Genomic DNA, 56,280 nt, shown 5'->3' with positions numbered 1-56,280 from the left:
GGCCTGATGCAGGCGGTCAAGAAATTCGAGCCGGATCGCGGCTTTCGTCTCGCCACATACGCTATGTGGTGGATCAAGGCAGCAATTCAAGAGTATATCCTGCGCTCGTGGTCGCTCGTGAAAATGGGCACGACCGCGAACCAGAAGCGGCTGTTCTTCAATCTGCGCCGGCTGAAGGGCAAGATCCAGGCGATCGACGAGGGCGATCTGAAGCCCGAGCAGGTTGCTGAGATCGCCACCAAGCTCAATGTCAGCGAAGAGGAAGTCATCTCGATGAACCGCCGCCTCGGCGGCGACGCTTCGCTCAACGCGCCGATCAAGGCTGCGGAAGGCGATTCCGGCCAGTGGCAGGATTGGCTCGTCGACGAACATGACAACCAGGAAGAAACGCTGATCGAGCAGGACGAACTCGACACCCGCCGTTCGCTGCTCTCCAACGCGCTGAAAGTGCTCAACGACCGCGAACGACGCATCTTCGAAGCCCGCCGCCTGCGCGACGAGCCGGTGACGCTGGAAGAACTGTCGAGCGAATTCGACATCAGCCGTGAGCGTGTGCGCCAGATCGAGGTGCGTGCCTTCGAAAAGGTCCAGGACGCGGTCCGCCAGGCCGCGCTGGACCAGGCCAAGGCGTTGCGCGTGGTCGAAGCGGTGAATTGATCGCATTCCCTAGAAGAATGAAACGCCGTCCGGTCGAGAGACCGGACGGCGTTTTTGTTGGTGAGTGTGAGGTGCAACGCCTACGGAAGGGGAGGTAGCCAACCCCGCCGTTGCCGCGCCACCATCCATTGCGCCGCCGACATTATCAGCGCTGACCCGGCATAGCACCAGAGCCCCGGTTCGGTGAACGCATTTGCCAGCCCCGACGTCTTGGCGGCCGCTATGACGATCGCCACCAGCATCACGTCCATCATCGACCATTTCGACAGAAACGGCACCAGCCGCGCGAAGAGCCCTTGTGGGGCGCTGGACGGGGCAAGCGCCTCGGCCGCCACCGCCACCATTTTTACGACGGGAAAGACGAGCGAAAACATCATCACCAGTGTCGCGAGCGCATAGTCGCCATTGTCGTAGAGCTTGCCGATAATGCCGGTCAGTGACGGATTGTCTTCGAAGAAATAGAGTTTTTCGAGTGTCATCAGCGGCAGCAGGATGCCGAGGGTGAACAGGATTGGTGCTGCGACGAAGAGCAGTGGCAGCAAGAATGTCATCGGCGTCCCCATTCGGCGATTGCAATGCCGGCGATCACCATCGCCATGGCGATGAGGTGGAAGGTTTGCAGCGGCTCGCCGAGGAATAGCACGGAGAGCAGGATGCCGAAAATCGGGATCGCGTTGATGAACAGGCCAGCGCGATTGGAGCCGATCAGCTCGACGCCGCGGACATAAAGAACCTGCGAGACCAGCGACGGCACGGTGCCGGTATAGAGGATTGCCGCCCAGCCGATGGCGTCGGGTGTGATGAAATGGCCTGCTGTAATCTCGGTTACGAGGAGCGGCACGCAGGCGAGGGCGGCGCCGATGGCTGAAAAAGCCATCAATGTCTTCCAATGCACCATCGGTCTCCAGCGCAGCGCCACGCTATAGCCGGCATAGAGCAGTACGGCGATCAACATCAGTCCGTCGCCGAGATTGAGCGAGATGCCGGCGATCGAGGCCAGCGAGCCATTGGTGGCGGTTAGCCCGACACCGAGCAGGGTCAGCGTGAAGCCAAGGATTTGCGCCGGCTTGGCGCTCACGCGAAACAGCAAAAAATTGCCGATGAAGATGAAGCCGGGAATGCCGGCCTGCTCGATGACGCAGTTGATTGCCGAGGTATATTTCAGTGCCGTGTAGAGCAGCGCGTTGAAGCCGGCGAAGCCGGCCGCGCCGTAGCAGAGCATCAACAGCCAATGTTTGCGGATTTCCGGCCAGTCGCGGCGGATCTGGGTGAGCGAGATTGCCAGAATCAACGCCACCGCCATCGTCCAGCGGGCGGCGGAGAGCGTGAAAGGCGCGATATGGCCGACCGAGAATTTGCCGACCACGGCATTGCCGCCCCAGCCGAGCGTGGTGATCAGAAGGAAAATATAGGCTTTCAGGGAATTTGACATATATTCAGGAAGGCGGGGCTCATCGTGCCTCGGCAAATAGCCTTTATCCACCGGGATTGTCACGCAAAAACCCCGGCTGATGCGCAATGAGGGGTCGCTTTCGCGGAACGGAAACAGTATATCTGCGCGGGTTTGAGAGGGGCATGCGTCCCTCGGTGTTCAGTAACAGGAAGTATCTGATGGCGAATGTGGTCGTGGTCGGCACGCAATGGGGCGACGAGGGCAAGGGCAAGATCGTTGACTGGCTTTCCGAACGGGCCGATATCGTCGTACGTTTCCAGGGCGGCCACAATGCCGGCCATACGCTGGTGATCGACGGCGTCAGCTACAAGCTGTCGCTTCTGCCCTCCGGCGTCGTGCGCCCAGGCAAGCTTGCGGTGATCGGCAATGGGGTGGTGGTCGATCCACATGCACTGATCGCCGAGATCGAAAGGCTCGGCACACAAGGTGTCGTGATCACGCCGGAAAACCTGCGCATCGCCGACAATGCAACGCTGATTCTCTCGCTGCACCGCGAACTCGACGGCATCCGCGAGGATGCGGCCTCCAATTCCGGTACGCGGATCGGCACGACGCGCCGCGGCATCGGCCCGGCCTATGAAGACAAGGTCGGCCGCCGCGCCATCCGCGTCACCGATCTTGCCGATCCCGATTCGCTTGGCTTGAAGGTCGATCGGCTGCTCACCCACCACAATGCATTGCGCCGTGGCCTGGGCGAGAAGGAAGTCAGCCATGCGGCCATCATGCAGGAACTGACCAGCGTCGCCGAGCGCATCCTGCCGTTCTCCGAGACCGTCTGGGCGCTGCTCGACCGCGAGCGCCGCAAGGGTGCGCGTATTCTGTTCGAAGGCGCGCAGGGCACGCTGCTCGACGTCGACCACGGCACCTATCCGTTCGTGACTTCCTCCAATACGGTGGCCGGACAGGCCGCTGCTGGCTCCGGCATGGGTCCGTCAGCGCTCAATTACGTGCTCGGAATCACCAAGGCTTACACGACACGCGTCGGCGAAGGACCGTTCCCGACGGAGTTGAAAGATGAGGTTGGCCAGTTTTTAGGTGAGCGTGGTCATGAATTTGGCACAGTTACGGGTAGAAAGAGACGATGCGGCTGGTTTGACGCGGCGCTTGTGCGCCAGTCGATCGCCACAAACGGAGTCACCGGCATCGCTTTGACCAAGCTGGACGTGCTTGACGGGCTCGATGAGCTGAAGATTTGCACCGGCTATATGCTCGACGGCAAGGAAATCGATCATCTTCCGGCAGGCCAGGCGGCGCAAGCCCGGATTAAGCCCCTCTATATAACACTGGAGGGCTGGAAGGAATCGACCGTCGGCGCCCGAAAGTGGGCTGACCTGCCCGCGCAAGCCATCAAATATGTGCGCCAGGTTGAAGAACTGATCGCGGCGCCGGTTTCGCTGCTGTCGACGAGCCCGGAGCGCGACGACACGATATTGGTGACGGACCCGTTTGAAGATTAATCGACGCGCGCCGGAAGGGTGAAAGCCCGCCGGCGGGCAGCATTGAGAAAGACATATGGCGGATTTTATTGCAGTCATCCGACGCGCCGTTGACGGCCTTAGCGAAAACACGCCCGAAATGCGCGCTAAGGTCTATGAACGTGCCAAGGCTGCGGTCGTGCGGCAATTGGAGAACATGAAGCCGCGTCCGCCCGAGGCCATGTTCCAGCGCCAGATCGACAAGCTCGACGCGGCAATCGCCGAGGTCGAGGCCGACCATGCCGTGGCATTGCCGGCGGATGACATCGCCGCCGTTGTTGCCGAGGAATTTGCTACGGATGTGCAGGAGCCGGTGACGGTTCAGCCTGCCGAGATGCCGATCGCGTCGCAGTCTGTCGACGTGGCGCCCGTCGAACTGGCCGTTGCGGCCAAACCCGTCGACGTGCCGGTCGAAACGGCTCCCGTTGAGACTGCCGCGGTCGATGTTGTTGTTTCAGAACCGAAGCCGGTCGTTGAAACCACCCTAGACCGGCGTCATGGATCCGAGCCCGATTTTGTCGCGCCGACGCCGGTGCAGGTGGTCGAGGCTCAAGAGCCGCCGTCGCAGCCGGTTGTCGCATCCGCGCCTATCGCCGAGGAGAAGCTGGAACCTATACTGGCTGCGAGGCAGGAATTCCTGCCGGAATCGGCCGTTCCGCCGGTCGTGCATCGCGAGCTGATCCCGGAATCGGCGCTGCAGACCTTTGGTCAGATTCGTCGCATCGAGCCTGCCAAGTCGGCGGTGGTGATCGAATTGCCGAAGAAGCAAGTGGTCGAACCGGCGCCGGAACCGATCCACGTTCCCGAGGCGCTGGCTGCGGTTGAGCCGGAAGCCGACATTCCCGCCTATGCTACCAGCGACGCCGTTGTCGAGGAGCCCGTTGCCCGGCTGCAGCCGGAAGTGCGGCCCGCACAGCTCGACGTCAGCGTCGCGGCAGAAGCGATGACTGCGGAAGACCATATCGCCGAGCTTCTCGGCGGTGCCAAGGCTTTTGCTTCGCCGGGCGGTGCTGCGCGCCAGCCGTTTGTGCCGACCGCTGAGCCGCGCATGGCGCCGGCCGTCGAAGCACGGCGCGAACCGGCTTCTATCCCTGTCGCCCGACCCGTCGTGGTGGACAAGCCGGTACCGGTCGCGCTCGACGATGTCCGTCCGAATCGCACCGAAGACGCCGAGGCGCGCGTGATGCCCGTCGATGAGGCGCCGAAGCCGATGCCGCGGGTGTCCTATGACGAGAGCGATGTCGTCGAGGGTTTCAACGATTTCCTCAAGCAGGAGCTCAACCGCCAGGTCGTGCAGCCGCCGCCGAGCAAGGCGAAAAGCAAGGGCGATTTTTCCTGGGACGAGCCGTTCGACGACCTGCCCGATATTCCGAAGCCGGAAGCCTTTGAGAAGGCGCTCGAAGCCAAGCAGCAGGAGATCGAGGCAGCACCGGAAAAGCGCAAGGGCAAAGCGGGGCGCGCCGAGCCGGCGAGCGCGCGGGCCGAACTCGAGGACCTGCTCGGACTGGAGCCGACGCAGCGCAAGTCCAACGCCGATGCCGGTCTGCCGCCCAATTTCGGCCGCGGCGTTTCGCGGCTGGAAGGCAAGGCGTTCAAGACGCAGGCGCGGAAGAAGTCCAGGCAGCGCGGCCGCATGCTGGCGATCGCGCTCGGCGTGGTTGGCCTGATGGTCGTCGCCGGTGGCGCCTATGGCGTCTGGCTTTATCGCGACAAGGTGGAGAGCTTCGTCTCCGGGCTGATGCCAGCGAGCAAACCGGTCGATACCGCCGAGCGCAACCTGCCGGCGGACACCAAGACTGACGACACCAAGTCGGCAACGGTAGCCGACGCCAAGCAGCCGATAAAGAGCACTGAGCTCGCCTCTCTCAACACCGATGCAGGGCCGCAGAAATTTACCGAGCGGTTGATGCCGGACGGCACGGAAACCAAGACCGAGACGGCCAAGGTGCCAGTCGATCAGGCGCTGCCGGAAGGCAAGACCGTGGCGACGCAGACTGCCAAGGACAAGGAAGTGGCCGCGGCGACGCCGACGGATACCAAGACCGACACCAGCACCACGACGCAACCGGCGCAGACGAACAATCAGCTGCAGAACGACGCCCAGCCGCTCGGCGCGACGCAGAAGATGTTCCTCTATGAGGAACGCCTCGGCCAGACCTCTCCGGTTGCCGTGCCCGGCACCGTCGTCTGGCGCGAGAAGGCTGACACCGACGATGGCAAGCCGGATCCGGCGATCGAAGCCTCGTTGGACGTCCCCGGACGCAAGATCACGGCGCTGATCACCTTCAAGCGCAACACCGATCCGTCGCTACCGGCGAGCCACATCATTGAAATCGTCTTCGACCTGCCGAAGGATTTCGAGGAAGGCAATGTCGACAGCATCCAGCGCGTCGCCTTCAAGCAGACCGAACAGGACCGCGGCAATCCGCTGATCGCCGTGCCGGCCAAGATCACCGACGATTTCCACATGGTAGCGCTGAACGACGACGCCGATGCGCGCAAGGTCAACCTGGAACTGATGAAGACCCGCTCGTGGATCGACATCCCGATCACCTACCGCAACGGCCGGCGTGCGCTGATCACGCTCGAAAAGGGCGCGACGGGCACGGCGGTGTTCGACAAGGTGATGGGCGAGTGGGATGCGCTGGGCTCGCAGACGAGCACGAACCAGTGACATAGGTGCTTGGGGCTTACCCCCTCAGCCCTGCCGGGTAAGGGGGAGCTTAGGAGAATGAGCCTATTCTACCGCTCGTTCCTCTTCCCCAGATGCGCCTCCCAATCGAGCGCCGTCTTCACGATAAACTCCAGGTCATCATATTGCGGCACCCAGCCGAACTCGCGCTTGGCGAGCGCCGGGTTGGCGACGATCATCACGGCGTCGCCGGCGCGGCGGCCGGCATAGCGGATGTCGAAGGGCCTGCCGTGCACCTTGGTGACGGTCTCAAGCACGTCGAGCACCGAGAACCCCCGGCCATAGCCGCAATTGGCGATCAGCGAGCCGCCGCCCGCGCGCATGCGCTCCAGGGCCTTCAGATGGGCGTTGGCGAGATCGCTGACATGGATATAGTCGCGGATGCAGGTGCCGTCCGGCGTCGGATAGTCGGTGCCGAAAACGTCGATATGGTCGCGCTTGCCCAGCGCTGCTTCGCCCGCCACCTTGATCAGATGCGTGGCGCCGACGGTCGACTGGCCGGTACGGCCCCGGGGATCGGCGCCGGCGACGTTGAAATAGCGTAGCGCAGTATAGGTGAAGTCATGCGCATAGGCCGTGTCGCGCAGCATGGTCTCGGTCATCAGCTTGGATGAGCCGTAGGGCGACTCCGGGTTCAGCGGCTCGGTCTCGACCACCGGCTCCGCGCCCTGCGGCGTGCCGTAGACGGCGGCCGTCGAGGAAAAGACGAAATGCGGCACCTTGTATTTCACTGCCGCGGCGATCAACGCGCGCGATTTCACGGTGTTGTTTTCATAGTAGGCCAGCGGATTGGCGACCGATTCCGGCACGATGATCGAGCCGGCGAAGTGGATGATGGCGTCGATGGCATTCTCACTGAAAACGCGTTCATGCAACGCCTCGTCGGCAATGTCGCCCTCGTAAAGCCTGGCTTCCGGCGGAATGGCCCAGCGAAAGCCGGTCGACAGCCGGTCGATGACGGCGACTTGCTCGCCAGCATCGAGCAGCGCCCAGACCGTATGGCTGCCGATATAGCCGCATCCGCCCGTCACCAGTACCGTCATGTCGCCATGTCTCCCGAGATCGAATTTGCCGCATCTATAGGCAATTGCCGGGGATTAGACAATTGCGGCCTCCCGCGCCTGCCGGTGGGGCTGGGGCAATCAACAGAAAACCGTTTTCAAAATGTCCGCCAGCCTCTATCCTGTCGCCATGAACTCGCCATCGGCCCAATCGCTTACGCTCAACGAGCTTTTCCAGCTTATGCATTTCTATGTAGAGGCGGGGGTCGACACGCTCATTGAAGACGAGCCGCAGGATCGCTTCGCCGAATTCGCTGCCTTGTCTGCGCAGCGCGCAAACGCGCAGCGTATGCCAGCTGCTGCTGAAGCGCCCGCCGCTTCGAACCGCGCGGCACCTTCAAGGCCTGCACCGCAGCCTGCTGCGCGGCCCAATGTCGCAATCCCCGATGCCGAGGCAGTGGCCGAGGCGCGCAGGATCGCACTTTCGGCGGAAAGCGTTGGCGGACTTGCAGCTGCGGTCGCCAGTTTCACCGGCTGCAATCTGCGCAACAGCGCCCGCAACACCTCTTTCCTGCGCGGTGATCCGGCTGCCGACATTATCATTGCCGCCGGCATGCCAAGCGCCGATGACGACCGCGACGGCCAGCCATTTTCCGGCCAGGCGGGCGCGATGCTTGAACGTATGCTCGGCGGCATCGGGCTTTCAACGAATCAGGTGATGCTTCTTAACCTCATTCCCTGGCGACCACCGGGCAACCGCGCGCCGACCCCGCACGAAGTCGATATCTGCCGGCCGTTCGGACTGCGGCTGATCGAGCTCCTGCAGCCGAAAGCCGTGCTGGCGCTTGGCAATTTCCCGGCGCGCTTCTTCTCCGGCTCGATGGAGACCATCCACGCATTGCGCGGGCGATGGCTGGACGTCGATATCAACGGCCGCCAGACGCGTGTCATGGCGACATTTCATCCGCAGGATCTTATCGCTACGCCACCCTGCAAACGGCTCGCATGGCAGGACCTTCTGGCCTTTCGCCGCGAATTAACGAATTGATAATGTTCGTTAATTTGAAAAGAAATAGTCCGGTGTGGCGCATAAGACACGGGCTTTGACACAAAGCCGACACCTTGTCCCCGTACCACGTTTCAGGTCTGGAATTTTTTGCGATGCAACATATATATGTTGCGATGCAAAAGAGATTCGCTGTCGGGAGGGAAGGAAAGGAATATGCCATGCGCGACATTCGCCGCCCCATCCATTGCGGTTACGAGACGCTGAGACTGCGTCGCGACCCGATGCAGCGTGAAGTGCAGTTCAATCGGAAGCCCTTTCCCGCCAACGAACAGATCACGGCGCTCGGCTTTGCCGCGGCCCGTCGTCCGCAGGGATTTTGGGGTGCAGGGACTTCAAGATAAGCGACAGGATGTAAGGAATCGTAAGGGTTTGTCCTGCGTTCTTTTTGTCGCACCCACTTGAAAAGGCTCGGGTTGTCAGGCTTCTAACCGGGAATGTCGTCGAAGCAGCTTTTCATCGCTTAACGAATGTGCAAGAGAAATGTTGCAAATTCGGACGCAGGTGCAAAACGTACCGGGACGACGAATAAAGGCCTGACGATTTTCCGGGCGAGGAAATCGGGCAGGCGTTGTTGCCTGCCGGAAACGGGGTAGCAGCATAGATATGCGCTGCCGGAGGGAATTTGAGTGACATGCGTCAAGCGGTAATAAACACCACGACACTGGCCCGGATGACGAAATTTGCGGCCAGCACGGCGATTGCTTTGTCTTTCGCTTTGGTTACGGGGTGTACTTCGGCAGTGCCGAACAACGGCCCCATAGCATCGGTCGTCGAGGATTCGGCGGTCCCGAAGTCCTCCTACCAGATCCCCACGAGCAAGACGGCCTATGATGTCGTCGATGTTGATGAGCGGGTCGCAAATTCGGTGACGGCGCTCGGCCAGCCGTCGCTGGCCAGGACCTTTGGCTTGGGCGGCGCGCCCGGAACGCCGGTTGTCGGCGTTGGCGACGAATTGCAGGTGACGATCTTCGAAGCCGGCCCGGACGGCCTGTTCTCGACCACCCAGCATAAGTCGACCACCATTCCCGTCATCGTCCAGCCTGATGGCTATGGGCAGATTCCCTATACCGGCCAGGTGAAATTCGCCGGCAAGACGCTCGAAGGCGCGCGCGAGGAAATCGTCGCCGCGCTGAAAGCCAAGGCCGTCGAGCCCGATGTCATCGTGAATATGTCGAAGAACACGTCGCGCACGGCGTCGGTCCAGGGCGATGTGCGTCAGCCGCAGCTCGTGCAGCTTGGCCTTTCGCCGGCGCCGCTGACCAGCGTGATTGCCGAAGCCGGCGGCGCCGCCAAGGCGTCCTACGATACCTATGTGACGCTGACCCGCGGCCACAGGTCCAGCACCGTGCTGCTGCAGAGCGTGATCGACAATCCCAAGGAAGACATCTATATCATTCCACGTGACAAAATCTTCCTCACCTACGATCCGCAGACTTTCTCGGCGCTCGGCGCCAGTGAAAAGGCTGGCCGCATTCCGTTCGAGACCAGCTCGCTCAGCTTGGTCGAGGCGACCGCGCTTGCCGCCGGCGCCAATCCGGTCCTCGCAGATCCCAAGGGCTACTTCATCTTCCGTTACGAATATGAGGCGGTCTATCGGCAGGTGGTCGGCGAAAGCCGGTTCAACGAGCTGCTTCGCAAGGGCATGATGGCCAACAAGGATGGTCGCTATCCGATCGTCTACCGCATCGACATGGCCAATCCGCAGAGCTATATTATCGCCCAGTCGTTCCCGGTGCGGAGCAAGGACGTGCTCTATCTCGCGCATCACCTGGCGACCGATTTTATCAAGTTCACCAACGTGATCGCGACACCGGTCAGCATTGCGCGCAACGTCCAGTCGATCAGCAATCTGGCAAATCGCAACTGATGGTGGCGATGGTGGCGGCGGAGACAACAGGGGCCTGAGCCCGATGACGGACAGCCAAGGCCGGCCGCTCTATGCTGTGACCTCCCTCGGGCTCTGGAAGCAGCGCGCCGACCTTGCGATGATCCTCGAAGCCGATATAGCTCCCTGGCCGCTGGTCGGGCCGCGACGGATCGACGGCTTCGTCGGCTGGGGCCGGCGGCCGTCCGGCGCCAAGGCTGCGGCGCTCGGCGCCCGCCACGGCAAGCCGGTGATCACGCTCGAAGACGGGTTCCTCAAGAGCTACGCGCCAGGCCCGCTCGAACCGGCGCATTCCTACGTCGTGGACCGCAGCGGCATCTATTTCAATTCTGCCGAGGACAATGATCTCGATCGTCTGCTCCATGCTCCCGCCCCCGATGCGGCCGGGCTTGCGCGGGCGGGGGCGGCGATCGGCTTGATCCGTGAGAGCCGACTGTCGAAATACAACAATTCGCCGATGCGGGAACTCGACGAATCGGGGCTGCCGATGGGGAAACCCTTCGTGCTTCTGGTCGATCAGGTCGCGGGCGACGCTTCGATCATCGGTGCCCTTGCCAACGATGACCGGTTCGGCAGCATGCTGGAACACGCGCATGCGACCTATCCCGGGGCGACGATCGCGGTTCGGGTCCATCCGGCCGCCGGCGATCGCAGCATGCTGGTGCAGGCGGCCCGCAAGTTTGGCATCGCGATCACCGTCCCACAGCGCATGAATCCTTGGCCGCTCCTCGAAGCGGCAGAGGCGGTCTATACCGTTTCCAGCCACCTTGGTTTCGAGGCGCTGATGGCCGGCCGAAAAGTGCACTCGTTCGGCGTGACTTATTATTCGCATCGTGGTCTAACCGAGGACCATTGCGCGATCCCCGCGCCACGCAAACCTGCATCGCTCGAAGAGATCTTTCACGCCGTCTATATCGGCTATTCCCACTATCTCGACCTGCATGACCGGCGACCGGTGCAATTGGAGACGGCGATTGCTCAGCTGAGGACCGTGCGCGACCAGCGCAATCAGATCGGCCGTCGCGTCTATACCGGCGGGCTGTCGCCCTGGAAGCGGCGGGCGCTCGATCCGTTCGTGCGCGGGCCGGAAGGGGCGGCAGTGCATTGCCAGCGCATGTCCGAGGCGGTGCGGCAGGCCTCGGAGAAGGGCGGGCAGATTGCACTCTGGGGATCGGGCCGGCCGTTGCCGCAGGGCGTGTCGTCCATGCGGTTCGAAGACGGTTTCATCCGCTCGCGGGGACTGGGCGCCAATCTGGCGCTGCCCTCATCGCTCGCCATGGACGGCGACCATGTCTATTACGACGCGCGGGGCGAAAGCCGGCTCGAGCGGATTATTGCCACGCACCCGTTTCCGGAAGAGCTCACGGCGCGCGCGGCCCGGCTGGTCGAGACGATCGTGCGGCTGGGCGTCTCCAAATACAATGTCGGCGGCGCTGTGGCGCTGCCGCAACCTGAGCCGGGTCGCCTGAAAATCCTTATCCCCGGCCAGGTGGAGAAGGATGCCTCGATCCGCTTCGGCTCGCCCGCGGTGAAGACCAATAAAGGCTTGGTCAGCGCGGTGCGGAAACTTTATCCGGACGCCTTCCTTGCCTACAAGGAGCATCCCGACGTCAGCGGCGGCGTCCGCTCGGGCGGCGAGACGCCCGACGAGGCCGACATCATCGTCCGGGACGGAGACATCAAGGACTGGATCGCCTGGTGCGACCGGCTCGAAACGATGACCTCGCTCGCCGGCTTCGAAGCGCTGATCCGTGGCAAGCCGGTCGGCGTCCATGGCATCCCGTTCTATGCCGGCTGGGGGCTGACCGACGACAGGCTGGCCGTGCCGCGGCGCAGCCGCAGGATCACCGTGGACATGCTTGGCGCCGCCGCGCTGATCCTTTATCCCTTCTATATCCATCCGCTGAGCGGCATGCCCTGCACCCCCGAAGAGCTTGTCGAGGAGATCGCCCTGAAGCGGATTGTCAAAATCAGCGTGTTGCGTCGCCTGCGGCAGAGCGTCGCGCAATCAATTAATCGTGCAGCCGTCAAAATCCGTGATGCCCGAAATTAGGGCAGGCTGTCCCGATTTTGCACAGGTTGGTGGGCTTCTACACCTATGGTTAACGGCCACAAGTGTTTGATTTCGTGAAAAAACTGTTAAAATGTGGCGAAATTCCGTCCTTTGTGCGCCGCGAAAACTTTAACTTTTGGTAATGATTGGCCGATAGGGTTCTGCGACGAGGCGGGCTAAGCCGGCTGTGGCATTGTTACATCAGCTGATAAGGAGCTGTCAGCACGCGGTTGAAATACCGTCTACGGTATGTAAGACCAACGCGAGCGGGTTTTCTTCTAGATAAGATTGAAGCAACTTCGACATGACCATGCCTTTTGACGAAAGAAGCCAGGACGCGGTCAATTCCCGTGGGACGCGGGATTCCGAGGCCGGCAAGTCGAAGAGCTTGATAACGCTTCCATTTATGGGGCGTGCCAAGCATCGCTTTCCCAACAAGAATGCGCCGCGCGTGGTTCTCCTGCAGGGTCCGGTCGGCAGCTTTTTCCGCCGCTCGCAGGAGCATCTCAACGCCAATGGTTTTGACGCCTGGCGGATTTGCTTCAACGCCGGCGACCGCATGGGTTCGCGCGGCGACAAGGTGATGAATTTCTCCGGCTCGCCGGAAAGTTGGCGCAGCTGGTTCACGGCGATCATCAAGGAGAACGGTTTCGATGCCGTGGTCCTGTTCGGCTCCGAGCGCATCATCCATCGCGTCGCCGTCGAATGCGCCGAACAGTGCGGCATTCCAGCGCTTTGCCTCGAAGAGGGCTATATCCGACCAGGCTATGTGACGATGGAGCTCGGCGGCAACAATTGGCGCTCGCCGCTTGCCGGCCAGCTGCCGCCGCCGGAATTCAATTCGCCGCGCAGCGCCGGCCCGAAAGCCTTGCCGCAGCCTGGTTCGTTCAGCGCCATGGCCTGGGGTGCTTTCCAGTATTTCACCATCCGCGCGCTGATCTCGACACCTGGTGAGCGCCGTCTGTTCCACAAGCAGAAGCGGACGCTGGTGTCGGAAGGTTTTTACTGGATCAAGAATTATTACCGCAAATTCGCCCATGTCGGCCGCAATTACCGGGTTTCCGAGCGCATTCTCGAACATCATGACAAGCGCTTCTTCATCGTGCCGCTGCAGGTGCATGACGATACCCAGCTCGGCCGTGCGGCCAACAGCTGGAACAACCAGAAGCTCATTCTGAAGACCATCGTCTCCTTTGCTCGTAACGCGCCGGAAGACTATCAGCTGGTGTTCAAGATCCATCCGATGGAGCGCGGCCATACGCGCGACTGGAACTTCATCCGCCAGGTCAGCCAGCTCAACGACGTCAAGGATCGTGTGCATGTGCTTGACGGCGGCTCGCTCAGCCTGCTCACGCGCCATTCGGCCGGCATGATCACCATCAATTCGACATCCGGCCTGTCGGCACTGCATCATGGCGTGCCGCTGGCGGTGATGGGGCAGGCGCTCTACCGTCACAAGGACCTCGCCTTCTGCGTCGAGAAGGGCATGGATCTCGACAAGTTCTGGACCAACAGTTTCGTCGCGCCGGAAGGCGTGCGTCATCGCTATCTCAGCTGGGTTCATCATGAATGCCTCGCCGGCGGCGATTTCTACGCCAAGGATGGCATGGAGGCAGCCGTTCTGTCGCTGACGAACAAGCTTACCAAGGCGCTGGAAGCAGAGCCGGTGCCGGAAAAATCAGCCGAGATCATCACCGCCGTCTTCGGCCAGCAAGCCAAACAGAATACCGATAAATAGACGGCGTTCCCGGAGGAGGAAGCAAAAGGCCCGGCACTGACCGGGCCTTTTGCTTTTTGACAATCCGGAGGCGATGTGGAGAATTAGGGATTGCCTTTCGCCAGCAACCGGAGATTCGATGAAGCGGGAGTTCGTCCTTGTCGAACAGGCGGCAAAGGATTGGTTTAAAGGTCGCTAGATTTGTCGCTGCATATGATGCGCCGAAGGAAGAATTCGTCCTGACCCCGGTCATCATCGAAGCCAGCACGCTTATTGATCGTCACGCAGAGCGAGGCTGTAATCGCTGCTTGCCGATAGTATTGCGTTGCGGAAACGCCGTTGCCGGGTCTTATTTCCCTTCACGCCTTGTTTCGGCCACTGATAGAGACTATCTCTCTTCTATCGACTTCTGCTTGCGACCTTTATTCTAGCATCTAGGCTTTCCAGATTTCCCAACATTACTCGACGCAGCGGCAAATGATATCGCGGCAACTGTAGCGTTTGAAAGGAAATCGTCATGAACATTGGCACCGTAAAGTGGTTCAACAGCACCAAGGGCTTCGGCTTCATTTAGCCGGAAGATGGCGCGACCGATGTGTTCGTGCATGTGTCGGCTGTCGAACGGGCCGGTATCCGCTCCCTGGTCGAAGGCCAGAAGCTTCAGTATGACATCGTCAGGGACAATCGGTCGGGCAAAGCGTCGGCCGATAATCTCAGAGCGATGTAATGTCACTCGCCCAAGCTGACCACGGATGTACTGGCAGCAAGCGGTGGAGTGTTGATGGAGGTCGGGCTTAGCCCGGCCTTTTCTATCTCTGATCTCTCCGAAGTGTGAGAGCGTGGGAGCGTGCCATGAGCAAGGCGAAATATGCTGTCGGCGAATATCTCTTTCTCGTCAACGGGCCGGTCCGGACGGGCCGAGCGGATGGTGAATTCCAGGTCATCGGTCTACTACCGGATGCCGAGGGAGGCGAGGCGCAGTACCGCGTTCAGTCCAAACAAGAAAGCTTCGAGCGTCGGGTCCGCGCGAGTGAAATCGACGCCGAGCGGACCGCCAAGCCGAGAGCCGCCGCGTCCGATGGACGAGCCAGCGGCGGCGGGCGGAACTGGGTCAATATCGCCAGCATCCGCGTCAACAAATAAGGCTGCAATTCCATCCGGCCTACGACAGCGAAACCGCGCGGGCGGCAGCCGGAGCCAGGTGCTGCGAAGGATTAAGTGAAATGGCCATCGACCGAGCACAGATCTTCAGCCCCACGAAGACGACCCAACAGACCAAGAGCGCCGCAACCGACAATGCGGCACGCCTGATCGTGGCAGCGGAGACCTCCGCACGCGAGAAGAAGACCGCGATGCTCAAAGCATTGCGGCTGCAGCAGGAGCCGGCGGCTGTCGCCGAAATTGCCGTGCAGCCCAAGCGGACGCGGAAGAAATAAATTTTGCACTTTTCGAAGCAGTATATCCGGCATGAATAGCCCCGGTCGCCGATATGGCATCCGCCGCGAGGACGGTGGGCTGTGGACGGTCTATGACGTCTTCACCGGGCAGCCCGCGGTCAGCGAAAATCGGGCCACGACCTTTCTGGATAGGGATGATGCCGTCGATCTCTGCGATCTCTTAAACACCATCGATGTCAAGCGCCAGCCGAAGAATTGACCACGTATCCCGCGGTTGAGCCTTCGACGGCCGATTATCACCCCGCGGTTTTGGTGCGAAAGCGTACACTGCGGGTTTCTGCGACAAATAAATTGTGCATTGCAGCATTCGTACCTACCTGTAATTCTCGCGCCCATGCCGGGCGAAGGAGATGGATGTGGCCCTGAGACAGAATTCCCGCAACCTGGTGGAAATCACGAGCTTTGGTTCGAATCCCGGCGCCCTGGGGTGCTGGCTGTTCCTGCCGACGATCATGGCCCCCAGGACGCCACTGGTCGTCGTGCTGCATGGCTGCACGCAAACCGTTGATGGGTATGACCATGGCTCGGGCTGGACCCGACTGGGCGAGAAGAACGGCTTTGCCGTTCTGTTTGCCGAGCAGCGGCGCGCCAACAACGCCAATCTGTGCTTCAACTGGTTCGAACCCGCCGACACAAGGCGCGATGCAGGCGAGGCGTTGTCGATCAGGCAGATGATCGACCACGTATCGGCGTCGCAAGGAATCGATCGCGCCAGGGTGTATATTACCGGGCTGTCGGCCGGGGGCGCGATGGCAGGCGCTATGCTGGCAACTTATCCGGATGTTTTCGCCGGCGGGGCGATCGTTGGCGGGCTGCCTTATGGCATGGCCTCTGGCGTCGGCCAAGCGTTCGAGCGCATGCAGGGCCGCAACGCCCCGGCTCGCTTGCAACTGAGATCGGCGGTGGCGACAGCCTCAGCCCATACCGGTCCGTGGCCGATGATTTCGATATGGCACGGCACCCATGATCACACCGTCAAGCCGGTAAACGCTCAGCAGATCGCCATCCAGTGGAGCGGTGTGCATCGGACTGCCGAAGCGCCTGATACGATGGAGACAGTCAACGGCCATACCCGCAAGACATGGCTGGACGAGAATGGAAAGCAGGCGATCGAACTCTATCTGATCAAGGGCATGGCACACGGTGTCCCCTTGTCGTCGGGTGCGAAAACTCCGCTCGGCAATACCGGGCCGTTCATGCTCGAGGCCGGAATTTCCTCGACGGCGAGAATTGCCAGGAACTGGGGCCTTGCCGACGATCAAGATGTCAGGAACGCCGAGGGCATTGCTGAAGCGGCGGCAGAACAGGCGCCGACCGCCGACGGCATCGAAGCCGTTATCGCCAAGGCGATGTCCTATGCGAAGCTAAGAGCCCCGCTCACGGGAACGAAAGGCAAAACCGCGGGCGCCCAGGGTGTGACGAAGGTGATCAACGATGCATTGCGCGCCGCCGGGCTGATCTCATGATCGACCTGCGGCGCGTATTGTCGAGTTGAGGCAGCCGGACGTCTCGAAGCTTTTGTAAGGGGTGGGTGAGGAAAGCAAGACTACCCCTCACCAAGTGGGGTCAAGCGATCGCCGACGCTCTCGCGGCCTTGCTGTCCCCTCCCACAAGGAGGGAACTTGCTGCACCGTTGCGGCAGATGCTACCGCCGCGCACCCCAGGCCACAAAATGCCCGTTGGCGAAGTCGCTGTCGGTGGCTTGCGCCGTCTTGCCGTAGCGGAATTCGCGCTCGTTCGTGTCAAGCGTCATGCCGCCTGCTGCCCTGAGCACCGCGTCGCCAGCGGCGGTGTCCCACTCCATCGTCCTGCCGAAGCGCGGATAGACGTCCGCCGAGCCTTCCGCCACCAGGCAGAATTTCAGCGACGAGCCGACGGATTTCATTGAGGTGATGCCGCGTTCGGCGAGGAAGTTTTCTGTCTCAGGCGAATTGTGCGAGCGGCTGGCGACGGCAGTCAGTTTGGCCGCGGCCTTGCGGCAGCCGATCGGCTCGCGCGAGGCGATGGAGAAATCGTCGGCGATGACGAGCTTCTCGGCCTGGTTGGCGATACCGGTATAGGCGACCTTGCGGGCAGGGGCGTAGACGATGCCGGCCACCGGCACACCGTCTTCGATCAGCGCGATGTTGACCGTGAAGTCATCGCGCTTGTTGACGAATTCCTTGGTGCCGTCGAGCGGATCGACGAGGAAGAATTTTTTGCCCGAAACATCAGGGATATTGCCGGCCGCCGCCGCTTCTTCAGCGACGACAGGAATATCGGGGAAGGCGGCCGTGAGGCCGGCAAGGATGATTGCCTCGGCGCGCTCGTCGGCCTCGGTCACCGGCGAGGCATCCTGCTTGTAGGATACGCTCGGGCCGGCTTGGTAGACTTCGAGGATCGCCTTGCCGGCGTCGAGCGCCAGCTTTTCAAAGGTGTCGATCACGGTCTTACCTCTTGTTCAGATAATTCTCGATCAGCACGGCCAGTTCCGCTGGCTCGTGCCCGAGCGTATGGACGTGTATTTCAGGATTTTCCGGCGCCTCGTAGGGCGACGAAATACCGGTGAAATTGGCGATCTCGCCGGACTGCGCCTTCTTGTACAGGCCCTTCGGGTCGCGGCGCATGCATTCTTCCAGCGGTGTGTCGATGAAGACTTCGACAAACTCGCCCATCGGGAAGAGATCGCGCGCCATCTGCCGTTCCGAGCGGAAGGGCGAGATGAACGAGACGATGACGATCAGGCCGGCATCGGTCATCAGCTTGGCGACTTCCGAGACGCGGCGGATGTTTTCGACACGGTCGTCGTCGGTGAAGCCGAGGTCGCGGTTCAGGCCATGGCGGACATTGTCGCCGTCGAGCATGAATGTGTGCCTGCCCTGTGCGGCGAGCAGCTTTTCGACATTGTTGGCGATCGTCGACTTGCCTGAGCCGGAATAGCCGGTGAACCAGAGCACCACCGGCTTCTGGCTCTTGAGCGCCGAACGTGCCTCCTTGTTGACCTCCATCGCCTGCCRATGGACGTTGGACGCGCGGCGCAGCGGATGGTCGATCATGCCGGCGCCGACAGTCGCATTGGTGAAGCGGTCGATCAGGATGAAATTGCCGCAGACGCGGTTGTCGCCATAGGCGTCGAAGGCGACCGGCGCCTGGGTCGAGATGTTGCACTCGCCCACTTCGTTCATGTTGAGGTGCTTGGCCGCCTCATGCGCGAAAGTGTTGATGTTGACCTGGTGCTTGAGCGTCGTCACCGTGGCGCTGACGCTGTCGACCTCGGTCCTGAGGATATAGGAGCGGCCGGGGATCATCGGCTGGGCGTCGAACCAGATCACATGCGCCTGGAACTGGTCGGCCACATGCGGACGGTTGGCCGGGTCGACCAGCATGTCGCCGCGCGAAATGTCGATCTGGTCTTCAAGTACGATGGTGATTGCCTGGCCTTCCGCAGCGTTGCGCAGGTTGCCGTCATGGGTGACGATCTGCTTGACGCGCGATTCCTGGCCGGACTTCGCCACCGTCACCTTGTCGCCGACGGCAACCTTGCCCGAAGCGACCTGGCCGGCAAAGCCGCGGAAATCGAGATTGGGGCGCACGACATTCTGCACCGGCAGGCGGAAGGGCTTGTCGAGATAGTCGTTCTCGACCGGCACATCTTCGAGATGCTGGAGCAGGTTCGGCCCCGAATACCACGGCGTCCGTGACGACCCCATGGTGACATTGTCGCCGAAGCGTGCCGACATCGGGATAGGCTGGATGCTCTTGAAGCCGAGATTCTTGGCGAATTCCATATAGTCGGCGACGATATTGTCGAAGACCTCCTGGGAGTAATCCATCAGGTCGATCTTATTGACCGCGAGCACGATGTGGCGAATGCCGAGCAGCGAGGCGATGAACGAGTGTCGGCGCGTCTGGCGCAGGATGCCCTGGCGCGAATCGACCAGCACCACGGCCACATCGGCCGTCGAGGCGCCGGTCGCCATGTTGCGGGTATATTGCTCGTGGCCGGGCGTGTCGGCGACGATGAACTTGCGCTTCGACGTGGCGAAGAAGCGATAGGCGACGTCGATGGTGATGCCTTGTTCGCGCTCGGCTTCGAGACCGTCGACCAGAAGTGCGAAATCGATGTTCTCGCCGTCCGTGCCGTGCTTGAGACTGTCGCGCTCGAGAGCGGCGAGCTGGTCTTCGAAGATCAGCTTGGTGTCGTAAAGCAAGCGGCCGATCAGCGTCGACTTGCCGTCATCGACGGAGCCGCAGGTCAGGAATCGCAGCAGCGATTTCTTTTCCTGGTCGCGCAGATATTCGATCATGTCGCCGGTGACATCGGCGGGAACGCTGACGTTCATCTCAGAAATACCCCTCGCGCTTCTTCTTCTCCATCGAGCCGGCTTCATCCTTGTCGATCAGGCGGCCCTGGCGCTCCGAGGTGCGCGCGGTCAGCATTTCGCGGACGATGTCCTGCAGGGTGGCGGCGTCCGATTCGATAGCGCCGGTGAGCGGATAGCAGCCGAGCGTGCGGAAACGGACGAGCTTCTCTTCGATCACGTCATCCGGGCCGATCGGCATGCGGTCGTCGTCGACCATGATCAGCATGCCGTCGCGTTCGACGACTGGCCGCACGGCGGCGTAATAAAGGGGAACGATCGGGATGTTCTCCTTCATGATATATTGCCAGATGTCGAGCTCGGTCCAGTTCGACAGCGGGAAGACGCGGATGGATTCACCAGGGCCGACGCGGGTATTGTAGGTCTTCCACATTTCCGGGCGCTGGTTCTTCGGGTCCCAGGTGTGCTGCGCATTGCGGAAGGAGAAGATGCGCTCCTTGGCGCGGCTCTTTTCCTCGTCGCGGCGGGCGCCGCCGAAGGCCGCGTCGAAGCCGTATTTCTCCAGCGCCTGGCGCAGGCCGACCGTCTTCATGATATGCGTATGGGTGTTCGAACCGTGCGTGAACGGGCCGACGCCCTGCGACACGCCATCCTGGTTGATATGCACCAGGAGATCGATGCCGAGTTCGGCCGCCATGCGGTCGCGAAACTCTGTCATCTCCCTGAACTTCCAGGTGGTGTCGACATGCAGGAACGGGAATGGCGGCTTGGCCGGATAGAAGGCCTTCATCGCCAGATGCAGCATCACCGAGGAGTCTTTGCCGATTGAATACAGCATTACCGGGTTGGAAAAGGTCGCCGCGACTTCCCGGAATATATGTATTGCCTCAGCCTCAAGGCGCTGAAGATGCGTCAATGTCATATTGGACGTGAGCTCCGCTTCGTGGCTCAAATTAGAATTCGTGTGCGTTTATTGGCTTTGGCCCTTCAACGCAACCTCTTTGAGCAGTTTGGCCCTTTTCATCGCCTGAAATCTTGTTCGCAGCGCAACAATATGTGACAAGCAGGGGTCGGCGGTGTAGGCCGTCAAAGCACGGCGGAATGATGGCGGGCAAAGCAAAAACATGTGCATCGCCCGAAATCGTCAAAAAAACATACAGTGCTGTCGTAAAGGCACGGGGAATCGAACAGTATAGACGGTAGTTCTCCGGCAACAGAGAGCGCGATGTTTCAGGCAATCCGGACAGGTGAAGCGCCCGTTCGGCAAATGAGTGTGAGGACCAGAACTCGATGCGGTTTTCGGCGTTTTCGATCTTCAAGGAAGCATTGCGCAAGAACAGGGGTTGGGCGCCCCATTGGCGGCAGCCGGACCCGAAGCCCTCTTATGATGTGATCATCGTCGGTGGCGGCGGCCACGGTCTGGCGACGGCCTATTATCTCGCCAAGGAATTCGGCATTACCAATGTCGCGGTGCTGGAGAAATCCTATCTCGGCTCGGGCAATATCGGCCGCAACACCACGATCGTCCGCTCCAACTACATGCTGCCCGGCAACGAGCCGTTCTACGAGCTGTCGATGAAGCTCTGGGAAGGGCTGGAGCAGGACTTCAACTACAATGCGATGATGTCGCAACGCGGCGTGATCAATCTCTTCCATACCGATGGGCAGCGCGACGCCTTTGCGCGGCGCGGCAATGCGATGATGATGGAAGGCGTGGATGCCGAGCTTGCCGACCGCGAGCGTATCCGCCGGATCGCGCCCTATCTCAATTTCGGCAATGCCCGTTTCCCGATCATGGGCGGGCTCATCCAATGGCGCGGCGGCACGGCGCGGCACGACGCGGTCGCCTGGGGCTATGGCCGCGGCGCCGACAGCCGCGGCGTCGACATCATCCAGAACTGCGAAGTGACCGGCATTATCCGCGGCGCCGATGGGCAGGTAACTGGCGTGGAGACGAATCGCGGCTTCATCGGCTGCGGCAAGCTCGGTCTCGCCACCGCAGGACATTCGACCGTCACCGCCGGCATGGCCGGCTTGCGGTTGCCGATCGAGAGCCACGTGCTGCAGGCCTTTGTCAGCGAAGGGCTGAAGCCGGCGATCGACCAGGTGATCACCTTCGGCATGGGCCACTTCTATATATCGCAGTCCGACAAGGGCGGCCTGGTATTCGGCGGCGATATCGACGGCTTCAATTCCTATGCGCGTCGCGGTGGATTGGCCACTGTCGAGCATGTGTTCGAGATCGGGCTGTCGATGATCCCCGGCCTGTCGCGCTCCAAGGTGCTGAGAACCTGGGGCGGCGTCATGGATATGAGCATGGACGGCTCGCCGATCATCGACAAGACGCCGATCGACAATCTCTATCTCAACACCGGCTGGAATTACGGTGGCTTCAAGGCAGCACCTGCGTCCGGCTTTACCTTCGCCCATCTGATCGCCAAGAACGAGCCGCATGTGGTGACCCGCGAAATGCGGCTCGACCGCTTTGATCGCGGCTATGCGATCGACGAGACGGGCCACGGCCCGCAGCCCAATTTGCACTGAGGACATTATGGCAAGTCTCATTCACTGTCCCCATTGCGGTATCCGGCCCAAGGAAGAATTTTACGTCAAGGGTGACGGGACGATCGTTCGTCCGGCACCCGATGCATCCGACGAGGACTGGCTCCGCTACATGTTCACCCGCGACAATCCGATGGGCCGCCATAGCGAGCTCTGGCATCATGCATCGGGCTGCCGACGCTGGCTGGTGGTCGAGCGCGACACGCTCTCGCACGAAGTGTTTGCCGTCAGCGACGCGGCCGATGTTCGCAAACGGGGTGCGGCATGAGCGGCTATCGGTTGGACCAGGGCGGACTGATCAACCGCAGCCGCGCGGTGAATTTTACCTTTGACGGCAACACCTACAGAGGTTTCGAGGGCGATACGCTGGCCTCGGCGCTGATCGCCAACAATGTGCATCTCGTCGGCCGCAGCTTCAAATATCACCGGCCGCGCGGCATCGTGACGGCGGGTTCGGCCGAGCCGAATGCGCTGGTGACGCTCGGCAAGGGCGGCCGCACCGAGCCGAATGCACGTGCCACCGTCACCGAACTTTATGACGGGCTGACGGCCGTCAGCCAGAACCGCTGGCCGTCGCTGCAATATGATGTCGGCAGCGTCAATTCGCTGCTCTCGCCGTTCCTCTCGGCCGGCTTCTACTACAAGACCTTCATGTGGCCGAAAGCCTTCTGGGAAAAGGTCTACGAGCCTTTCATCCGCAAGGCGGCCGGTCTTGGCAAGCTGGCGATTTCCGAGCCCGATCCGGATTCCTATGAAAAATGCTGGGCGCATTGCGACCTGCTGGTCGTCGGCGCCGGCCCGACAGGGCTGATGGCGGCGCTTGCCGCGGCGCGCGCCGGCCTGCGCGTCATCGTCGCCGACGAAGGCTTTCGCATGGGTGGGACATTGCTCTCCTCCCGAGCAGTTGTCGGCGGCAACAGTGCTGCGAATTTCGCAGCCTTCACCATTGCAGAGCTGGAAAGCTTCGACAATGTCAGGCTGCTGTCGCGCACGACCGTGTTCGGCTGGTATGACGACATGGTGTTCGGCGCTGTCGAGCGGGTGCAGAAGCATTTGTCCACGCCGCTGCCGGAACGGCCGGTCGAGCGCATCTGGCGCATCGTTGCCAAGCGGGCGATCCTCGCCGCCGGCGCGGAAGAGCGGCCGCTGGTGTTCGGCGGCAATGACCGGCCGGGCATCATGACGGCGTCGGCGATGCGCACCTATGCCAACCGCTACGCTGCCGCGTCAGGCCGCAAGGTGGCTGTGTTCACCAATGGCGCTTCCGGCTATGAGACCGCGCGCGATCTTGTCGCCAACGGCATGGACCTCGTGGCGATGATCGATTCCCGCAATACGGCGCCTGAAGCAGTGCCGGACGGCGTCCGCCATATCCTCGGCGGCGGCATTGTCGACACCAAGGGCAACTGGACGCTGAGGAGCATCTCCGTCGATCGCTCCGGCTTCCATGAGAGCATTCATTGCGACGCGCTGGCGACATCCGGCGGCTGGAGTCCGATCATTCATCTGATGTGCCAGCGTGGCGCCAAGCCGGTCTGGTCGGATGAACACGCGGCATTCCTGGCGCCGGCCGATCCGGCTTTCAAGGCTGCAGGTGCGGCAGCCGGGGTTTATGGTCTTGGCGACTGCCTGGCCGATGGCTGGGCCAAGGGCGCCGATGCGATCGCTGCCCTCGGCGGCAATCCGGCGGCTTACGAAGGACCGTGGATCGAAGGTGACGTGGCCCCCGGCTTCACGCCGCTCTGGTATGTGCCCGGCGCGAAATCCAAGGCCTTCGTCGATTTCCAGAACGACGTGCATGTTGCCGATCTGGGGCTGGCGCTGCGCGAAGGCTATGGCCATGTGGAGCACGCAAAGCGCTACACGACCAATGGCATGGCGACCGACCAGGGCAAGCTCGGCAATGTCAATTCCACCGCGATCCTGGCCTCGATGCAGGGCCTGTCGCCGAAGGATACGGGCACAACCACTTTCCGCCCGTTCTACACCCCGGTGACGTTCGGCGCTCTTGTGGGTGCGGCGCGGCTCGAACATGCCAATCCAATCCGGATTTCGCCGCTGCACGGCTGGGCGAAGAAGAACGGTGCGGTGATGATGGAAGCCGGCCTCTGGTATCGCTCCGCCTGGTTCCCGCGGGCCGGCGAGACGGGCTGGCGGCAGAGCGTCGACCGCGAAGTGCTGACTGTGCGCGAGCATGTCGGCATCTGCGACGTATCCACCCTGGGCAAGATCGAGATCGCCGGTCCCGACGCGGCCGAATTCCTCAACCGCATCTATTGCAATGCCATGCTGAAGCTGCCTGTCGGCAAGGCGCGCTATGGCCTGATGCTGCGTGAGGACGGTGTGGTCTATGACGACGGCACGGTGAGCCGGCTGTCTGAGAACCATTTCTTCATCACCACGACGACGGCCTATGCGGCGGAGGCGATGGCGCATCTCGAATTCTACCACCAGACCGCCTGGCCGGAACTCGATGTCCGCTATGTCTCGGTCAGCGATCAATGGGCGCAGATGTCCGTGGTCGGGCCGAAATCACGCGCGGTGTTGCAGGCGCTGATCGCGGATGACCTCTCCGATGCCGCTTTCCCGTTCATGACGGCGCGGGCGGTGAAGCTCAAAAGCGGCGTTCCGGCGCGGCTTTACCGCATCTCCTTCTCCGGCGAATTGGCCTTTGAGCTCGGCGTGCCGGCAGGTTATGGCGAGGCGGTGGCCGATGCTGTCATGGACGCGGGCAGGGTGTACAATATCTGCGCCTATGGTGTCGAAGCGCTCAATGTCATGCGCATCGAGAAGGGCCATGTGACGCATGCCGAACTCGATGGCCGTACGACAGCCGATGATGTCGGCCTCGGCAAGCTGGTCTCGAGCGCCAAGCCGGATTTCGTCGGCAAGCGGATGCTGGATCGCTACGGCCTGAAGGCGGCCGACCGGCCGCAACTGGTTGGCCTGATCCCGGTCGATCACAAGGCGGAGATGAAGGCTGGTGCGCATATCCTCACCGTCGGTACGTCGCCCTCGACACCGGTTGACCAGGGCTGGGTGTCTTCGGTCTGCTTCTCGCCGGTGCTCGGCCATATGATCGCGCTCGCTTTCATCAAGTCGGGCCGCGAGCGGATGGGTGAGACGGTGCTGGTCTGGGACAAGCTGCGCGGAATCGAAACCGAGGCGGTGATCGGGCCGACGACGTTTATCGATCCCGAGAACAAGAAGCTGCACGGCTGAGGGTGAGATGCAAATGATGATGTCAAAACACCCGCTTTCCGACGTTGGCATGCATGGCATTGAAATGCCCGGCGCCAATCATCTCGAAATGGTGGATGGCGCGTGCATCCATTCTGTGCTCGCCTTCAAAGGCCGGGAACAGGCCGTGGCCGGCGTGCTCGGAAGTTTCCCCGCGCACAGTGTCCGCACTGTCGGTCCGGGCGAATGGCTGGTGGTCAGCAGCGATCAGGCTGGAGTACCGGAGATCGATGGCGCCATGGTGGTCGACCAGAGCCATGGGCGGACGCTTTTCCGGCTCAAGGGGCCGGATTCGATCCGGCTGCTGGCCAAGGGCGTGGCAGTGGATATTGCCGGCGACGGCTTTCCGGTTGGCGCGTCGGGCAGCATGGCCTTCGGGCATCTGACCATCAATCTCGTCCGCACCGGCGACAAGGGGTTCGAGATCATCGGCATGCGCAGCTTTGCCGAAAGCCTGTTCCACGATCTCAAACTGGCCGGTCGCGAATTCGGCCTCAGCTTCTCCGTCGTTGATGGCTGATGGCTGATGGCGCAAACAGAGTAATTCTTTTCGTCTGAGCGACAAGAACCGCAAGTGTTTGAATCTAGGCTGAGCCCGTGAACTGAAGGCGGTTCGCGGGCATTGGCCGTGACGATGGCGTGCCGGGAAGGCCTTTCCAACAACTCGTTTCTTTTGACCGGGGAATCGGCGGATCCCCCGCGCGCGGAGCTATGCTTATGAAAAGTCATGCCAAGGTCGTCGTCATCGGCGGCGGTGTCGTCGGATGTTCGGTGCTCTATCACCTGACCAAACTCGGTTGGACCGATGTCGTGCTCGTTGAGCGCTCCGAATTGACCTCCGGATCAACCTGGCACGCGGCAGGCGGCATGCACACCGCCAATGGCGACCCAAACGTTGCCAAGCTGCAGAAATATACTGTCGAGCTCTACAAGGAGATTCAGGACTATTCCGGCCAGGATGTCGGCCTGCATGTCACCTCGGGCCTGATGCTGGCCGCCACCAAGGACCGTTTCGACTGGCTCAAGACCATCCACGCCAAGGGCCGCTACGGCGGCATGAGCACAGAACTCCTGACGCCCCAGGAAGCCCTGAAGCTGATGCCGCTGATGGATGCATCGCAATTCGTCGGCGCTCTCTATGACGCCTTCGAAGGCCATCTCGACCCCTATGGCGCCACGCATGCCTATGCCCGTTCGGCGAAGAAGAACGGCGCGGAAATCTACCTGCACACCAAGGTCGAGGAGCTGGTGCAGCGCGAAGACGGCTCCTGGCGGGTGATCACCAACCAAGGCGAGATCATCGCCGAGCACATCGTCAATTGCGGCGGCCTCTGGGCGCGCGAGATCGGTCGCATGCTCGGGCTCGAACTGCCAGTGCTTGCCATGGAGCATATGTATCTGATCACCGAGGACATGCCCGAGGTCGCCGAGTTCAACAAGACCGCTGGCCGCGAGATGCTGCATTGCATCGACTTCGACGGCGAGATCTATCTGCGCCAGGAGCGCGGCGGCATGCTGATGGGCACCTATGAGAAGGATGGCCGGCCGTGGTCGCCGCTCACCACGCCCTGGGATTTCGGCCATGAACTGCTCCCCGAGGATCTGGGCCGCATCACCAACGAACTCGAAGTCGGCTTCCGCCACTTCCCAGCCTTCAACAATGCCGGCATCAAGAAGGTGATCAACGGTCCCTTCACCTTCTCGCCGGATGGCAATCCGCTGGTCGGCCCGATCCGGGGCATCCGGAACTGCTGGTCGGCCTGCGCGGTCATGGCCGGTTTCAGCCAGGGGGGCGGTGTCGGCCTGGCGCTGGCCAACTGGATGATCCATGGCGACCCGGGTTTTGATGTCTTCGCCATGGATATCGCGCGCTATGGCGACTATGCGACGCTGGCCTATACCAATGCCAAGGTGCGCGAAAACTATTCGCGCCGCTTCTCGATCCGCTTCCCGAATGAAGAACTGCCGGCGGCACGACCGCTGCAGACCACGCCGATCTATGACCGCCTCAAGGATATGGGCGCAGTGTTCGGCGCTTATTACGGCCTCGAACAGCCGCTTTGGTTTGCGCCTGAGGGTGTCGAGGATAAGTTCTCCTGGCGCCGGTCGACCGATTTCGACACGGTGGCCGCGGAAGTGAAGGCGGTGCGTGCCTCCGTCGGCATGATGGAGACGTCGGGATTTGCCAAATACTGGATCAAGGGCAAGGGCGCCAAGGCTTTCCTCGACAGGATGCTCGCATCCCRCATCCCGCCGGCCGGCAAGATGACGTTGGCRCCGATGCTCAAGGAAGACGGCAAGCTGATCGGCGATTTTACGCTTTCCACCTTCAGCGATACCGAATTCCTGCTGGTCGGCTCGGGCATTGCCGAGAACTATCACATGCGCTGGTTCGAACAGCATCTGCCGCAGGACGGTTCGGTGACCTTCCAGGCGGTCAATCTCGGCCTTGCCGGCCTCGCCATTGCAGGTCCGAATGCGCGCAAGGTGCTCGCCAAGCTTACCCATCTCGATCTCACGGCGGAAGCCTTTCCGTTCATGGCGATCCGCAAGATGACCATCGGCCTGGCGCCGGCGATTGTCGGCCGTGTCAGCTATACCGGTGACCTGGGCTATGAAATCTGGATGAAGCCCGAATATCAGCGGCACATTTTTGACAAGCTGCTCGAAGCCGGGGCTGAATTCGATATCCGGATGTTCGGCCTCCGAGCGCTGAATTCACTACGCCTGGAAAAGGGCTATGGCAGCTGGGCGCGTGAGTACCGACCGCTCTACGGTCCGTTCGAAGCTGACCTYGGCCGCGTCATTGCGCTCAAGAAGGATGCTGCCTTCATTGGCAAAGCTGCCGCAGCGAAAGAAAAGGCCGAGGGCGGCACGCTTCGCCTGCGTACCTTCATCGTCAACGCCAAGGATGCCGACGTCATCGGTGACGAGCCAATCTGGCACAAGGGAGAGGTCAAGGGCTGGGTCACGTCTGGCGGCTACGCACATGCGCCGGGTCTTTCGGTCGCCATCGGCTATGTGCCGAAGGAGATCGCCGATGAGGAGAGCGGCTGGCAGGTGGAGCTTCTGGGCGAAATGCTCGACGCCAAGCTGCAGGTCGAGCCCTTGTTCGACGCCAATGGCGGCATCATGCGCGGCTGACGAATTTTGGCGTCCGGCGGTTTCACCGGGCGCCGCTTTCTGTTAGAAATATTTCTGTCGTTCTTGCATTTCGTCGCAAGACGGTAATTTTCGTACCGGACGGTACGCCGGTGCTGTGCCGGAATCAGCACCGATGCGAATGCTCCCATTCACATTCGTGATTGTTCCGCCAGCACAAATCGACCAAAATTGCCGCATCTTGCGGGAAAAAACGCCGGATGAATGGCCCTCACGAAAGTTTTTTTGGGAAAGCTAACTTTTGGCTTCACATTTGTTGCGAAAGCGTTATGGAATTCTCGAACCAAAGAGCTCTTCAAGGGCCAGGTTCTAATAAAAAAGGCGGGCAGCATAAAAGCATGCGCGCAGGGGAAAAAGGCGGATGGAGTATTTTATCCAGCAGCTCCTTAACGGGCTGACACTTGGGTCTATTTATGGCCTGATCGCAATCGGTTACACAATGGTCTACGGCATTATCGGCATGGTCAATTTTGCCCATGGCGATGTTTTCATGCTTGGCGGCATGGCGGCGCTGATGGTCTATCTGTTGCTCACGGCGGCCTTCATCGGCGTTCCGGTGGCAGTCGCTTTGCTCATCATGATGGTCATGGCGATGGCAGTCACCAGCCTGTGGAACTGGTCGATCGAAAAGATTGCCTACCGGCCGCTGCGCGGCTCGTTCCGGCTGGCGCCACTGATCACTGCGATCGGCATGTCGATCCTGTTGTCGAACTTCGTGCAGGTCACGCAGGGCCCGCGCAACAAGGCGATCCCAGCCATGGTATCGCAGACCTGGACGATCGACGGCGTGACTGTCTCGCTCAAGCAGATCATCATTTTCGTCATCACCACGGTGCTGCTCACCGGCTTCTGGTATCTGGTCAACCGCACCTCACTTGGGCGCGCGCAAAGAGCGACGGAGCAGGACCGCAAGATGGCGGCGCTGCTCGGCATCAATGTCGACCAGACGATTTCGGTGACCTTCGTCATGGGCGCCGCACTCGCTGCCGTCGCCGGCACCATGTATCTCATGTATTACGGCGTCATCTCCTTCAACGATGGCTTCGTTCCGGGTGTCAAGGCCTTCACCGCCGCGGTCTTGGGCGGTATCGGCTCACTGCCGGGCGCAGTGCTCGGCRGTCTCCTGATCGGTCTCATCGAGGCGCTGTGGTCGGCTTATTTCAGCATCGATTACAAGGATGTGGCGACCTTCTCGATCCTTGCGATCGCCCTCATCTTCAAGCCCTCGGGCATTCTCGGACGTCCCGAAGTCGAAAAGGTTTGACGCCATGAGCAATGCATCTTCCCCCAAGGCGGCGACCCCCGGTTTGACCGCCTACGCCATCCGTGAATCGTTTTTTGCCGGCCTTGTCGCGCTCGGCATGTTCATCCTGTTCATCGGTCTCGAATCGCATCCGAACATGGACAACAAGCTGATCGTGCAGCCGCATTGGATATTCCTTGCGGCCTCGATCCTGCTGGTCGTGGTGGTTCGCTTCTCGCTGATCGTCTGGATCCGGCCCTATCTTGCGCATCAGAAGGAGATCAAAGCTGCGAAGCCCGCGGTTGTGCGTGAGCCCGGCTTTGTCCGCCGCCACTTCACCAAGTTCCTGATCGTAGCGCTGTTCCTCTACCCCGTCTTTATCTATGCGATAAAGGGTGCCGCGGGATCGCTGACCTATATCGACAATTTCGGCATCCAGATCCTCATCTATGTGATGCTCGGTTGGGGGCTGAATATCGTTGTCGGCCTCGCCGGTCTGCTCGATCTCGGTTACGTGGCCTTCTACGCGGTGGGGGCCTATTCCTATGCGCTTCTGTCGCAGCAATTCGGTCTGAGCTTCTGGATCCTGCTGCCGCTCGCCGGCATCCTCTCTGCCTTCTGGGGCGTCATCCTCGGCTTCCCGGTGCTGCGCCTCAAGGGCGACTACCTCGCCATCGTCACGCTGGCTTTCGGTGAAATCATCCGGCTGGTGCTGATCAACTGGCGGGATGTGACCAATGGATCGGCCGGCATTTCCGGCATCCCCAAGGCGTCGATCTTCGGTATATGGAGCTTCGATGTTGCTGCGCCGAACAATTTCGCCAAGTTCTTCCACTTGCCGATGTCCTCGGTCTATTACAAGATCTTCCTGTTCTACGTCATCCTGATGCTTTGCCTGATAACGGCCTTCGTCACAATCCGCCTGCGGCGCATGCCGATCGGACGGGCCTGGGAAGCACTGCGCGAAGACGAAATCGCCTGCCGCTCGCTGGGCATCAACACCACGAATACCAAGCTGACGGCCTTTGCCATCGGTGCCATGTTCGGCGGCTTTGCCGGCTCGTTTTTCGCGGTGCGCCAGGGCTTCGTCTCGCCGGAATCCTTCGTCTTCCTGGAATCGGCGATCATCCTTGCCATCGTCGTTCTCGGCGGCATGGGCTCGTTGGTCGGAACGGCGGTGGCTGCCATCGCCATGATCGGCGGCACGGAGCTGCTGCGCAACATGGACTTCCTCAAGGAGATATTCGGCGACAATTTCACGCCTGAACTCTACCGCATGCTGATCTTCGGCTTTGCCATGGTCGTCATCATGGTGTGGAAGCCGCGTGGCTTCGTCGGCAGCCGCGAGCCTACAGCCTTCCTCTTCAAACGTCGTGCCGTGTCCGGCAGTTTCACCAAGGAAGGCCACGGCTGAGGCGATGACAATGAATAACAAGAAACCTCTGCTCGAAGTCGAGCATCTGTCGATGAAGTTCGGCGGCCTGATGGCGATCAACGACCTGTCGTTCAACGCCTATGAAGGCGACATCACCGCACTGATCGGCCCGAACGGCGCCGGCAAGACCACGGTGTTCAACTGCATCACCGGCTTCTACAAGCCGACCATGGGCATGATTCGCTTCCACCAGAGCGACACGCGCATGTTCCAGTTGGAACAGATGCCGGATTTCCGCATCACCTCCCGCGCCAAAGTGGCCCGCACTTTCCAGAACATCCGGTTGTTCTCGGGCATGACGGTGCTCGAAAACCTGCTCGTGGCGCAGCACAACAAGCTGATGAAGGCTTCGGGCTTCACCATTCTCGGCCTGGTTGGCCTCGGCCCCTATCGCAAGGAGAGCCGGGCGGCGATCGATCTCGCCCGTTTCTGGCTGGAAAAGGCCAATCTGGTCGAGCGCGCCGACGATCCGGCCGGCGACTTGCCCTATGGCGCCCAGCGCCGGCTGGAGATCGCCCGCGCCATGTGCACCGGCCCGCGGCTCTTGTGTCTCGACGAGCCGGCCGCAGGCCTTAACCCACGTGAATCGCTGGCGCTCAATGAGCTCCTGCGCTCGATTCGCACCGAAACCGGCACCTCGATCCTGCTTATCGAGCACGACATGTCGGTGGTCATGGAAATTTCCGACCATGTCGTGGTGCTGGAATATGGTCAGAAGATTTCCGACGGTACGCCGGCCCAGGTGAAGACCGATCCCAAGGTTATCGCCGCCTATCTCGGCGTCGATGATGAAGAAGAAGCAGCCAAGATCGCGGGAGGCAAACTCTGATGTCCCAGCCTCTCCTCAAAGTCCAAGGCGTCGAGACCTTTTATGGCAATATTCGTGCGCTTGGCGGCGTCGATGTCGAGGTCAACCTGGGTGAGATCGTCTGCCTGATTGGCGCCAACGGCGCCGGCAAGTCGACGCTGATGATGACCATCTGCGGCAGCCCACAGGCACGCAACGGTAGCGTCACCTTCGAAGGCCGCGACATCACGCACATGCCGACCCATGAGATCGCCCGGCTCAGGATCGCGCAATCGCCGGAAGGCCGCCGCATTTTTCCGCGCATGACTGTCTACGAGAACCTGCAGATGGGCGCGGCGCTCGACAAGCAGAAACATTTCAACGAGGACGTCAAGCGCATCTTCGCGCTGTTCCCGCGCCTCGAGGAGCGCCAATACCAGCGGGGCKGCACGCTTTCCGGCGGCGAGCAGCAGATGCTCTCCATCGGCCGCGCGCTGATGTCCCGGCCCAAGCTGCTGCTGCTCGACGAGCCGTCGCTTGGCCTCGCGCCGCTGATATCCAAGCAGATCTTCGAGGCGATCGGCAAGCTCAACAAGACCGAGGGGTTGACCGTGTTTCTGGTCGAGCAGAACGCCTTTGCGGCGCTCCGCCTGGCCCATCGCGGCTATGTGATGGTCAATGGTCTCGTCACCATGAGCGGCTCCGGTCAGGAACTGCTCGCCAATCCGGAAGTGCGGGCTGCCTATCTCGAAGGCGGCCACCATTAATTGCAGGAAACGCTTGCGCGGATCGCGCAATCGAATAGGTTTCCGCATAAGGGAGTTTGGGACATGGGAATCATTTATGAGGAGTCGAGCTTCTGGGTCTTCGGCCTCGTGACGTTCGTGATCGGCGGCTGGACGGCGTGGCGCACGGGCAAGGGCGTGGCCACCGGCTGGGGCGACGTCTTTCCGCATCTGGTGATTTATACGTTGCTGCTCGGTATCGGCATCCGCTTCGTGCACCACGCGCTCTACGGCGGCACAATGTTCTCGCTGCACTACTATATCGTCGATACGATCGTGCTGGCGATCTTCTCGGTTCTCGGTTTTCGCTACACGCGGGCCAAGCAGATGGCCACCAACTATTACTGGCTGTACGAAAAATCCGGACCCTTCGGGTGGAAGAAAAAGAGTGTTTGACAAGTTTCGATCCGCTGTGAACAGATAGCGGAAACGAAATAACCTTTGGCGCCAAAAGGCGGGCGGCCGAGGGGTAAAAATGGAACCAGCCCGCCTCAAATATTGGGAGTTACAAATGAAGAAGATGCTTCTCTCAGCCGTGGCCGTGGCGGCCATGGTTGGCTTTGGCGGCATCGCCAGAGCCGACATCCTGATCGGCGTGGCTGGTCCGCTGACGGGCCCGAACGCTGCCTTCGGCGCCCAGCTCCAGAAGGGCGCGGAACAGGCGGTCAAGGACATCAACGATGCCGGCGGCGTCAACGGGGAAAAACTCAAGCTCGAACTCGGCGACGACGTCTCCGACCCGAAGCAGGGCATTTCGGTCGCCAACAAGTTCGTCGGTGACGGCGTGAAGTTCGTGGTCGGCCACTTCAACTCGGGCGTGTCGATCCCGACCTCCGAAGTCTATTCCGAAAACGGCATCCTGCAGATCACGCCTGCTTCGACCAATCCGAAGTTCACCGAGCGCGGCCTGTGGAACACTTTCCGTACCTGCGGTCGTGACGACCAGCAGGGCGCGGTTGCCGGCCAGTACATCTTCGATCATTTCAAGGACGCCAAGGTTGCCGTCGTGCATGACAAGACGCCTTATGGCCAGGGTCTTGCCGACGAAACCAAGAAGAAGATGAATGCTCTCGGCCTGACCGAAGTGGTTTATGAAGGCATCACCCCCGGTGAGAAGGACTATTCGGCCCTGATCGCCAAGATGAAGGAAGCGGGCGTGACCTTCGTCTATTACGGCGGTCTGCATACGGAAGCCGGCCTCATCCTGCGCCAGATGGCCGACCAGGGCCTCAAGGCTCCGATGATGTCGGGTGACGGCATCACCTCCAACGAACTTGCCTCGATCGCCGGCGACGCCGTCAACGGCACCTTGATGACCTTCCCGCCGGATCCGCGCAACAATCCGAACGCCAAGGATGCGGTTGCCAAGTTCCGTTCTGCCGGCTTCGAACCGGAAGCCTATACGCTCTACTCCTATGCTGCCGTGCAGATCATCGCCGACGCAATCAAGGCTGCCGGCGACAGCGACCCGACGAAGGTTGCCGATACGATGAAGGCCAAGGGTCCGTTCAAGACCGTCATCGGCGACATCGGTTTCGACTCTAAGGGCGATATCACCCGTCCCGATTACACCATGTATGAGTGGAAGAAGGGCGCCGACGGCAAGTACAACTACTTCGAAATCGGCCTGAAGTAAGATCCGATTTCATCAGGGAATGCTTGAGCCCRGCGGCGACGCCGGGCTTTTTTGCGGGTAGGCGCAGGTGGTTCACCCCTCCCCAACTTCGGCCAAGGGTTCGCTATGCTCACCCGGCCTTCGTATCCTCTCCCGCAAGGGGCGAGGAAAAACTCGCGGCAGCGCCCTTGCATCAACCGCGACGTTGAGTTTGGCTGCGAGAGTGCAGCGAGTCTTCCTCGCCCCTTGCGGGAGAGGATAGCAAGGCCGTGAGAGGCGTAGCCGATCACTTGGCCGCGCTTGGTGAGGGGTGACTGGCACTGGCAAAAAGGAAAGCGGGCCTCTCGACCCGCTTCCCGCATATCTTGAAATCCAGTTCGACTTACTTCGAAGCGGCTGCCGTGATCTCGTCCGTGTAGGCGCCGACCGGCTTGTCTTTGATGATCTTCTGGTCGAGCAGCGCCTTCTCCGTGCGGTCGTAGAGCGCATGGTCGAGCTTGCCGTCGGCATTGCCGAGCAGTTTTGCCACTTCACCCATCATCCGCTTCTGGTGGTTTTCGTCCTGGCCGCCATTGTCCATGACGATACCGGCGGCTTCGTCCGGATGTTCCTGGGCGTATTTCCAGCCCTTCATCGAGGCACGGACGAACTTGACCATCTCGTCCTTGAACTTCGCGTCCTTGAGCTTGTCTTCCATGGCATAGAGGCCGTCTTCCATCAGGTCGTTGCCCATGGCGGCATAGTTGAAGACGATCAGGTCGTCGGGCTTGAAGCCGGCGTCGATCAGCTGCCAGTATTCGTTATAGGTCATGACCGAAATGCAATCGGCCTGCTTCTGGATCAGCGGCTGTACGTCGAAGGACTGCTTGAGCACGGTCACGCCGTCCTTGCTGCCGTCTGTCTTGAAGCCGAGCTTGTTCATCCAGGCATAGAACGGATATTCGTTGCCGAAGAACCAGACGCCGAGCGTATGGCCGGGGAAATCCTTCTCGGTCTTGATCGGGCCGTTCTTGGGGCAGACGAGCTCCATGCCGGCCTTGGCGAAGGGCTGGGCGATATTGACGAGCTTGACGCCCTTTTCGCGGGCAGCGAGCGCGCCGCCGGCCCAGTCGACGATCACATCGGCACCGCCGCCGGCAATCACCTGTTCCGGCGCGATATCCGGGCCGCCCGGCTTGATGTCGACGTCGAGACCTTCATCGGTATAGAAGCCTTTATCCTTGGCGACGAAGTAGCCGGCAAACTGAGCCTGGGCCACCCATTTGAGCTGCAAAGTCAGCTTGTCGGCGGCGAGCACGCTGCCGGCCATCAGCGACATGGCAAGTGCGAGTGTGAGTTTCATCGTCTTTTTCATGTTTTCTTCCCCTTGGTTGTGGCTCTATCGATAAGACGGATGCCAGAAAGTCACGGCGCGTTCGAGAAGTGCGATTGCGCCATAGAACAACGACCCGACAATGGCCGCAAGGGCTATTTCGGCCCAGACCATGTCAAGGTTCATCCGACCCACTTCGGTCGAGATTCGAAAGCCCATGCCGACCACCGGCGTGCCGAAAAATTCGGCCACCAACGCGCCGATCAGGGCGAGCGTCGAGTTGATTTTCAACGCGTTGAAGATGAAGGGCATGGCCGCCGGCAGGCGTAGCGAAAGCAGTGTCTGCCAGTGGCTGGCGCCATAGGTGCGCATCAGATCGCGCTCCATATGGCCGGCTGCGGTCAGGCCGGCCAGCGTGTTGACCAGCATCGGGAAGAAGGTCATGACGATGACCACGGCGGCCTTGGATTGCCAGCCGAAGCCGAACCAGATGACCATGACCGGCGCCACGCCAATGATCGGTAAAGCCGAGACGAGATTGCCGATCGGCAACAGCCCGTTCGACAGGAAACGGTAGCGATCGGCCAGCACCGCGACCAGGAAACCGGCGCCCGAGCCGACGACGAAACCAAACACGACAGCCTTCAAGACGGTCTGCTGGAAGTCGGCGGCGAGGATCGGCAGCGATGCCATGATACGCACGCCCACGGCGGATGGCGGCGGCAGCAGCACGAAGGGAATGCCGGCGCCGCGGGTGAGCGCCTCCCAGAGGATCAGGATCCAGACGCCGAACAAAGCCGGCACCATGATGCGCCCAAGAATGCCGCCACCTGAGCGCTTCGAACCATCACCGGACAGCACGGTCACGAGCCGCCAGGCGAGCAGCCAGCAGGCGATGAGGATGAGGAAGAAGCTCGCGGTGGCAGTCCCTTCTGATCCGGCAATCGTGGAGATCAGCTCGAAGACCGCGATATGGGTCAGCAGGAACAGCGCCCAGATGCCGGCCTCGCGGCCAAAATTGATTACTGATGCCAGGATGGCGGCAGCCGTGACCACCAGGATTGCGGTCGTGGTTTCCTCCGACGCCGTCTTGCTCAGCGGCAGGAGGAAAAGTGCTGCGATGAAGAGGAGCGTGGCAAGGACCGATTGCCAGTGAAGTGTCAGCGATCTCATGACGGCCGTGCTCCCATGCCCTTGGCGGTCAGCTTGGCGACGATGTCGACGACAGTGACCAGGATAACGGCGACGATGGAGCCGGCGATCAGTGCCGCCCAGACGTCGATCGTCTGGCTGTAATAGGAGCCGGCGAGCAGTTTCGAGCCGATCCCGGCGACAGCGCCGGTTGGCAATTCGCCGACAATGGCGCCGACCAGGCTGGCGGCGACCGCGACCTTGATCGAGGTGAAGAAGAACGGCACCGAAGCCGGAACCCTGAGCTTCCAGAAGGTTTGCCATTGGGTGGCGTTATAGGTGCGCATCAGGTCGAGATGCAGGATTTCCGGCGAACGCAGGCCCTTGACCATGCCGACGGCGACCGGGAAGAAGGACAGGTAGGTCGAGATCAGCGCCTTGGGAAAGATGCCGGTAATGCCGACCGCGGCGAGCACGACGATGATCATCGGCGCCACGGCGAGGATCGGGATCGTTTGCGAGGCGATGATCCAGGGCAGGAAGGAGCGCTCCAGCGCCGGCACATGCACGATGCCGACGGCGATCACGATGCCGAGTGCGGTGCCCATGGCGAAGCCGAGCAGGGTGGAGGAGAGCGTCACCCAGCTATGGTAGACGAGGCTGCGCGCGGACCATGGTTTGACGGTGAAAATGTTCTTGTAGAGGTTTTCCGCGACCTGGTGCGGTGCCGGCATGGTCGGCTTGGGCTGCGACCAGGTTTTCTCGATCAGCTGGACCGTGGTCGAGGTAACGCCCATGCGCTGATCCTGATCGCGCTGGAAGGGTGCGTTCATGAAGATCGCGGCGATGTACCAGACGACGATGATAATGGCGGTGATCGTCAGCACCGGGATGACTTTATCGGCCGTGCGTGCGGGTTTATGCATCTCACGCCCCGCTTTGTTGCGGCCACATCATCAGCGTTACGGCGATGAGACCGAGCGCGATGCCGCCCATTTGAACCACGGAAATCCGTTCGCCGAAGAAGCCGAAGGCAATGAGATTGGCGAGCACCAATTGCGCGATCGCCGAAATCGAGATGGCAAGCCCCAGCCCGCCCTCACGCATCAGCCGGATCATGATCAGATTGCCGACGATGTAAAGCGACAGCGACAGCGCCACCCAAAGCACATTACTGGTTGAGACATAGAGGCGCGAGGCGGTGGAGGCGCTAGCAAAAATCACCGTGGAGACGCTGATCCAGAGAATAAAACCGAGCTTCATGGAAGGCTGCTTTCAAACATGTTCTTCATAGGAATGGCCAGCGCGCAGGCCTTCGCGGACGCGATGGGCGACTTCCAGAAATTCCGGCGATTCACGGATGTCGAGCGGGCGATGGCTCGGCAGCGGTGAATCGATGATGTCGGTGACGCGGCCCGGGCGCGGGCTCATCACCACGATCTTGGTCGAAAGGTAGACAGCCTCGGGAATCGAATGGGTGACGAAACAGATGGTCTTGTTGGTGCGGTCCCAGAGTTTCAACAGTTCTTCGTTGAGATGGTCGCGGACGATCTCGTCGAGTGCGCCGAAGGGTTCGTCCATCAGGAGAAGATCAGCGTCGAAAGCGAGCGCGCGGGCGATCGAGGCGCGCTGCTGCATGCCGCCGGAGAGCTGCCAGGGGTATTTCTTGCCGAAGCCTTTGAGGTTGACGAGGTCGAGGACGCGCTCGATGCGTGCTTTGCGCTCGCGCTTGGGGTAGGCCATGATTTCGAGCGGCAGGGCGATGTTCTTCTCGATCGTGCGCCAGGGATAGAGCGCAGCGGCCTGGAAGACGTAGCCATAGGCGCGGTGATGGCGCGCCTGTGATGGCGTCATGCCGTTGACCAGAATGGAGCCTTCCGTCGGCTGTTCGAGATCGGCGATAGCGCGCAGGAATGTGGTCTTGCCGCAGCCGGACGGACCGATGAAGGATACGAAGTCACCCTTCTTGATATCCAGGTCGACGCCGGTCAGCGCCGTTACCGGTCCGTCATTGGTCTCGAACGTGAGCCCGAGCCCGCGCGCCGCCACCACGGTTTGATTGGATTTCGTCATGTTCACCCAGTATGTTCTTGTCGTTCCCCGAGCGGTTCGACCGCCCTTTGATTTATTTGGAAGAGGTATTTCTATGTCATCATCCGAGCTTCCCGAATGCAAGCTGATCCGTCCCCAAATTCCCTATGACGGCAAGCAGGGTTTTTCCTACCTCGAAGGCATATCGAAGGAATCCTCGGGCTCCAAGGGCATTGCCATGATGCTGCTCACCGTACCGCCGGGCGGCCGCGCCAAGGCGCATATGCATGAGGGGCATGAGACGGCGATCTTTGTTCTGTCGGGAGAAGTCGACACGTTTTATGGCGAAAAGCTCGAACATCGCGTCGTCACCAAGGCCGGTGACATGTTCTATATCCCGGCCGGCGTACCGCACCTGCCGGTCAACCGGTCGAAGACAGAGTCTGCGACTGCGGTGATTGCGCGGACGGATCCGAACGAGCAGGAAAGCGTGGTGCTGCTGCCGGAATTGGAGAAATTTGCGGATTGAGGTCATGCAAACCTCCATTTGCCAAACCCCAACCCGAAGCCGATGGCGCCGAAAAGATATGTCGCAATGATGCCTGCCGGCAGGGACGTCCATGCCATCCGCGCTAGGCCGTCGGTGATAGACGCACCACCACCCAGCAGGATGTTGAGTGTCATGAGGGCGATCGTCGGACAGAGGATGCCAACGATCATGAAGACAATCCAGTTGCGGGGCAGCAGGAACCGGAAGACAAGCGCGCCGACAATCGTATAGGGCAGTGCGAAGACCCCGCCAAAGACGAAGCCGACCACGCATAGTTGCCACATCTGGCGAGCCAATTGGCTGACATCTGCCGCCGGATCGACGAGGGACCCATCGGGGAAAAGACATTCAACCAGCGAGAACAGAAAGGTGCCTGCCGCGATTGCTACAACATATCCTAGCACGAAGCGTCCGGCGAGATTAAGCAGGCGTAAACTGCTTTGCATCGGCGCCGGATGTGGCTGTACATCGCTCATGGCTGCTCTCCCACTCGCTGCCTCATGAACGAGCGCCTGTTGTCGAGATGGCGATCTGCCCTTATTTGCATCGCTTGAACGGCCCCCATGACGTTCCGTCGCTGAAATCGACGCGGTAGCTGTCGTGGCCGGTGCGGATCACGTTCGCCGTCATCGTCGTCTCTCCCGCCTCGCCTTCGTCAGCGCAGGAGATCGTGGTGCTCACCGTGTTGCCGGACGTTTTATCGATGCTCTTGATACTGCAAAAGGCGACAGAGCTTCTGATAGCATCGCGCGTCAGGAGAATGAAATCGCTATCACCAGTCGATTCCTCGGTCTTGCCAAATTGGCACCCCAACTTGTCGCCATATTGACCATCGATGGCCAGGGATGCAGCCCCTGCGGAAAGCGGCGCCGCGCAGATCAACAAAAATGCGATGATGAGGCGGCACCGGCTCATATCAAACCCCGCTTGCCGGGATGCCGGCGCGCTGCACCTTGCGCGGCGCGGTGACCTCTTTCCACTTCGTCAGCGCGGACGACACCGCCGGGAAGGGTTCGCGGGCGACAAACTGGCCGTGGCCTTCGCGTGTCTTCACCGTCGCTTCCTCGATCGCGACATAGCCGCGGGTCAGGGTAAAGCGCGGCAGGCCGGTCACGGTCTTGCCTTCGAAGACGTTGTAATCGATCGCCGACTGCTGCGTTGACGCCGAAATCGTCTTCGAGCGGCTCGGGTCCCAGACGACGATATCGGCATCGGCGCCGACCAGGATCGCGCCCTTCTTTGGATAGATGTTGAGGATCTTGGCGATATTGGTCGAGGTCACGGCGACGAATTCATTCATCGTGATGCGACCGGTGGCCACGCCGTGCGTCCAGAGCATCGGCATGCGGTCTTCGAGACCGCCGGTGCCGTTGGGGATCTTGGTGAAATCGCCGACGCCGGTGCGCTTCTGCTTGGTGGTGAAGGCGCAGTGGTCGGTCGCCACGACCTGCAACGAGCCTGCCTGCAGGCCGGCCCAGAGGCTGTCCTGGTGGCGCTTGTCGCGGAAGGGCGGGCTCATCACCCGGCGGGCGGCATGATCCCAATCGGGGTTGGCATATTCGCTCTCGTCGAGCGTCAGATGCTGGATCAAGGGCTCGCCATAGACGCGCATGCCGTTCTGGCGGGCGCGACGGATGGCTTCATGCGCCTGTTCGCAGGAGGTGTGCACGACATAGAGCGGCGCGCCGACGGCGTTGGCGATGATGATGGCGCGATTGGTGGCCTCGCCTTCGAGCTCGGCGGGGCGGGAATAGGCATGCGCTTCGGGGCCGTTATTGCCTTCGCCGAGCAGCTTTGCCTGCAATTGTGCGACGACGTCGCCATTTTCCGCATGCACCAGCGGCAGGGCGCCGAGGGCTGCACAGCGCTGGAAGGACGAGAACATTTCGTCGTCGTCCACCATCAGCGCGCCCTTATAGGCCATGAAGTGCTTGAAGGTGTTGATGCCCTTTTCCTTGACGACGGTTTCCATCTCGTTGAACACCTGCTCGCCCCACCAGGTGACCGCCATGTGGAAGGAATAGTCGGCATTGGCGCGGGTCGACTTGTTGTCCCACATCTGCAGCGCTTCAAGCAGCGATTGGCCAGGCGAGGGCAGGCAGAAATCCACCACCATGGTCGTGCCGCCGGCAAGCCCTGCGCGGGTGCCGCTCTCGAAATCATCGGAGGAATAGGTGCCCATGAACGGCATTTCGAGATGCACATGCGGATCGATGCCGCCGGGCATGACATAGCAGCCGGTGGCATCGAGCGTCTCGTCGCCGGAAAGGTCTTGCCCGATCTCGACGATCTTGCCGCCGTCGATCTTCACATCAGCCTTGTAGGTCAGGTCGGCGGTGACGATGGTTCCGCCCTTGATGACTTTAGACATCTTCATTACTCCCAGTCAGATGGCTTTTCGCTTGGCGAATATAGAAGTCGTAGTGCTCGCTGAAGATGATCGGATTGAGTTTTTCGAGGCATGCTTCAAGCGCCCAAAGCGCAGTTCTTTCCGGTTCATCGAACAGTCCGATTTCATCGAGTTTTTTCTCCAATCGTTCCAGGCAATCCGAGAGAACCAGCAATTCGGCCATGCTCAAAAGCACCGGCACGTCCTGGCTCATGTCGATGGTCGGCCTCAGAGATACAGGTTCAAGCGTCATGCCTCGTCCTTGGCTGCTACGGCGACGACTTTCGAGTTTCCRCTCAATGCGGCTTTCAGAGCTACTGCAAACCAGATCACCATTGTCGGCAGAATGCCAAGCAGGAGAACAAATTCCAACGCGTCGAGATATTCTCCTCTTGCCGTTGACATATATTCGAACATGTCTGCCAAGCTATCTCCGGTCGCGCTTCTGACATTCCTTTGTCCCTGGTCGAACAGCTGCATCATGTTTTGATGCTCTCGCCAGAGACTAGTGTATGTGCTGCGCAGTTCGACGAGGTTGACGACCTTTACCAGCAACCCAATCCAGACCAGCGGGGCAAAGAGCCATATGAGCGCCAGCTCTGGAGACGGCTTTTTCACTCCACAATCCCTGCCGTCTCCACCACCGCGCGGAGTAGCACGTCGGCGCCGGCTGTGGCCCATTCCTTGGAGATGTCCTCGGCCTCGTTGTGGCTCAGACCGCCGACGCAGGGGCACATGACCATGGTGGCGGGCGCTACTTTGGAGGCCCAGCAGGCGTCGTGGCCGGCGCCGGAGATAATGTCCATATGGCTGTAGCCAAGATCTTCCGCGGCCTTGCGCACCGAGGCGACGAGGCCGGGGTCGAAGGTGACCGGGTCGAAATGGCCAACGGCCTCGATCGAACAGCCGACACCCAGCGCAGCACAAATGTCCGCCGCCTTGGATTCGATCTCGGCCCGCATCTTGTCGAGCTTGGCCTGTTGCGGCGAGCGGATGTCGACGGTGAAGATCACCGTGCCGGGCAGCACGTTGCGCGAATTGGGCGAGAATTTCACCTGGCCAACGCCGCCAACGCAGCCAGGCTGGTTTTCCATGGCGACGCCCTGGACCATTTCCATGATCCGGGCCATGGCGAGGCCGGCATTGACGCGCAGGTTCATCGGCGTCGAGCCGGTATGCGCCTCGCGGCCGGTGAGCGTGAATTCCAGCCACCACAGGCCCTGACAGTGGGTGACGACGCCGATCTGCTTGTTTTCGGCTTCGAGGATCGGTCCCTGTTCGATATGGTATTCGAAATAGGCATGCATCTTGCGCGCGCCGACCTGTTCGTCGCCGACCCAGCCGATGCGCTTCAACTCGTCGCCGAACAGCTTGCCGTCCGGGTCCTTGCGGCTATAGGCATAATCCTGCGTATGCACGCCGGCGAAGACGCCGGAGGCGAGCATGGCGGGGGCGAAACGGGCGCCTTCCTCGTTGGTCCAGTTGGTAACGACGATCGGGTGCTTGGTCTTGATGTCGAGATCGTTCATCGAGCGGACGACTTCCAGCGCCGAGAGCACGCCGAGCACGCCGTCATACTTGCCGCCCGTCGGCTGGGTGTCGAGATGCGAGCCGACATAGATGGGCAGCGCATCCGGATCGGTGCCGGGGCGGGTGGCGAACATGGTGCCCATCGTGTCGATGCCCATGGTCAGGCCAGCGGCGTCGCACCATGTCTTGAACAGGTGCCGTCCTTCATTGTCGCTATCGGTCAGCGTCTGGCGATTGTTGCCGCCCGCGACGCCGGGGCCGATCTTGGCCATGTCCATCAGCGAGTCCCACAGACGATCGCCATTGACACGCATATTTTCGCCGGGTGCAGCCACGATTCATTCTCCCTCGGGCGATCCGCCCGTTCCTGGCGCCTTGATCGGCGCAGCATGTTGTTCCCACGCGGTCTTTCGGGCTGTTGATTGTTGCTTTTCCCGAAATGGACAGTTGCGTTTCGGCGACGTTTTGTCCAATAATTTGACCGTTTGGTAAACATTACAATTTCTGACGCAGCACTCAAGCCGAAAAGAACGGATCTCTACAATTTTCGGCGTGGGATGAGGCAGGATCGGCAGACGTCATGGCAATACCCAGGGCAGCCCGGACACAGCGTCGCACGCGTATCCAGGAGGAGAAGGAAGAGCAGATCCTCGAGGCCGCCCTCGATGTCTTTTCCATGCATGGTTTCCGTGGCGCGACCATCGACCAGATCGCCGAGGTTGCCCGCATGTCGAAGCCGAACCTGCTCTACTATTTCCGCACCAAGGAGGCGATGCACCGGGCGCTGATCGAGCGCGTGCTCGACACCTGGCTGGATCCGCTCAGGGCCTTCGACGCTGAAGGTAGTCCCGAGGCCGAGATTCGATCCTATATCCGCCGCAAACTGGAAATGGCGCGCGATTTTCCACGCGAAAGCCGGCTCTTCGCCAATGAAGTGCTGCGCGGCGCGCCGCTGATCGAAGATGAACTCAAGGGGCCGCTGAAACAGCTGGTCGATGAAAAGGCGGAGGTGATCCGCGCTTGGGCCAAGGCCGGCAAGATCGCCAAATGCGACCCCTACCATCTGATCTTTTCCATCTGGTCGACGACGCAGCATTATGCCGACTTCGATGTGCAGGTGCGGGCGGTGCTAGGGCAGGAAAAGGCGGGTGAGGGGCGGTTCGAAGATGCGGCGCGCTATCTCGAACAGCTTTTCATGGGCGGGCTGAGTATTTCGAAGTAAGCGAGAGTATCATCTTTTTCCCTCCGATTCGCTCAAGATCTGCCGCCTCCAAATGCACTTCCTCGCCATCATCGAAGGCACGCTCGCGGCTTATCCGGTCAAGACGCTGGCGCTGCTGTTCATATCCATCCTGGTCGCCGGCGTCGCGCGCGGCTTTTCCGGTTTCGGTGCGGCACTGATTTTCGTGCCGCTGGCGAGCGCCTTGATAGGCCCGAAGATGGCAAACCCGATCCTGCTGGTGATCGATGCTGTTTGCGCTTCGAGCCTGCTGCCAGGCGCAACAGGCAAGGCGGACAAGAAGGATGTCGGTGCGATGTCGATCGGCGCTTTGTTCGGGGTGCCGGCCGGCGTCGTGCTGCTCGTGCATCTTGATCCGATCGTCGTGCGCTGGGTGATCTCGATCACCGCGCTCGGCTTTCTCGGACTGCTGATTTCCGGCTGGCGATATCGCGGCAAGCCTTACCCGCCGCTTGCGGCCGGGGTCGGGCTCGTGGCTGGAGTTTATAGCGGCGCAGCGCAGCTCGGCGGGCCGCCTGTGGTCGCCTATTGGCTGGGTGGTGCCAATTCGGTCGCGACTGTGCGGGCCAATATCGTGCTCTATTTTGCCATCTCGTCGATCTTCTCGGCTGTAAGCTATTATTATGCCGGCCTTTTCATCACCGACGTCTTCCTGTTGTCGGTGATCTGTGGTCCGCTCTACGCCATTGGCCTGTTTATCGGGGCGCGATCCTTCGGGCTTGCCAGCGAGCAGACGTTTCGGCGCATCTGTTACGTGCTGATCGGCGTGGCGGCGGTCAGCAGCCTGCCGCTACTCGACGGGTATCTGCGTTAGAGCTCAGTGACTAACCGATTTCGACACGAGATTGATGATCAGCACGCCGGCGATGATCAGCGCCAGACCGATCACGGCCGCCAGGTCCAGCTTCTGGCCGAACAGCAGCCAGCCGGCCATGGCAACCAGCACGATGCCGGCGCCGGACCAGACCGCGTAGACGATGCCGACTGGCACCGTGCGGGTCACCAGCGACAGGAGATAGAAGGCAAGGCCGTAGCCGAGGATGGCGAGGACGCTCGGCATAAGACGGGTAAACCCGTCCGTCCGCGCCAAGGCGGAGGTGGCAATGACTTCGGCGACGATGGCAGCGGCAAGCAGGATATAGGTCATGATGGCAGCCTGAATATCGGTTGCTACCGCCTTTCGCTACTCTCGCGCCGGCAGAAATCGCCGCCGACAGATCATCGCGTCATTGCCGACGAGACGAGTCATTGGCTCACCTTCCTTCCCATCGTCAATTCCGCTCAAAAAATAAGCGTGCACAATATTTCACTTGAAATGTTTTGTGCTCGTTAGCCGGCTTGAAATTGGCCTGAACAGGTCTACATTGGAATCATCGTCAACGTAGTGAAAGGAAGGTGATCCAATGTCTAATGAGTTTGCGGTACTCGTGTCCGGCTTTGGAAAAGTGGTGAAGATTGCGGGGCAGCCCTCGCTCTGAACCCACCTTCCTTAGGGTCGCGCCAATGCGATCCGGCCTGACACAGGCCAATTCTCATGGGGGCCGCTTTAGAAAGCGGCCCTTTTGATTTTCTGGAGGTTCGATGCCCAAAGGCGGATTCCTGATGCGGCGGACCAGCCTGCCCGGGATCGAGGCAGTCGAGGCCGATAGCAATCATCGTTTTCCAAAACACACGCATGAGCAGTTCGGTATAGGGGTCATTTTGCGCGGTGCCCAGACGTCGCTCAGCGGTCGCGGCGTGGTGGATGCCGGGCCGGGCAACGTTATCACCGTCAATCCCGGCGAAGTGCATGATGGCCTGCCAATCGATGATCAGGGGCGGGCGTGGCGGATGCTCTATTTCGATCCGGCAATCATGCTCGATGTGCTCAGCGATATTTTCGACGAAAAGGGTGTCCAGGAATTCCACCATCCGGTGCTGGCGGACGGCATGGCTGCGACGCAATTTCTGACACTCTACGCGCTGGCGACCTCTGGCCAGACGAATGCGGCTTTAGCACAGCAAAACCGGCTTTTTCTTCTCATCGAGAGCCTGGTCTCCGATCACGGCGTGGAGGCAGCATATGGTGTCCCCGATGCGCTGCGCCGCGTGCGTGCGTTGCTCGATGACGTCCCCGCAGACGATGTCACGCTTGATGATCTGGCGCGGGTCAGCGGTCTCAGCCGCTTCCAGGTGCTGCGCGGGTTCTCGCGCCTGACCGGGCTGTCGCCGCATGCCTATCTGATGCAGAGGCGGGCGGATCGCGCCCGGCAATTCATCCGGCAGGGCATGGCGCTGGCGGAGACTGCCGTGGCGAGCGGCTTTGCCGACCAGAGCCATATGACGCGCATTTTCGTCGGCAAATATGGCGTGACGCCTGGCGTCTATGCCGCGGCTTTCCGCTGATCTGCAATCCTGTTCAAGACCGCTGGCACGGTTCCGGCTCATCTCTGCGGTGTCTCACAGGGAGGTCGCCATGAGCCCGGAATTTCTGATCACCAGTTTCATCATCGTTGCTTCGCCCGGCACGGGTGCGATCTTCACAATTGCCACCGGGCTTTCGCGCGGGGCGCGGGCGAGTATGGTCGCCGCCTTCGGCTGCACGCTCGGCATCGTACCGCATCTCGCTGCCGCGATCGGTGGGCTGGCGGTGATCCTGCATACGAGCGCGCTCGCCTTCGAACTGTTCAAATATCTCGGCGTCGCCTACCTGCTCTACATGGCCTGGCATTCCCTCAGGGAAGGCGGTGCGCTGAAGGTCGAGGGCGAGAAGAAGGAGCGTTCGGCGTTGCAGGTCATTGTGCATGCGGTGCTGATCAACATCCTCAATCCGAAATTGTCGATCTTCTTCCTTGCCTTCCTGCCGCAATTCGTCACCACGCGCGATCCGCATCCGCTTCAGAACATGCTGATGCTGAGCGGTGTGTTCATGGCGATGACCTTCGTCGTCTTCGCGCTCTACGGCCTGTTCGCCGCGTCGGTGCGCGACCGGATCATTTCGAGGCCGGCGGTAATGGCCTGGATGCGGCGAAGCTTTGCTGCTGCCTTCGTGCTGCTGGGGGTACGGCTGGCCTTGGCGGAGCGTTGAAGTTAAAAGCCCGCTTGTTTCTGATGTCGGAAAGCCAGAATGATGACTTGGTCAGTGGGCCGCTCGTAGATGTAAAGCGCCACATAGCCTGAGTCACCGAAGGGGATCAGCAACTCCCGGAGCTCGGTGTTTTTCGTTGATGGCCTTCCCATTTCAGGAGAGGTCTTTAGCGACATGAAATGTGCAGTGATCTCAACAAATGCACGTTTTGCTGCTTCCGGATTTTTCGATGTCAGGAATTTTCGGCAGCGATCAATGCCTCGCCGTGCTGTTTCGGTAATGATTACTTGTGGCATTCGGGTGGATCAGTCTCTTCGTCCGTGCCCCAGCCTTTCAGCCAATCGTGTACTTCTTCGACCGTCAGATGCAAGCCGGTTTCCTTGTAATGCTGCCAAGATGCGAGCGCCTCCTTTTCGAACGAGGACCTCGCTTCTTCCGCCTCGACATATTGCCGGATAGCCTCCTTCATGATCCAGTGAGGCGAACGCTGCTGCTCTTCCGCCAGGGCGCGAACACGCTCTTTCATCGCGTCGTCAAGTTTGATGGAAAGTGCCATTGTCGCTTCCGGTATTACCTATCGATACCCACAGTATACCTGATCTCGCTGCAATGTCGACATCGTGCGGGTGAACCCACCGACCCATAGAGTCGTTACCGCCGATGTGGGCAAATCACTACTGCTTGAAACTGTCACGCTTCGGTATATCTCTTGGCTATGCGCGCTTCCGACCTGCTTCTGCCGATGCCGCAGGGCCTCTATTGCCCGCCCGGCGACTTTTATATCGATCCCGTTGTGCCGGTGGCGCAGGCGCTGATCACGCATGGCCATTCCGATCATGCGCGTTCCGGCCATGCCAAGGTGCTGGCGACGGCTGAGACGCTCGACATCATGGCAATCCGCTATGGCGACGGTTATGCCGGGCAAAGGCAGGCGGTGCGGCTCGGCGAAGTGATGGATATGAATGGCGTCACGGTGAAATTCGTACCCGCCGGGCATGTCCTCGGCTCCGCGCAGATCGTCGTCGAGAAGGACGGCATGCGCATCGTTGCCTCCGGCGACTACAAGCGGCGAAAGGATGCGACCTGCCTGCCGTTCGAGCCGGTCGAATGCGATGTGTTCATCACCGAGGCGACGTTCGGGTTGCCGGTGTTCCGCCATCCTGACGATGGCGATGAGATCGGGCGGCTCTTGCATTCCGTGGCGCAGTTTCCAGAACGTACGCATCTGGTCGGCGCCTATGCGCTCGGCAAGGCGCAGCGGGTGATCAGCCTGCTCAGACAGGCGGGCTATGATCGGACGATCTATATCCATGGGGCGCTGGAGAAGATTTCTTCCTATTACCAGAGCCGCGGCGTGGATCTTGGCGAACTGGCGCCGGCGACGCTGGAGAAGGGCAACAAGGCGGATTTTGCCGGCGAAATCATCGTCTGCACGCCATCGGCCTTTTCCGACCGCTGGGCGCGGCGGTTTGCCGAACCAGTCACCTGCTTTGCCTCCGGCTGGATGCAGATCCGCCAGCGCATAAAGCAGCGCGGTGTCGAACTGCCGCTGGTGCTGTCGGATCATTCCGACTGGGACGAGTTGACGGAGACGATCACTGAGACCGGCGCCTCGGAAATCTGGGTGACGCATGGCCGCGAGGAGGCTTTGGTGCGCTGGTGCGAATTGCACCAGATTTCCGGCCGGCCGCTGCATCTGGTGGGCTATGAGGACGAGGCGGAATGAAGGCGTTTTCCGAACTCATCGACCGGCTGGTGCTGACGCCATCGCGCAACGGCAAGCTCAAATTGCTGAAGGATTATTTCGCCGAGACGCCCGATCCCGACCGCGGCTATGCGCTGGCGGCGCTGACCGATGGGCTCGACATTCCGGCGGTCAAGCCGGCCCTGCTCAGGGCGCTGGCAGTCGAGCGGATCGATGAGGTTCTGTTCGCCTATAGTTACGACTATGTCGGCGACCTCGCTGAAACGGTGTCGCTGGTCTGGCCGGAGAACGAGGTTCTGGCCGACCTCGATCCTCTGCCGCTCTCCTTTGTCGTCGAGACGCTGATGAAGGCGTCGAGGACCGAGGCACCGAAGAAATTCGCGGCCATCCTCGATCAGCTCGACGCGCCGGGGCGTTATGCGGTGATCAAGCTGGTCACCGGCGGCTTACGCATCGGCGTGTCTTCGGGGCTGACGCGGCAGGCGCTGGCGGATTTCGGCGGCCAGGACGTGGTCGAGATCGAAGAACTGTGGCACGGGCTGAAAGTGCCCTACACCGATCTGTTCGCCTGGCTGGAGGGCAAGACCGGCAAGCCCGAGAATGCCGCCAAGGCACTGTTCCGGCCGGTCATGCTTGCCAATGCGGTGCAGGACGGTGATCTCGATGGCCTGAGCCCCGAAGACTATCGCGTGGAATGGAAATGGGACGGCATCCGCGTGCAGGTGAGTTCCGAGGGCGGCGTGCGAAAGCTCTATTCGCGCAGCGGCGACGAAATCTCCGGCGCCTTTCCTGACTTGATGGCAGCGATCGATTTCGAGGCGGTGATCGATGGCGAGCTCCTGGTCGGCAAGCCGCCGGGCTATGTCGGCACGTTCAGCGAATTGCAGCAGCGGCTGAACCGCAAGACGGTGTCGGCCAAGACGCAGGCGCAATATCCGGTCTTCGTACGCTGCTATGACCTTCTCATGGAAGGCGGTGAGGACACACGCGACCTGCCGTTTGACCAGCGTCGCGCTCGGCTGGAGACGCTGGTCGCAAAACTCGATCCGGATCGCTTCGACCTGTCGCCGCAGCTCGATTATGACAGCTGGCAGCATCTCGACGACCTGCGCCGCAAGCCGATCCACCCGATCATTGAAGGCGTGATGCTCAAGCACAAGGATTCGCCCTATCTGCCGGGTCGCAAGAAGGGGCCGTGGTTCAAATGGAAGCGCGATCCGCACACGATCGATGCGGTGCTGATGTATGCCCAGCGCGGTCACGGCAAGCGCTCGAGTTTTTATTCCGACTATACGTTCGGCGTCTGGCAGGAAGAGGAAGGCATCCGCACGCTGGTTCCGGTCGGCAAGGCCTATTTCGGCTTCAGTGACGAGGAACTGGCCCAGATCGACAAATATGTGCGCGACAACACGATCGAGCGGTTCGGGCCGGTGCGTTCGGTCAAGGCGACCGAGGAGCACGGGCTGGTGTTTGAAGTGGCGTTCGAAGGCATTGCGCGCTCGACCCGGCACAAGTCCGGTGTGGCGATGCGGTTTCCGCGGATTTCGCGGCTGAGGTGGGACAAGCCGGCGGCGGAGGCCGATACGATCGAGACGCTGGAAGCGATGCTGGACGAGAAGGCGGTATCGCCGACCGCCTGAGGCACTGGCGCCTCAAGAAATGGCGATGATTTCCAGTTCCTGATCGCCCACGGTCACGACGTCGCCAACAGACTTTCCCATGAGACCTCTCGCCACGGGCGAGACGAAGGAGATCGATCCCGCCTTGGGATCGGCCTCATCCTCGCCGACGATACGATAGGTCTGCACGCGCCCGTCGTCGCGGCTGAATTTGACCGTATTGCCAAAGGCGACGATGTCGAACGTGGTCGGGTCGGCGATGACCTGGGCCGTGCGCACGCGCTCGGTGAGATAGCGGGCATCGCGCAGCGGAATGGCCGCCTGCCGCCGGCGCTCATTGACATCCTCGATCCCGCTTACCGCGTCATAGGCCATGCGCGCCTCCCGAAGCTGCTGCTCCAACGCCTTCAACCCGGCCTCCGTCACGAGGTTGGGGTGCGGGGAGATGGCACGGTCGGGAAGCAGGGTTTCCGAAGCGGTTTCGGCACTCTCTTCCTTCGTGAAGGCAACGCTCAATTGTCGAACTCCCATTCGATTGCCGCGAACTCCGGCCGCGGCTGATGCGCAAGCCCGCAAGCTTGCCAGATACATAGATAGGATGGCAACCTGAGAAATCGAACTTTTCGGAGTGCGATGAGCGGTGGTCGACCTCCGCGCTCGTCAGTTCTCTTCCCCATCGTCCAGCTTCTGCGTCGCCGCCAGCACGGATCGCAGCGCATTTCTGAGCGCCTCGATCTCCTCCGGGCTCGTCAGTTCCGCCCAGCGCGCGTCGACGGCGCGACCGGCGGCGCGGGCGATGGGGCTGATCTTCTTGCCGCGTTCGGTGACGAAGACCAGTCGCGCACGCTTGTCGCTAGGGTCAGGTCTGCGTTCGACAAGCCCGAGTTTTTCCAGCTCCTCGATGGTCTGCGTCATGCTCTGCTTGCGCACATGCGCAAGCTTTGTCAGTTCGGCAACCTGGATGCCCTCGGGTGGCACGAAGGTGAAGACATTGGCGTAGTGCGGACGCAGGTCGCCGAAACCTTCCTCGGCAAGCTTGGTGTCCACGGCCAGCGTCCATTGCTGATAGGTGAGCCTGAGCAGCAGGCCGAGCGAATTGTAATGCGAATTTTCCGTCATCGATATTGACAGGTACCTGACTAAATTCCATATTGGTCAGGTACCTTACTATATTGGTTCCGGAAAGGACAGTCCCATGCCCGACATCAATGTGCTTGCCTCCCATATCCATTATGAAGACTGCGGCGAAGGCGTGCCCTTCGTTTTCCTGCATGGCAACCCCGCCTCGTCCTTTGTCTGGCGCAAGGTGTTGCCGCATTTTGCCGATGTCCGCTCGCTGGCGCCGGACCTGATCGGCATGGGCGGTTCCGGCAAGCCGGAGATCGACTACAGTTTTGGAGATCATGCCGCCTATATCGACGCCTGGATGGATGCGCTCGGGCTCGATGGCGTTGTTCTTATCGGCCATGACTGGGGCGGGGCGCTGGCCTTCGACTGGGCCTCGCGGCATCCCGAGCGCGTGCGCGGTGTTGCCTTCATGGAGACGATCATCCGGCCGATGGGCTGGGACGACCTGCCCGGCGCCGGCTCGCGGCCGCGCTACGAAATGCTGCGTTCGCCGGCCGGTGAGCAGAAAGTGCTGGACGAGAATTTCTTCATCGAACAGGCCTTGCGCGCCACGATCATGAGCGGCCTGAGTGATGCCGACCTCGACGTCTATCGCGCGCCTTATCCGACGCGCGAAAGCCGCCGACCGCTGCTCGCCTGGCCGCGGTGTACACCGATCGAGGGCGAGCCGAAGGATGTCGTGGCGCGGGTCGAGGCCTATGACCGCTGGCTGGCAGCCAGTCCTGACGTGCCGAAACTGCTGCTGACATTCGAGGGCAGTCCGGAGACACTGCTGATCGGCCCGGCAATGATCGACTGGTGCTGCGGCAATATCGCCGGCCTGGAGGTGGCCGGCTGCGGACCGGCAAAGCATGTCGTGCCGGAGGACCAGCCGGATGCGATTGCGCACGCGGTGATCGGCTGGGCAGAGGGGAAGGGGCTTATGCGCTCTCGCAACAACATTGGCATCGGAAATGATCGGCCAAATGAGGCGAATCTGACCATCGCCTAAAGGCCTCGATCGCCTGTTTGAGGATGACGCAAGCCTCTCTCGGGAGGTTGCGACGATAAATTAGATGCGGAACCATTCTTTTCGACGTTGCGTTTGGCAGGCATTGCCAACCGTAGCGGAGCGGAGCATGAATCCCCAACCAACCGATATCCTTGTCGCCGTTCGCGCGGCGATCGCGCAGGCCGGCGCGCTGTTGGTGCAGTATTCCTTCTCGATTGTCGGTGCTTTCGTGCTGCTGGTGGCCGGCTGGGTTGCGGCACGCTACCTGCATCGCTGGGCGCTGTCCGGCATGCAGCGCATCCATGGTTTCGACGTCACGCTGGCGCATTTCCTGTCGAACATCATCCGCTACGCCATAATGATCATGGTGCTGATTGCGGTGCTCGGCCAGTTTGGGGTGCAGACGGCCTCGATCCTGGCCGCGCTCGGCGCCGCCGGCCTGGCGATCGGACTTGCGCTCCAAGGCACGCTGCAGAACATCGCTGCCGGCATTATGCTGTTGATTCTCAGGCCATTCCGGGTCGGCGAAACGATAGAGGCGGGCAATGTCTCGGGCACGGTGCAGGAAATCGGTCTCTTCGCCACCGAACTCCGGACCGGCGACGGGCTTTACCTGATCGCGCCGAATGCGACGCTGTGGAACACGCCGGTCAAGAATTTCAGCCGCCTGCCGACGCGGGGGCTCAGCCTGGCGATTATCGTCCCGGCTGATACCGATGTGCGGCAGGCCGATACCATCCTGCGCGGCATTGCCACCCGTGACCAACGGGTGATGACCAATCCCGCGCCGTCGGTCGGCGTTTCGGAGGTGACGCAGGACACGCTCAAGCTGACGCTCAGCGCCTGGACCAGCAGTTTGGACCATGGCAGCGTGTCGCAGAATCTCGCCAAATCCGCCAAGATCGCGCTCGACCAGCTTCGCGGCGCAAAGTCCGAGACGGAGCCGGAAGAGAAGGTGCGCGTCGAGCCGCCGCCGGAGCCGCGGGCAGCGCAGCGGGCGCGCTGAGGTGGATCATTCCACCGTCCGAATGCTTGGAGCACCATCGATCGACAGCGTTATCCTGCCGCGGCCGGAATGGGTGAGGCGCACCGGGAACTGCTTCGCCTCTAGTCGCCGCCTCAGCAGCAGTAGCCGGGTTTCGAGATTGTCCTTGAGGTCGGGCAGGCGCAGCCCATCCGCCAGCCGGATTTCGCGATTGCTGAATTCCGTGCGGCCTTCCCGAAGATGGCGGTCGATCAGGAAGGCGAGCAGCCGGCCTGCGACACCCTTGATGACGTAGTTGTTGTCGATGAAGACGCTGTCGTCGAAGCTGTGATGGACGATCTGCACCGTCCTTCCGTTCGGCCGGACGCTCGGCGGCGATTCGGCTTCGGCCTCAACGTCATCATCGGCGTCCGCCAGCGCCAGGGCAGCCGCCGCCTGCCGCGCCAGCATTTCGATCGCCGTCACGTCCTCGTCACGGAAAGCCATGCGCTCGCGGCTTTCGACGAAGATGACGCCCCGCACGTTTGCGCGGACGATCATCGGCACCGCGAGCTGGCTCATTGCATCGGCGAGCCGCGGGAAAAGAATGGTGCGGGTGAGATTCTCGTCGCGGTTCGATTCCTTGATGATCGCCTGGCCGAAACGCTCGATCCGGCTCATGTCGCTGACCTTGATCGAACGGCCATGGGCGGCGGCCGAGGCGATCAGGTCGTCCTTGTTGCGAATTTCGGAACCGAGGCCTGATGTCTCGTAGCCGATGCTGCCGACCGTGGTCAGCGTGCCGCATTCGGCATCGTTGAGCAGGATCAGTGCGCTTTCGCAGCGCAGTTCGCGATGCAGACCGCAGAGCAGGGCGTCGATAATCCCATCAGCGCGCGTTTCCGCCTCGATGGCCTTAGCGACGTTGGCGACCTCGGCAAAGCTTACTGGCCGGCGTCTGGGCGTCGCGGTGATCTCGGCGGCGGAGGGCACGGCACGCAGTGACAGGACCTCAAAAATGTCGGCGCTCTTCAGCCGCATGATACCGGCCATGCCGACCTGGGCGCTGCTCGCCTTGAGCTGCAGCGCGATGCGCTCGAACAATTCGCCCTCGTCGACCGAGCGCTCGAAGCGAATATCGAGCGTATATTGCTGGCCGTCATTGCCGTCGACCAGCAGCAGGGTGACGTGCGGATTGGCGCGGATATTGGCGAGCGTCTTGGCGAAGAACTGGTTGGAAAGCGCGACATGGTGTTCGTCCACCATGACCACATGCGAGAGATAGGAAATGTTCGGGGTGCCGTCCGCCGAGGTGGTGGCGACGATCGATGGGATCACGCCTTCGAAGCAGCCATGCAGGTCGGATAAACGAAGGCTCATCGACGCGACCCCGCCAACATGCCGGCATTGGGCCCAGGCGTCTGCACATAGACCTCGCTAACATTGAGCGTTGCCAGCAGCGGTTCACGGGTCGTCAGCCACGGGCCGATGAGATTGCGCGGTACGCCGAGGCCGTGCAGTTCCGCTTCCATGCTGCGGATGTAGCCGTCCGATCGTTCGATCTCAGTCGGCTTCGGCATGCTGACCCAGGCCTTGCCCTTGATCTGGTAGGAGGTGTATTTCGAAGGGCTGACTACGGTCACTGCCATCCTGCCGGTCTCGTGGATATTCTGTGCAGTTTCCGGCCATTGCCAGGCGGAAAAGACGATTTCCAAATGGCCTTCCTGCTCGGCTTCATGGACGCCCATACCGCGCGCGATTGCGGGCCTAAGATCGGTGCTCGCCGTGCCGAGAATGATCATCAAGGGTTCGCGCAGGAACTGTTTCAGGCTCTCGCTGAGTTGCACGTCCATCCCCCAATTGCTTCTCGAAATGTTGTTTAGCAAAGATTTAGGAAACGTACATCGGGGGTTAGGGACCATTTAGGAACGGGCAGACGGAGAAGCAGGTATCGAGCTTTCATCGCAAATTCGTGGAGCTCAACCATGCAGAACGTCATTCCCCATATCATGCCTTCCCGCACCGTCGCCGTCA

At 61.0% G+C, this 56,280-nt stretch carries 57 protein-coding genes and 1 pseudogene (2 of these 58 only partly in view); 34 read left to right on the top strand and 24 right to left on the bottom strand.

Translation table 11 applies throughout. The features are described from left to right. Positions 1-657: the 3' portion of an RNA polymerase sigma factor RpoH gene (rpoH, locus tag AC1D06_RS12490; protein ID WP_477986469.1), read on the top strand. The gene continues 252 nt to the left of window position 1, outside the view; the window shows 657 of its 909 coding nt (coding positions 253-909); the start codon falls outside the window, past its left edge; its stop codon occupies positions 655-657. A gap of 80 nt (positions 658-737) precedes the next feature. Here rpoH and AC1D06_RS12485 read toward each other — a convergent pair whose 3' ends face one another. Both AC1D06_RS12485 and AC1D06_RS12480 read right to left on the bottom strand, forming a co-directional pair. Continuing rightward, positions 738-1,208, bottom strand: coding sequence for a paraquat-inducible protein A (locus AC1D06_RS12485; protein WP_477986468.1), 471 nt, complete (start codon positions 1,206-1,208; stop codon positions 738-740). Further along, complete coding sequence (locus AC1D06_RS12480; protein ID WP_477986467.1) at positions 1,205-2,089, bottom strand: DMT family transporter; 885 nt, start codon at positions 2,087-2,089, stop codon at positions 1,205-1,207. The genes AC1D06_RS12485 and AC1D06_RS12480 overlap by 4 nt, the downstream gene beginning before the upstream one ends. A gap of 179 nt (positions 2,090-2,268) precedes the next feature. Here AC1D06_RS12480 and AC1D06_RS12475 point away from each other — a divergent pair, with 179 nt between their 5' ends. Then, a complete protein-coding gene (locus AC1D06_RS12475) occupies positions 2,269-3,567 on the top strand; it encodes an adenylosuccinate synthase (protein ID WP_477986465.1) in 1,299 nt (432 codons plus the stop codon). A 55-nt stretch (positions 3,568-3,622) separates the two neighbouring features. Further along, positions 3,623-6,259, top strand: coding sequence for a hypothetical protein (locus tag AC1D06_RS12470; RefSeq protein WP_477986464.1), 2,637 nt, complete (start codon positions 3,623-3,625; stop codon positions 6,257-6,259). Positions 6,260-6,327: 68 nt separating this feature from the next. Here AC1D06_RS12470 and galE read toward each other — a convergent pair whose 3' ends face one another. Then, positions 6,328-7,320 (bottom strand): UDP-glucose 4-epimerase GalE, encoded by a 993-nt coding sequence (gene galE, locus AC1D06_RS12465; RefSeq protein ID WP_477986463.1) that lies wholly within the window; start codon positions 7,318-7,320, stop codon positions 6,328-6,330. A gap of 121 nt (positions 7,321-7,441) precedes the next feature. Between galE and AC1D06_RS12460 the strand changes: the two genes are divergently transcribed. From AC1D06_RS12460 to AC1D06_RS12415, 10 genes and pseudogenes are all read left to right on the top strand, one after another. Further along, a complete protein-coding gene (locus AC1D06_RS12460; protein WP_477986462.1) occupies positions 7,442-8,326 on the top strand; it encodes a uracil-DNA glycosylase in 885 nt (294 codons plus the stop codon). A gap of 179 nt (positions 8,327-8,505) precedes the next feature. Continuing rightward, positions 8,506-8,688, top strand: a complete 183-nt coding sequence (locus AC1D06_RS12455) for a hypothetical protein (protein WP_477879457.1) — start codon at positions 8,506-8,508, stop codon at positions 8,686-8,688. Positions 8,689-8,978: 290 nt separating this feature from the next. Then, positions 8,979-10,214 carry a polysaccharide biosynthesis/export family protein gene (locus tag AC1D06_RS12450; protein WP_477986461.1) on the top strand — a complete coding sequence of 412 codons (1,236 nt, stop codon included), beginning with the start codon at positions 8,979-8,981 and terminating at the stop codon, positions 10,212-10,214. A 43-nt stretch (positions 10,215-10,257) separates the two neighbouring features. Beyond that, positions 10,258-12,285 carry a capsular polysaccharide biosynthesis protein gene (locus AC1D06_RS12445; protein WP_477986460.1) on the top strand — a complete coding sequence of 676 codons (2,028 nt, stop codon included), beginning with the start codon at positions 10,258-10,260 and terminating at the stop codon, positions 12,283-12,285. A 304-nt stretch (positions 12,286-12,589) separates the two neighbouring features. Continuing rightward, a complete protein-coding gene (locus tag AC1D06_RS12440; RefSeq protein WP_477986459.1) occupies positions 12,590-14,023 on the top strand; it encodes a capsular polysaccharide export protein, LipB/KpsS family in 1,434 nt (477 codons plus the stop codon). Positions 14,024-14,519: 496 nt separating this feature from the next. Next, positions 14,520-14,729: pseudogene (locus AC1D06_RS12435) on the top strand (cold-shock protein). Positions 14,730-14,854: 125 nt separating this feature from the next. After that, positions 14,855-15,145 (top strand): cold-shock protein, encoded by a 291-nt coding sequence (locus AC1D06_RS12430; protein WP_477986458.1) that lies wholly within the window; start codon positions 14,855-14,857, stop codon positions 15,143-15,145. Positions 15,146-15,225: 80 nt separating this feature from the next. Beyond that, positions 15,226-15,438 (top strand): hypothetical protein, encoded by a 213-nt coding sequence (locus AC1D06_RS12425; RefSeq protein WP_477986457.1) that lies wholly within the window; start codon positions 15,226-15,228, stop codon positions 15,436-15,438. 31 nt (positions 15,439-15,469) lie between these two features. Further along, positions 15,470-15,658, top strand: a complete 189-nt coding sequence (locus AC1D06_RS12420) for a hypothetical protein (protein ID WP_477986456.1) — start codon at positions 15,470-15,472, stop codon at positions 15,656-15,658. A 157-nt stretch (positions 15,659-15,815) separates the two neighbouring features. After that, complete coding sequence (locus AC1D06_RS12415) at positions 15,816-16,925, top strand: extracellular catalytic domain type 1 short-chain-length polyhydroxyalkanoate depolymerase (protein ID WP_477986455.1); 1,110 nt, start codon at positions 15,816-15,818, stop codon at positions 16,923-16,925. A 179-nt stretch (positions 16,926-17,104) separates the two neighbouring features. Here the strand turns inward: AC1D06_RS12415 and cysQ are convergent, their stop codons facing one another. The 3 genes from cysQ to cysD are packed head-to-tail and all read right to left on the bottom strand — an operon-like array spanning position 17,105 to position 20,712. Then, entirely contained in the window at positions 17,105-17,884 is a 780-nt protein-coding gene (gene cysQ / locus AC1D06_RS12410) for a 3'(2'),5'-bisphosphate nucleotidase CysQ (protein ID WP_477986454.1), read from the bottom strand. A gap of 4 nt (positions 17,885-17,888) precedes the next feature. Next, positions 17,889-19,745: a bifunctional sulfate adenylyltransferase/adenylyl-sulfate kinase NodQ gene (nodQ, locus tag AC1D06_RS12405; protein ID WP_477986496.1), complete on the bottom strand. Its 1,857-nt coding sequence runs from the start codon at positions 19,743-19,745 to the stop codon at positions 17,889-17,891. Between the two features lie 37 nt (positions 19,746-19,782). Then, positions 19,783-20,712, bottom strand: a complete 930-nt coding sequence (cysD, locus tag AC1D06_RS12400) for a sulfate adenylyltransferase subunit CysD (RefSeq protein ID WP_477986452.1) — start codon at positions 20,710-20,712, stop codon at positions 19,783-19,785. Positions 20,713-21,050: 338 nt separating this feature from the next. Between cysD and AC1D06_RS12395 the strand changes: the two genes are divergently transcribed. The 11 genes from AC1D06_RS12395 (at position 21,051) to AC1D06_RS12345 (ending at position 34,610) form a co-directional block, all read left to right on the top strand. After that, positions 21,051-22,304 carry a sarcosine oxidase subunit beta family protein gene (locus tag AC1D06_RS12395; RefSeq protein ID WP_477986451.1) on the top strand — a complete coding sequence of 418 codons (1,254 nt, stop codon included), beginning with the start codon at positions 21,051-21,053 and terminating at the stop codon, positions 22,302-22,304. 7 nt (positions 22,305-22,311) lie between these two features. After that, positions 22,312-22,590, top strand: a complete 279-nt coding sequence (locus tag AC1D06_RS12390; protein WP_477879440.1) for a sarcosine oxidase subunit delta — start codon at positions 22,312-22,314, stop codon at positions 22,588-22,590. Continuing rightward, complete coding sequence (locus AC1D06_RS12385) at positions 22,587-25,544, top strand: sarcosine oxidase subunit alpha family protein (protein ID WP_477986450.1); 2,958 nt, start codon at positions 22,587-22,589, stop codon at positions 25,542-25,544. The genes AC1D06_RS12390 and AC1D06_RS12385 overlap by 4 nt, the downstream gene beginning before the upstream one ends. A gap of 13 nt (positions 25,545-25,557) precedes the next feature. Continuing rightward, positions 25,558-26,082 carry a sarcosine oxidase subunit gamma gene (locus AC1D06_RS12380; RefSeq protein ID WP_477986449.1) on the top strand — a complete coding sequence of 175 codons (525 nt, stop codon included), beginning with the start codon at positions 25,558-25,560 and terminating at the stop codon, positions 26,080-26,082. Positions 26,083-26,279: 197 nt separating this feature from the next. Beyond that, entirely contained in the window at positions 26,280-28,706 is a 2,427-nt protein-coding gene (locus tag AC1D06_RS12375; protein ID WP_477986448.1) for a GcvT family protein, read from the top strand. Between the two features lie 379 nt (positions 28,707-29,085). Then, positions 29,086-29,988 (top strand): branched-chain amino acid ABC transporter permease, encoded by a 903-nt coding sequence (locus AC1D06_RS12370; RefSeq protein ID WP_477986447.1) that lies wholly within the window; start codon positions 29,086-29,088, stop codon positions 29,986-29,988. A 4-nt stretch (positions 29,989-29,992) separates the two neighbouring features. Next, the gene (gene livM, locus AC1D06_RS12365; protein WP_477879430.1) at positions 29,993-31,381 is read left to right on the top strand and encodes a high-affinity branched-chain amino acid ABC transporter permease LivM; all 1,389 of its coding nucleotides are present in this window, start codon (positions 29,993-29,995) and stop codon (positions 31,379-31,381) included. A 4-nt stretch (positions 31,382-31,385) separates the two neighbouring features. After that, positions 31,386-32,231, top strand: a complete 846-nt coding sequence (locus tag AC1D06_RS12360; protein ID WP_477879428.1) for an ABC transporter ATP-binding protein — start codon at positions 31,386-31,388, stop codon at positions 32,229-32,231. Continuing rightward, positions 32,231-32,956: an ABC transporter ATP-binding protein gene (locus tag AC1D06_RS12355; protein ID WP_477986446.1), complete on the top strand. Its 726-nt coding sequence runs from the start codon at positions 32,231-32,233 to the stop codon at positions 32,954-32,956. Before AC1D06_RS12360 ends, AC1D06_RS12355 begins: the two co-directional genes overlap by 1 nt. Before the next feature lie 63 nt (positions 32,957-33,019). Then, complete coding sequence (locus tag AC1D06_RS12350) at positions 33,020-33,370, top strand: DUF6867 family protein (RefSeq protein ID WP_477986445.1); 351 nt, start codon at positions 33,020-33,022, stop codon at positions 33,368-33,370. Positions 33,371-33,485: 115 nt separating this feature from the next. Continuing rightward, on the top strand, positions 33,486-34,610 hold the full coding sequence (locus AC1D06_RS12345; RefSeq protein ID WP_477879423.1) for a branched-chain amino acid ABC transporter substrate-binding protein: 1,125 nt from the start codon (positions 33,486-33,488) through the stop codon (positions 34,608-34,610). Positions 34,611-34,971: 361 nt separating this feature from the next. On the opposite strand, the gene AC1D06_RS12340 is transcribed toward AC1D06_RS12345, so the two are convergent. From AC1D06_RS12340 to AC1D06_RS12320, 5 genes are read right to left on the bottom strand one after another with little or no spacing between them, the layout of a single operon-like run. Continuing rightward, positions 34,972-35,943, bottom strand: coding sequence for an ABC transporter substrate-binding protein (locus AC1D06_RS12340; RefSeq protein WP_477986444.1), 972 nt, complete (start codon positions 35,941-35,943; stop codon positions 34,972-34,974). Between the two features lie 24 nt (positions 35,944-35,967). Beyond that, on the bottom strand, positions 35,968-37,074 hold the full coding sequence (locus AC1D06_RS12335; protein WP_477986443.1) for an ABC transporter permease: 1,107 nt from the start codon (positions 37,072-37,074) through the stop codon (positions 35,968-35,970). Further along, entirely contained in the window at positions 37,071-37,958 is an 888-nt protein-coding gene (locus tag AC1D06_RS12330) for an ABC transporter permease (RefSeq protein WP_477986442.1), read from the bottom strand. Before AC1D06_RS12330 ends, AC1D06_RS12335 begins: the two co-directional genes overlap by 4 nt. A 1-nt stretch (position 37,959) precedes the next feature. After that, a complete protein-coding gene (locus AC1D06_RS12325; RefSeq protein WP_477986441.1) occupies positions 37,960-38,295 on the bottom strand; it encodes a hypothetical protein in 336 nt (111 codons plus the stop codon). A gap of 12 nt (positions 38,296-38,307) precedes the next feature. Continuing rightward, on the bottom strand, positions 38,308-39,105 hold the full coding sequence (locus tag AC1D06_RS12320; protein WP_477986439.1) for an ABC transporter ATP-binding protein: 798 nt from the start codon (positions 39,103-39,105) through the stop codon (positions 38,308-38,310). A gap of 73 nt (positions 39,106-39,178) precedes the next feature. Between AC1D06_RS12320 and AC1D06_RS12315 the strand changes: the two genes are divergently transcribed. Further along, the gene (locus AC1D06_RS12315; RefSeq protein WP_477879415.1) at positions 39,179-39,592 is read left to right on the top strand and encodes a cupin domain-containing protein; all 414 of its coding nucleotides are present in this window, start codon (positions 39,179-39,181) and stop codon (positions 39,590-39,592) included. Between the two features lie 2 nt (positions 39,593-39,594). On the opposite strand, the gene AC1D06_RS12310 is transcribed toward AC1D06_RS12315, so the two are convergent. The 6 genes from AC1D06_RS12310 to AC1D06_RS12285 all read right to left on the bottom strand — a co-directional run bounded on the left by AC1D06_RS12310 (position 39,595) and on the right by AC1D06_RS12285 (position 43,870). Beyond that, positions 39,595-40,089, bottom strand: a complete 495-nt coding sequence (locus tag AC1D06_RS12310) for a hypothetical protein (protein WP_477879414.1) — start codon at positions 40,087-40,089, stop codon at positions 39,595-39,597. Between the two features lie 61 nt (positions 40,090-40,150). After that, a complete protein-coding gene (locus AC1D06_RS12305; protein WP_477986437.1) occupies positions 40,151-40,495 on the bottom strand; it encodes a hypothetical protein in 345 nt (114 codons plus the stop codon). Positions 40,496-40,529: 34 nt separating this feature from the next. Next, a complete protein-coding gene (hydA, locus tag AC1D06_RS12300; RefSeq protein ID WP_477879410.1) occupies positions 40,530-41,984 on the bottom strand; it encodes a dihydropyrimidinase in 1,455 nt (484 codons plus the stop codon). Next, the gene (locus AC1D06_RS12295; protein ID WP_477986436.1) at positions 41,977-42,216 is read right to left on the bottom strand and encodes a hypothetical protein; all 240 of its coding nucleotides are present in this window, start codon (positions 42,214-42,216) and stop codon (positions 41,977-41,979) included. The genes hydA and AC1D06_RS12295 overlap by 8 nt, the downstream gene beginning before the upstream one ends. 35 nt (positions 42,217-42,251) lie before the next feature. After that, a complete protein-coding gene (locus AC1D06_RS12290; RefSeq protein WP_477986435.1) occupies positions 42,252-42,620 on the bottom strand; it encodes a hypothetical protein in 369 nt (122 codons plus the stop codon). Beyond that, positions 42,617-43,870: a Zn-dependent hydrolase gene (locus AC1D06_RS12285; protein ID WP_477879474.1), complete on the bottom strand. Its 1,254-nt coding sequence runs from the start codon at positions 43,868-43,870 to the stop codon at positions 42,617-42,619. Before AC1D06_RS12285 ends, AC1D06_RS12290 begins: the two co-directional genes overlap by 4 nt. Positions 43,871-44,112: 242 nt before the next feature. Between AC1D06_RS12285 and AC1D06_RS12280 the strand changes: the two genes are divergently transcribed. Beyond that, positions 44,113-44,754 carry a TetR family transcriptional regulator C-terminal domain-containing protein gene (locus AC1D06_RS12280; protein WP_477879406.1) on the top strand — a complete coding sequence of 214 codons (642 nt, stop codon included), beginning with the start codon at positions 44,113-44,115 and terminating at the stop codon, positions 44,752-44,754. 52 nt (positions 44,755-44,806) lie between these two features. Further along, positions 44,807-45,586 carry a sulfite exporter TauE/SafE family protein gene (locus AC1D06_RS12275; RefSeq protein WP_477879405.1) on the top strand — a complete coding sequence of 260 codons (780 nt, stop codon included), beginning with the start codon at positions 44,807-44,809 and terminating at the stop codon, positions 45,584-45,586. A 3-nt stretch (positions 45,587-45,589) separates the two neighbouring features. On the opposite strand, the gene AC1D06_RS12270 is transcribed toward AC1D06_RS12275, so the two are convergent. Then, entirely contained in the window at positions 45,590-45,922 is a 333-nt protein-coding gene (locus tag AC1D06_RS12270; protein ID WP_477879472.1) for an SMR family transporter, read from the bottom strand. Positions 45,923-46,353: 431 nt separating this feature from the next. On the opposite strand from AC1D06_RS12270, the gene AC1D06_RS12265 reads away from it, so the two are divergent. After that, positions 46,354-47,157 carry an AraC family transcriptional regulator gene (locus AC1D06_RS12265; RefSeq protein ID WP_477986434.1) on the top strand — a complete coding sequence of 268 codons (804 nt, stop codon included), beginning with the start codon at positions 46,354-46,356 and terminating at the stop codon, positions 47,155-47,157. Positions 47,158-47,227: 70 nt separating this feature from the next. Beyond that, positions 47,228-47,839 carry a LysE family translocator gene (locus AC1D06_RS12260; RefSeq protein WP_477879402.1) on the top strand — a complete coding sequence of 204 codons (612 nt, stop codon included), beginning with the start codon at positions 47,228-47,230 and terminating at the stop codon, positions 47,837-47,839. A 2-nt stretch (positions 47,840-47,841) separates the two neighbouring features. On the opposite strand, the gene AC1D06_RS12255 is transcribed toward AC1D06_RS12260, so the two are convergent. Both AC1D06_RS12255 and AC1D06_RS12250 read right to left on the bottom strand, forming a co-directional pair. Continuing rightward, on the bottom strand, positions 47,842-48,135 hold the full coding sequence (locus AC1D06_RS12255; RefSeq protein ID WP_477986433.1) for a type II toxin-antitoxin system RelE/ParE family toxin: 294 nt from the start codon (positions 48,133-48,135) through the stop codon (positions 47,842-47,844). Then, on the bottom strand, positions 48,123-48,395 hold the full coding sequence (locus AC1D06_RS12250; RefSeq protein ID WP_477879398.1) for a CopG family ribbon-helix-helix protein: 273 nt from the start codon (positions 48,393-48,395) through the stop codon (positions 48,123-48,125). Before AC1D06_RS12250 ends, AC1D06_RS12255 begins: the two co-directional genes overlap by 13 nt. 159 nt (positions 48,396-48,554) lie before the next feature. On the opposite strand from AC1D06_RS12250, the gene AC1D06_RS12245 reads away from it, so the two are divergent. Together AC1D06_RS12245 and AC1D06_RS12240 are read left to right on the top strand one after the other, a co-directional pair. Next, entirely contained in the window at positions 48,555-49,565 is a 1,011-nt protein-coding gene (locus AC1D06_RS12245; protein WP_477879470.1) for a ligase-associated DNA damage response exonuclease, read from the top strand. After that, complete coding sequence (locus tag AC1D06_RS12240; RefSeq protein ID WP_477986432.1) at positions 49,562-51,184, top strand: cisplatin damage response ATP-dependent DNA ligase; 1,623 nt, start codon at positions 49,562-49,564, stop codon at positions 51,182-51,184. Before AC1D06_RS12245 ends, AC1D06_RS12240 begins: the two co-directional genes overlap by 4 nt. A gap of 12 nt (positions 51,185-51,196) precedes the next feature. On the opposite strand, the gene greA is transcribed toward AC1D06_RS12240, so the two are convergent. After that, positions 51,197-51,679 carry a transcription elongation factor GreA gene (gene greA / locus AC1D06_RS12235; protein WP_477986431.1) on the bottom strand — a complete coding sequence of 161 codons (483 nt, stop codon included), beginning with the start codon at positions 51,677-51,679 and terminating at the stop codon, positions 51,197-51,199. Between the two features lie 144 nt (positions 51,680-51,823). Next, positions 51,824-52,282 (bottom strand): MarR family winged helix-turn-helix transcriptional regulator, encoded by a 459-nt coding sequence (locus AC1D06_RS12230; RefSeq protein WP_477879392.1) that lies wholly within the window; start codon positions 52,280-52,282, stop codon positions 51,824-51,826. A gap of 76 nt (positions 52,283-52,358) precedes the next feature. On the opposite strand from AC1D06_RS12230, the gene AC1D06_RS12225 reads away from it, so the two are divergent. Together AC1D06_RS12225 and AC1D06_RS12220 are read left to right on the top strand one after the other, a co-directional pair. After that, positions 52,359-53,282, top strand: a complete 924-nt coding sequence (locus tag AC1D06_RS12225) for a haloalkane dehalogenase (protein ID WP_477986430.1) — start codon at positions 52,359-52,361, stop codon at positions 53,280-53,282. Positions 53,283-53,409: 127 nt separating this feature from the next. Further along, on the top strand, positions 53,410-54,288 hold the full coding sequence (locus tag AC1D06_RS12220; protein ID WP_477986429.1) for a mechanosensitive ion channel family protein: 879 nt from the start codon (positions 53,410-53,412) through the stop codon (positions 54,286-54,288). Positions 54,289-54,294: 6 nt separating this feature from the next. Here the strand turns inward: AC1D06_RS12220 and AC1D06_RS12215 are convergent, their stop codons facing one another. Further along, a complete protein-coding gene (locus tag AC1D06_RS12215; RefSeq protein ID WP_477986428.1) occupies positions 54,295-55,626 on the bottom strand; it encodes a pyridoxamine 5'-phosphate oxidase family protein in 1,332 nt (443 codons plus the stop codon). Beyond that, positions 55,623-56,093: a pyridoxamine 5'-phosphate oxidase family protein gene (locus tag AC1D06_RS12210; protein ID WP_477986427.1), complete on the bottom strand. Its 471-nt coding sequence runs from the start codon at positions 56,091-56,093 to the stop codon at positions 55,623-55,625. The genes AC1D06_RS12215 and AC1D06_RS12210 overlap by 4 nt, the downstream gene beginning before the upstream one ends. A gap of 138 nt (positions 56,094-56,231) precedes the next feature. Between AC1D06_RS12210 and AC1D06_RS12205 the strand changes: the two genes are divergently transcribed. Then, positions 56,232-56,280, top strand: the 5' end (the start) of a protein-coding gene (locus tag AC1D06_RS12205; RefSeq protein ID WP_477986426.1) for a flavin-containing monooxygenase. It continues 1,490 nt past the right edge of the window; the window shows 49 of its 1,539 coding nt (coding positions 1-49); it begins with the start codon at positions 56,232-56,234; its stop codon lies beyond the right edge, outside the window.

Source organism: Rhizobium sp. P2_G2 (assembly GCF_056403555.1).
The sequence above is the reverse complement of the archived record's forward strand: the minus strand, read 5'-3'. Positions and strand labels throughout refer to the sequence as shown.

Coding starts and splice junctions, on each gene's coding strand:
- AC1D06_RS12485 (WP_477986468.1), bottom strand. CDS start 1,208: ATGACATTCTTGCTGCCACTGCTCTTCGTCGCAGCACCAATCCTGTTC.
- AC1D06_RS12480 (WP_477986467.1), bottom strand. CDS start 2,089: ATGTCAAATTCCCTGAAAGCCTATATTTTCCTTCTGATCACCACGCTC.
- AC1D06_RS12475 (WP_477986465.1), top strand. CDS start 2,269: ATGGCGAATGTGGTCGTGGTCGGCACGCAATGGGGCGACGAGGGCAAG.
- AC1D06_RS12470 (WP_477986464.1), top strand. CDS start 3,623: ATGGCGGATTTTATTGCAGTCATCCGACGCGCCGTTGACGGCCTTAGC.
- galE (WP_477986463.1), bottom strand. CDS start 7,320: ATGACGGTACTGGTGACGGGCGGATGCGGCTATATCGGCAGCCATACG.
- AC1D06_RS12460 (WP_477986462.1), top strand. CDS start 7,442: ATGTCCGCCAGCCTCTATCCTGTCGCCATGAACTCGCCATCGGCCCAA.
- AC1D06_RS12455 (WP_477879457.1), top strand. CDS start 8,506: ATGCGCGACATTCGCCGCCCCATCCATTGCGGTTACGAGACGCTGAGA.
- AC1D06_RS12450 (WP_477986461.1), top strand. CDS start 8,979: ATGCGTCAAGCGGTAATAAACACCACGACACTGGCCCGGATGACGAAA.
- AC1D06_RS12445 (WP_477986460.1), top strand. CDS start 10,258: ATGACGGACAGCCAAGGCCGGCCGCTCTATGCTGTGACCTCCCTCGGG.
- AC1D06_RS12440 (WP_477986459.1), top strand. CDS start 12,590: ATGACCATGCCTTTTGACGAAAGAAGCCAGGACGCGGTCAATTCCCGT.
- AC1D06_RS12430 (WP_477986458.1), top strand. CDS start 14,855: ATGAGCAAGGCGAAATATGCTGTCGGCGAATATCTCTTTCTCGTCAAC.
- AC1D06_RS12425 (WP_477986457.1), top strand. CDS start 15,226: ATGGCCATCGACCGAGCACAGATCTTCAGCCCCACGAAGACGACCCAA.
- AC1D06_RS12420 (WP_477986456.1), top strand. CDS start 15,470: ATGAATAGCCCCGGTCGCCGATATGGCATCCGCCGCGAGGACGGTGGG.
- AC1D06_RS12395 (WP_477986451.1), top strand. CDS start 21,051: ATGCGGTTTTCGGCGTTTTCGATCTTCAAGGAAGCATTGCGCAAGAAC.
- AC1D06_RS12390 (WP_477879440.1), top strand. CDS start 22,312: ATGGCAAGTCTCATTCACTGTCCCCATTGCGGTATCCGGCCCAAGGAA.
- AC1D06_RS12385 (WP_477986450.1), top strand. CDS start 22,587: ATGAGCGGCTATCGGTTGGACCAGGGCGGACTGATCAACCGCAGCCGC.
- AC1D06_RS12380 (WP_477986449.1), top strand. CDS start 25,558: ATGATGATGTCAAAACACCCGCTTTCCGACGTTGGCATGCATGGCATT.
- livM (WP_477879430.1), top strand. CDS start 29,993: ATGAGCAATGCATCTTCCCCCAAGGCGGCGACCCCCGGTTTGACCGCC.
- AC1D06_RS12360 (WP_477879428.1), top strand. CDS start 31,386: ATGACAATGAATAACAAGAAACCTCTGCTCGAAGTCGAGCATCTGTCG.
- AC1D06_RS12350 (WP_477986445.1), top strand. CDS start 33,020: ATGGGAATCATTTATGAGGAGTCGAGCTTCTGGGTCTTCGGCCTCGTG.
- AC1D06_RS12345 (WP_477879423.1), top strand. CDS start 33,486: ATGAAGAAGATGCTTCTCTCAGCCGTGGCCGTGGCGGCCATGGTTGGC.
- AC1D06_RS12340 (WP_477986444.1), bottom strand. CDS start 35,943: ATGAAAAAGACGATGAAACTCACACTCGCACTTGCCATGTCGCTGATG.
- AC1D06_RS12335 (WP_477986443.1), bottom strand. CDS start 37,074: ATGAGATCGCTGACACTTCACTGGCAATCGGTCCTTGCCACGCTCCTC.
- AC1D06_RS12330 (WP_477986442.1), bottom strand. CDS start 37,958: ATGCATAAACCCGCACGCACGGCCGATAAAGTCATCCCGGTGCTGACG.
- AC1D06_RS12325 (WP_477986441.1), bottom strand. CDS start 38,295: ATGAAGCTCGGTTTTATTCTCTGGATCAGCGTCTCCACGGTGATTTTT.
- AC1D06_RS12320 (WP_477986439.1), bottom strand. CDS start 39,105: ATGACGAAATCCAATCAAACCGTGGTGGCGGCGCGCGGGCTCGGGCTC.
- AC1D06_RS12315 (WP_477879415.1), top strand. CDS start 39,179: ATGTCATCATCCGAGCTTCCCGAATGCAAGCTGATCCGTCCCCAAATT.
- AC1D06_RS12310 (WP_477879414.1), bottom strand. CDS start 40,089: ATGAGCGATGTACAGCCACATCCGGCGCCGATGCAAAGCAGTTTACGC.
- hydA (WP_477879410.1), bottom strand. CDS start 41,984: ATGTCTAAAGTCATCAAGGGCGGAACCATCGTCACCGCCGACCTGACC.
- AC1D06_RS12295 (WP_477986436.1), bottom strand. CDS start 42,216: ATGAGCCAGGACGTGCCGGTGCTTTTGAGCATGGCCGAATTGCTGGTT.
- AC1D06_RS12280 (WP_477879406.1), top strand. CDS start 44,113: ATGGCAATACCCAGGGCAGCCCGGACACAGCGTCGCACGCGTATCCAG.
- AC1D06_RS12275 (WP_477879405.1), top strand. CDS start 44,807: ATGCACTTCCTCGCCATCATCGAAGGCACGCTCGCGGCTTATCCGGTC.
- AC1D06_RS12265 (WP_477986434.1), top strand. CDS start 46,354: ATGCCCAAAGGCGGATTCCTGATGCGGCGGACCAGCCTGCCCGGGATC.
- AC1D06_RS12260 (WP_477879402.1), top strand. CDS start 47,228: ATGAGCCCGGAATTTCTGATCACCAGTTTCATCATCGTTGCTTCGCCC.
- AC1D06_RS12255 (WP_477986433.1), bottom strand. CDS start 48,135: ATGCCACAAGTAATCATTACCGAAACAGCACGGCGAGGCATTGATCGC.
- AC1D06_RS12250 (WP_477879398.1), bottom strand. CDS start 48,395: ATGGCACTTTCCATCAAACTTGACGACGCGATGAAAGAGCGTGTTCGC.
- AC1D06_RS12245 (WP_477879470.1), top strand. CDS start 48,555: ATGCGCGCTTCCGACCTGCTTCTGCCGATGCCGCAGGGCCTCTATTGC.
- AC1D06_RS12240 (WP_477986432.1), top strand. CDS start 49,562: ATGAAGGCGTTTTCCGAACTCATCGACCGGCTGGTGCTGACGCCATCG.
- AC1D06_RS12230 (WP_477879392.1), bottom strand. CDS start 52,282: ATGACGGAAAATTCGCATTACAATTCGCTCGGCCTGCTGCTCAGGCTC.
- AC1D06_RS12225 (WP_477986430.1), top strand. CDS start 52,359: ATGCCCGACATCAATGTGCTTGCCTCCCATATCCATTATGAAGACTGC.
- AC1D06_RS12220 (WP_477986429.1), top strand. CDS start 53,410: ATGAATCCCCAACCAACCGATATCCTTGTCGCCGTTCGCGCGGCGATC.
- AC1D06_RS12215 (WP_477986428.1), bottom strand. CDS start 55,626: ATGAGCCTTCGTTTATCCGACCTGCATGGCTGCTTCGAAGGCGTGATC.